At 64.6% G+C, this 57671-nt stretch carries 48 protein-coding genes, 1 tRNA gene, 3 pseudogenes and 1 CRISPR repeat array (1 of these 53 running past the window's edge); of the genes and pseudogenes, 30 read left to right on the plus strand and 22 right to left on the minus strand.

From position 1 onward, the window contains the following. A pseudogene (locus BJ122_RS15180) lies at positions 1-210 on the plus strand (IS4 family transposase); the annotation flags it as partial. A gap of 87 nt (positions 211-297) precedes the next feature. On the opposite strand, the gene glpD reads toward BJ122_RS15180, so the two are convergent. The 7 genes from glpD to BJ122_RS15215 form a co-directional block, all read right to left on the minus strand. Beyond that, complete coding sequence (gene glpD / locus BJ122_RS15185; protein WP_110782074.1) at positions 298-1830, minus strand: glycerol-3-phosphate dehydrogenase; 1533 nt, start codon at positions 1828-1830, stop codon at positions 298-300. Between the two features lie 121 nt (positions 1831-1951). Continuing rightward, complete coding sequence (locus tag BJ122_RS15190) at positions 1952-2758, minus strand: DeoR/GlpR family DNA-binding transcription regulator (RefSeq protein ID WP_110782075.1); 807 nt, start codon at positions 2756-2758, stop codon at positions 1952-1954. 108 nt (positions 2759-2866) lie between these two features. Beyond that, positions 2867-3484 (minus strand): flavin reductase family protein, encoded by a 618-nt coding sequence (locus BJ122_RS15195; protein WP_181418967.1) that lies wholly within the window; start codon positions 3482-3484, stop codon positions 2867-2869. A gap of 4 nt (positions 3485-3488) precedes the next feature. Next, a complete protein-coding gene (locus BJ122_RS15200) occupies positions 3489-4112 on the minus strand; it encodes a TetR/AcrR family transcriptional regulator (RefSeq protein WP_110782077.1) in 624 nt (207 codons plus the stop codon). Between the two features lie 18 nt (positions 4113-4130). Continuing rightward, positions 4131-7262: an efflux RND transporter permease subunit gene (locus tag BJ122_RS15205; RefSeq protein WP_110782078.1), complete on the minus strand. Its 3132-nt coding sequence runs from the start codon at positions 7260-7262 to the stop codon at positions 4131-4133. A 12-nt stretch (positions 7263-7274) separates the two neighbouring features. Then, entirely contained in the window at positions 7275-8309 is a 1035-nt protein-coding gene (locus BJ122_RS15210) for an efflux RND transporter periplasmic adaptor subunit (RefSeq protein WP_245407748.1), read from the minus strand. Positions 8310-8579: 270 nt separating this feature from the next. Further along, positions 8580-11192, minus strand: a complete 2613-nt coding sequence (locus BJ122_RS15215; protein WP_430694787.1) for a response regulator — start codon at positions 11190-11192, stop codon at positions 8580-8582. 61 nt (positions 11193-11253) lie between these two features. Here BJ122_RS15215 and BJ122_RS19925 point away from each other — a divergent pair, with 61 nt between their 5' ends. Both BJ122_RS19925 and BJ122_RS15220 read left to right on the plus strand, forming a co-directional pair. Further along, positions 11254-11424 carry a hypothetical protein gene (locus BJ122_RS19925; RefSeq protein WP_181418968.1) on the plus strand — a complete coding sequence of 57 codons (171 nt, stop codon included), beginning with the start codon at positions 11254-11256 and terminating at the stop codon, positions 11422-11424. A gap of 301 nt (positions 11425-11725) precedes the next feature. Then, positions 11726-11941 (plus strand): CsbD family protein, encoded by a 216-nt coding sequence (locus tag BJ122_RS15220; RefSeq protein WP_103011754.1) that lies wholly within the window; start codon positions 11726-11728, stop codon positions 11939-11941. A gap of 120 nt (positions 11942-12061) precedes the next feature. Here BJ122_RS15220 and ggt read toward each other — a convergent pair whose 3' ends face one another. Next, positions 12062-13648, minus strand: a complete 1587-nt coding sequence (gene ggt, locus BJ122_RS15225; RefSeq protein WP_110782080.1) for a gamma-glutamyltransferase — start codon at positions 13646-13648, stop codon at positions 12062-12064. Positions 13649-13834: 186 nt separating this feature from the next. On the opposite strand from ggt, the gene BJ122_RS15230 reads away from it, so the two are divergent. Next, positions 13835-14059, plus strand: a complete 225-nt coding sequence (locus BJ122_RS15230) for a SlyX family protein (RefSeq protein WP_110782081.1) — start codon at positions 13835-13837, stop codon at positions 14057-14059. 17 nt (positions 14060-14076) lie between these two features. Here BJ122_RS15230 and BJ122_RS15235 read toward each other — a convergent pair whose 3' ends face one another. Together BJ122_RS15235 and BJ122_RS15240 are read right to left on the minus strand one after the other, a co-directional pair. Then, a complete protein-coding gene (locus BJ122_RS15235) occupies positions 14077-15636 on the minus strand; it encodes a class I adenylate-forming enzyme family protein (protein WP_110782082.1) in 1560 nt (519 codons plus the stop codon). A gap of 161 nt (positions 15637-15797) precedes the next feature. Then, positions 15798-16211 carry a DUF3775 domain-containing protein gene (locus tag BJ122_RS15240; RefSeq protein ID WP_027279062.1) on the minus strand — a complete coding sequence of 138 codons (414 nt, stop codon included), beginning with the start codon at positions 16209-16211 and terminating at the stop codon, positions 15798-15800. 107 nt (positions 16212-16318) lie between these two features. Here BJ122_RS15240 and BJ122_RS15245 point away from each other — a divergent pair, with 107 nt between their 5' ends. Then, a complete protein-coding gene (locus BJ122_RS15245; RefSeq protein ID WP_110782083.1) occupies positions 16319-17161 on the plus strand; it encodes an MBL fold metallo-hydrolase in 843 nt (280 codons plus the stop codon). A gap of 12 nt (positions 17162-17173) precedes the next feature. Here the strand turns inward: BJ122_RS15245 and BJ122_RS15250 are convergent, their stop codons facing one another. From BJ122_RS15250 to BJ122_RS15260, 3 genes are all read right to left on the minus strand, one after another. Next, on the minus strand, positions 17174-17728 hold the full coding sequence (locus BJ122_RS15250; RefSeq protein WP_110782084.1) for a methylated-DNA--[protein]-cysteine S-methyltransferase: 555 nt from the start codon (positions 17726-17728) through the stop codon (positions 17174-17176). A gap of 32 nt (positions 17729-17760) precedes the next feature. Then, a complete protein-coding gene (locus BJ122_RS15255; protein WP_110782085.1) occupies positions 17761-18861 on the minus strand; it encodes a glycosyltransferase family 4 protein in 1101 nt (366 codons plus the stop codon). A 130-nt stretch (positions 18862-18991) separates the two neighbouring features. Continuing rightward, complete coding sequence (locus BJ122_RS15260; RefSeq protein ID WP_027279056.1) at positions 18992-19171, minus strand: hypothetical protein; 180 nt, start codon at positions 19169-19171, stop codon at positions 18992-18994. A gap of 228 nt (positions 19172-19399) precedes the next feature. Between BJ122_RS15260 and cas3 the strand changes: the two genes are divergently transcribed. The 8 genes and pseudogenes from cas3 (at position 19400) to aqpZ (ending at position 33944) form a co-directional block, all read left to right on the plus strand. Then, positions 19400-21760, plus strand: a complete 2361-nt coding sequence (gene cas3, locus BJ122_RS15265; protein WP_347337809.1) for a CRISPR-associated helicase Cas3' — start codon at positions 19400-19402, stop codon at positions 21758-21760. A 102-nt stretch (positions 21761-21862) separates the two neighbouring features. After that, a complete protein-coding gene (gene cas5c / locus BJ122_RS15270; RefSeq protein WP_110782086.1) occupies positions 21863-22558 on the plus strand; it encodes a type I-C CRISPR-associated protein Cas5c in 696 nt (231 codons plus the stop codon). Then, positions 22555-24315: a type I-C CRISPR-associated protein Cas8c/Csd1 gene (gene cas8c / locus BJ122_RS15275; RefSeq protein ID WP_110782087.1), complete on the plus strand. Its 1761-nt coding sequence runs from the start codon at positions 22555-22557 to the stop codon at positions 24313-24315. The genes cas5c and cas8c overlap by 4 nt, the downstream gene beginning before the upstream one ends. Next, the gene (gene cas7c, locus BJ122_RS15280) at positions 24312-25259 is read left to right on the plus strand and encodes a type I-C CRISPR-associated protein Cas7/Csd2 (protein ID WP_110782088.1); all 948 of its coding nucleotides are present in this window, start codon (positions 24312-24314) and stop codon (positions 25257-25259) included. The genes cas8c and cas7c overlap by 4 nt, the downstream gene beginning before the upstream one ends. A 16-nt stretch (positions 25260-25275) precedes the next feature. Then, the gene (cas4, locus tag BJ122_RS15285; RefSeq protein ID WP_110782089.1) at positions 25276-25947 is read left to right on the plus strand and encodes a CRISPR-associated protein Cas4; all 672 of its coding nucleotides are present in this window, start codon (positions 25276-25278) and stop codon (positions 25945-25947) included. Continuing rightward, positions 25851-26977, plus strand: a pseudogene (gene cas1c / locus BJ122_RS15290) (type I-C CRISPR-associated endonuclease Cas1c). Before cas4 ends, cas1c begins: the two are co-directional and overlap by 97 nt. Before the next feature lie 105 nt (positions 26978-27082). After that, positions 27083-27373, plus strand: coding sequence for a CRISPR-associated endonuclease Cas2 (gene cas2 / locus BJ122_RS15295; protein ID WP_027276961.1), 291 nt, complete (start codon positions 27083-27085; stop codon positions 27371-27373). 181 nt (positions 27374-27554) lie between these two features. Beyond that, positions 27555-33154: direct repeats of the CRISPR family, unit length 32 nt; unit sequence GTCGCTCCCCTCGCGGGAGCGTGGATCGAAAC. A gap of 103 nt (positions 33155-33257) precedes the next feature. Further along, entirely contained in the window at positions 33258-33944 is a 687-nt protein-coding gene (gene aqpZ, locus BJ122_RS15300; RefSeq protein WP_110782124.1) for an aquaporin Z, read from the plus strand. 400 nt (positions 33945-34344) lie between these two features. Here aqpZ and BJ122_RS15305 read toward each other — a convergent pair. Both BJ122_RS15305 and BJ122_RS15310 read right to left on the minus strand, forming a co-directional pair. After that, positions 34345-34434: transfer RNA gene (locus tag BJ122_RS15305), tRNA-Ser, on the minus strand. 319 nt (positions 34435-34753) lie between these two features. Further along, positions 34754-35887 (minus strand): ROK family protein, encoded by a 1134-nt coding sequence (locus BJ122_RS15310; RefSeq protein ID WP_110782090.1) that lies wholly within the window; start codon positions 35885-35887, stop codon positions 34754-34756. 361 nt (positions 35888-36248) lie between these two features. On the opposite strand from BJ122_RS15310, the gene rplU reads away from it, so the two are divergent. The 4 genes from rplU (at position 36249) to BJ122_RS19315 (ending at position 38053) form a co-directional block, all read left to right on the plus strand. Next, positions 36249-36632: a 50S ribosomal protein L21 gene (rplU, locus tag BJ122_RS15315; protein WP_110782091.1), complete on the plus strand. Its 384-nt coding sequence runs from the start codon at positions 36249-36251 to the stop codon at positions 36630-36632. A gap of 64 nt (positions 36633-36696) precedes the next feature. Further along, a complete protein-coding gene (gene rpmA, locus BJ122_RS15320) occupies positions 36697-36966 on the plus strand; it encodes a 50S ribosomal protein L27 (RefSeq protein WP_027279053.1) in 270 nt (89 codons plus the stop codon). Between the two features lie 131 nt (positions 36967-37097). Next, positions 37098-37694 carry a GNAT family N-acetyltransferase gene (locus BJ122_RS15325; protein WP_110782092.1) on the plus strand — a complete coding sequence of 199 codons (597 nt, stop codon included), beginning with the start codon at positions 37098-37100 and terminating at the stop codon, positions 37692-37694. A gap of 185 nt (positions 37695-37879) precedes the next feature. Then, complete coding sequence (locus tag BJ122_RS19315; protein ID WP_161631945.1) at positions 37880-38053, plus strand: hypothetical protein; 174 nt, start codon at positions 37880-37882, stop codon at positions 38051-38053. Positions 38054-38059: 6 nt separating this feature from the next. On the opposite strand, the gene BJ122_RS15330 is transcribed toward BJ122_RS19315, so the two are convergent. Beyond that, on the minus strand, positions 38060-38974 hold the full coding sequence (locus BJ122_RS15330; protein ID WP_110782093.1) for a DMT family transporter: 915 nt from the start codon (positions 38972-38974) through the stop codon (positions 38060-38062). Positions 38975-39188: 214 nt separating this feature from the next. On the opposite strand from BJ122_RS15330, the gene obgE reads away from it, so the two are divergent. Both obgE and proB read left to right on the plus strand, forming a co-directional pair. After that, positions 39189-40235, plus strand: coding sequence for a GTPase ObgE (gene obgE / locus BJ122_RS15335; protein WP_103011771.1), 1047 nt, complete (start codon positions 39189-39191; stop codon positions 40233-40235). A gap of 160 nt (positions 40236-40395) precedes the next feature. Further along, entirely contained in the window at positions 40396-41529 is a 1134-nt protein-coding gene (gene proB / locus BJ122_RS15340) for a glutamate 5-kinase (RefSeq protein WP_110782094.1), read from the plus strand. Between the two features lie 155 nt (positions 41530-41684). Here the strand turns inward: proB and BJ122_RS15345 are convergent, their stop codons facing one another. The 3 genes and pseudogenes from BJ122_RS15345 to BJ122_RS15355 form a co-directional block, all read right to left on the minus strand. After that, positions 41685-42494, minus strand: a complete 810-nt coding sequence (locus BJ122_RS15345; protein ID WP_110782095.1) for a crotonase/enoyl-CoA hydratase family protein — start codon at positions 42492-42494, stop codon at positions 41685-41687. Between the two features lie 57 nt (positions 42495-42551). Continuing rightward, the gene (locus tag BJ122_RS15350; RefSeq protein WP_110782096.1) at positions 42552-43469 is read right to left on the minus strand and encodes a phosphoribosylaminoimidazolesuccinocarboxamide synthase; all 918 of its coding nucleotides are present in this window, start codon (positions 43467-43469) and stop codon (positions 42552-42554) included. Between the two features lie 67 nt (positions 43470-43536). Then, positions 43537-43788: pseudogene (locus BJ122_RS15355) on the minus strand (pirin-like C-terminal cupin domain-containing protein); the annotation flags it as partial. A 139-nt stretch (positions 43789-43927) separates the two neighbouring features. Between BJ122_RS15355 and BJ122_RS15360 the strand changes: the two are divergent. The 11 genes from BJ122_RS15360 to BJ122_RS15405 all read left to right on the plus strand — a co-directional run bounded on the left by BJ122_RS15360 (position 43928) and on the right by BJ122_RS15405 (position 55052). Then, positions 43928-44164 carry a hypothetical protein gene (locus BJ122_RS15360; RefSeq protein WP_110782097.1) on the plus strand — a complete coding sequence of 79 codons (237 nt, stop codon included), beginning with the start codon at positions 43928-43930 and terminating at the stop codon, positions 44162-44164. 325 nt (positions 44165-44489) lie between these two features. Beyond that, positions 44490-46568 (plus strand): sensor histidine kinase, encoded by a 2079-nt coding sequence (locus BJ122_RS15365; RefSeq protein ID WP_110782098.1) that lies wholly within the window; start codon positions 44490-44492, stop codon positions 46566-46568. Next, positions 46538-48286, plus strand: a complete 1749-nt coding sequence (locus BJ122_RS15370; RefSeq protein ID WP_110782099.1) for an ATP-binding response regulator — start codon at positions 46538-46540, stop codon at positions 48284-48286. Before BJ122_RS15365 ends, BJ122_RS15370 begins: the two co-directional genes overlap by 31 nt. Beyond that, the gene (locus BJ122_RS15375) at positions 48283-48999 is read left to right on the plus strand and encodes a response regulator (protein WP_103011777.1); all 717 of its coding nucleotides are present in this window, start codon (positions 48283-48285) and stop codon (positions 48997-48999) included. Before BJ122_RS15370 ends, BJ122_RS15375 begins: the two co-directional genes overlap by 4 nt. 195 nt (positions 49000-49194) lie before the next feature. Then, a complete protein-coding gene (locus BJ122_RS15380; RefSeq protein WP_110782100.1) occupies positions 49195-49806 on the plus strand; it encodes a sigma-70 family RNA polymerase sigma factor in 612 nt (203 codons plus the stop codon). Between the two features lie 178 nt (positions 49807-49984). After that, on the plus strand, positions 49985-50179 hold the full coding sequence (locus BJ122_RS19045) for a hypothetical protein (protein ID WP_146031352.1): 195 nt from the start codon (positions 49985-49987) through the stop codon (positions 50177-50179). Between the two features lie 406 nt (positions 50180-50585). After that, positions 50586-51992, plus strand: coding sequence for a cytochrome ubiquinol oxidase subunit I (locus BJ122_RS15385; RefSeq protein WP_110782101.1), 1407 nt, complete (start codon positions 50586-50588; stop codon positions 51990-51992). A 2-nt stretch (positions 51993-51994) separates the two neighbouring features. Continuing rightward, positions 51995-53005 carry a cytochrome d ubiquinol oxidase subunit II gene (gene cydB, locus BJ122_RS15390; protein WP_110782102.1) on the plus strand — a complete coding sequence of 337 codons (1011 nt, stop codon included), beginning with the start codon at positions 51995-51997 and terminating at the stop codon, positions 53003-53005. Beyond that, positions 53002-53133 (plus strand): DUF2474 domain-containing protein, encoded by a 132-nt coding sequence (locus BJ122_RS15395; protein ID WP_110782103.1) that lies wholly within the window; start codon positions 53002-53004, stop codon positions 53131-53133. The genes cydB and BJ122_RS15395 overlap by 4 nt, the downstream gene beginning before the upstream one ends. Before the next feature lie 233 nt (positions 53134-53366). Next, a complete protein-coding gene (locus tag BJ122_RS15400; RefSeq protein ID WP_110782104.1) occupies positions 53367-53960 on the plus strand; it encodes a L,D-transpeptidase in 594 nt (197 codons plus the stop codon). A gap of 48 nt (positions 53961-54008) precedes the next feature. Then, on the plus strand, positions 54009-55052 hold the full coding sequence (locus BJ122_RS15405) for an amino acid ABC transporter substrate-binding protein (protein ID WP_110782105.1): 1044 nt from the start codon (positions 54009-54011) through the stop codon (positions 55050-55052). Between the two features lie 167 nt (positions 55053-55219). Here BJ122_RS15405 and BJ122_RS15410 read toward each other — a convergent pair whose 3' ends face one another. The 3 genes from BJ122_RS15410 to BJ122_RS15420 form a co-directional block, all read right to left on the minus strand. Then, positions 55220-56440 (minus strand): MFS transporter, encoded by a 1221-nt coding sequence (locus tag BJ122_RS15410; protein WP_110782106.1) that lies wholly within the window; start codon positions 56438-56440, stop codon positions 55220-55222. A 107-nt stretch (positions 56441-56547) separates the two neighbouring features. Continuing rightward, entirely contained in the window at positions 56548-57390 is an 843-nt protein-coding gene (locus BJ122_RS15415; protein ID WP_110782107.1) for an ABC transporter substrate-binding protein, read from the minus strand. Beyond that, positions 57387-57671: the 3' end of an ABC transporter ATP-binding protein gene (locus BJ122_RS15420; protein WP_110782108.1), read on the minus strand. It continues 495 nt past the right edge of the window; the window shows 285 of its 780 coding nt (coding positions 496-780); the start codon falls outside the window, past its right edge — the gene reads right to left on this strand; it ends in the stop codon at positions 57387-57389. The genes BJ122_RS15415 and BJ122_RS15420 overlap by 4 nt, the downstream gene beginning before the upstream one ends.

The following is a 57671-nucleotide window of genomic DNA, read 5'->3' on the forward strand; positions in this document are numbered from 1 at the left end:
ATCCTGGCTGCCATGATCGCCTATCTGCTGCTGCGGATCGCCGCGCGCGAAAGCCGCCTCGTCATGCCCGCGATACGCTTCGCCGGTCTGGTCGCCGCATCCCTGTTCACGCGAAAACAGCTCGCCGAGATCGACCGGCCTCCCAAGGTCAACCCTTCCGCCGCCCGCCCGCGTGTCTCGCCCGACCAGATGAGCTTCTGCTATGTATGACTTTCCCCGGACAGCCGTGCCCGCGTGCGGGGAGAGGAAGCATGCCGCGCGCGCGGCGAGTGCCGTGGGGTGAGAGCCGCGCCGAACTCATGAACTCGCTGCGGCGCTGCGGCGCGGCTGCTGAGTGGCCATCCAATCTTCCAGCGCCGCGATCTGCGTAGCCGACAGCCGCAGGCCGAGTTTCGAGCGGCGCCACACCACATCTTCGGCGGTCACTGCCCATTCGTGGTCGATCAGATAGCGCAGTTCGCGCTCGGTCAGCGTCGCGCCGAATTCACGGCCGAGATCGGCCATGGTCGCAGCATCGCCGAGCCACAGGCGAGCGCGGGTGCCATAGGCGGTGATCAGCCGCCGGGCATGGCCGTCAGCCAGGAACGGATAGTCGCGCCGCAGCGCACGGATCTGCTCATCGACCGCAAACACGTCGAACTCACCGCCGGGCAGCGGCGCTGTAGCGGTCCAGCCTTCGGCGGCCTTGGTGCCGTGCAGAAAGGGCGCAAGCCGCTCGAGCGCTTCTTCGGCGAGCCGGCGATAAGTGGTGATCTTGCCGCCGAATATGCTGAGCAGCGGCGCGCCGCCCGCAGGATGGTCGAGCTCGAACACATAATCGCGGGTCGCGGCCTTGGCTTCGCTGGCGCCGTCATCATAGAGCGGCCGCACCCCGGAAAAGGTCCAGACCACATCGCTCGGCTGCACCGGCTTCGCCAGATATTCGCTGACCGCGCGGCACAGATAGTCGATCTCCTCGGCACTGGCCTCAACCTTGGCCGGATCACCGTGATAATCGCGGTCGGTGGTGCCGATCAGCGAGAACTCGTCCTGATACGGAATCACGAATACGATGCGGCCGTCGGCATTTTGGAAGATGTAGGCGCGGTCATGGTCATAAAGCTTGCGCACCACGATGTGCGAGCCCTGCACCAGCCGCACCTTAACCTTGGGCTGCACCTTGGAGCCCGCCGCCAGCACCTGATCGACCCAGGGCCCGGCGGCATTGACCAGCACCCGCGCCAAAATGGTGTCGCGCCGGCCGGTGTGGGCATCCTCGACAGTGACGCGCCAGCCATCGCGCTGCTGGGTGATCTCGACAGCGCGGCTGCGGGTGCGGATTTCGGCGCCGCGATCGGCAGCATCGCGCGCGGTCAGCAGCACCAAGCGGGCGTCATCGACAAAGCAGTCGGAATATTCAAAGCCGCGGTGGAATTTGCCGGGGATCAGCGGCTTGCCGACCTCGGCGGTGGCAAGATCGAGCGCGCGGGTCGGCGGCAGCAATCTGCGGCCGCCGATATAGTCGTACAGAAACAGCCCGAGCCGCAGCCGCCAGGCGGGGCGCAGCCCGTCATGATGCGGCAGCACGAAGCGCAGCGGCGAGATCACATGCGGCGCGATCCGCCACAGCCGTTCGCGCTCGATCAGCGATTCACGCACCAGGCGGAACTCGAAATATTCGAGATAGCGCAGCCCGCCATGGATCAGCTTGGTCGACCAGGACGAGGTGCCGCTGGCCAGATCATTCATTTCGCACAGGAACACGGAGTTGCCGCGCCCAGCCGCATCGCGGGCGATGCCGCAGCCATTGATGCCGCCACCGATGATGGCAAGGTCAAAGACCTGAGCCACCGCAGCTCCTTGTGCGTCCAATGCTCATCGCTCGCTCGCGCCTTGCGCCCTTTCGATTTGGCGAAATATGTTTCGTTTTATCGCAAATCGCAAGATAAAACGAAACCGCAACGCCTGGCCTTCACTTGGGCACGGAAAGCTGATCGGCCTCCTCGGCGGGCTTGCCGACCGTCACCACCACCTCGATACCGTTTTCGTCGCAGATCGCCTGCAGCCGCTGCGGCAGCGGCGCGTCGGTGACCACGGTTTTGACCTGGCTGAGATGGGCGATCCGCACCGGGGCGTGGCGCTGCAGCTTGGTGGCGTCGGCGACCAGCACCACGCTGCGGGCATTGGCGATGATCGCCTGCGCGGCGCGCACCTCGCGGTAGTCGAAGTCGAGCAGCGCGCCGTCATCATCGATCGCCGAGGCGCCGATGATCGCGTAGTCGACCTTGAACTGCTCGATCAGATCGATCGCCGCCGAGCCGATCACCGCGCCGTCGGCGCGGCGCACCGAGCCGCCGGCCACGATCACCTCGATCTTGGGCTGGCGGTAGAGTTGCATCGCGACGTTGAGATTGTTGGTGATCACCAATAGGTCCTGATGGCTGCGCAGCGCGCTCGCCACTTCCTCGGTGGTGGTGCCGATGGTGATGAACAGCGAGCTGCCATTGGGGATCAGCGCGGCGGCGGCCATACCGATCGCCTTCTTCTCGTCGGCGGCGACGAACCGCCTCGCCTCATAAGCGAGGTTCTCGACACCCGAGGCGATCACCGCGCCGCCATGAACCCGCGTCAACGAGCGGCTTTCGCACAGATCGTTGAGATCCTTGCGAATGGTTTGCGCAGACACTTCGAAGCGGCGGGTCAGGTCATCGACCATTACACGCCCCTGCGCGCGCGCGATGCTGAGGATTTCGGCCTGTCGATGCGTCAGTCCAACCACGAAGCACTCCGTTGTGTGATCGCGGCATGGTGATCGGCTTCACCACGTCGGTCAACGGACAGACGAGTATCGGCGCCATGCCTGCTCAGCGCGGCAACGGCAATGGCGTTACGCCGGGCGCACCATCTCGAACATCGCCTCGGGGCGCACCTCAAAATAGTCGCCGCCGCGGCCAGCGCGCAGGATCGGATGCGCGAGCGCGGTCTGATAGATGCCGTCCTGGATCAGCCGGCGATCGATATGCACGGCAATCACTTCGCCGATGGTGAGCCAGGCCTCGGCGGGGCGGCCGTCGGCACCTTGCAGCCGGATGATCTGGGTGAGCTTGCACTCGAACGCCACCGGGCTTTCGGCCACGCGCGGCACCTGCACCAGCCGGCACGGCTGCGCGGTCAGCCCGGCAAGTTCAAATTCGCTGACCTCGGCCGGCACGGTGGCCGCAGTGGCATTCATCGCCTGCGCCAGTTCCATGGTCGCCAGATTCCAGACGAATTCGCCGGTCGCCTCGATATTGGCGATGGTGTGTTTCCAGCTGACGCTGGAGAAACCGATCAGCGGCGGGTGATAGCAGAACGCATTGAAGAAGCTGTAGGGCGCCAGATTGAGCGCGCCGCTGCGGCTGCGCGAAGCGATCCAGCCGATCGGGCGCGGCGCCACGATGGCGTTGAACGGATCGTGCTTCAGGCCATTGCCGGCCTTGGGTTCATAAAAATGCGTTTCGGTCACGCGCTCATCCAGGGCAGCACTCCACGGGCGGCCGGCATGGCGCCAGCGCCGCCAGTACGAAATCAACCATCTGATCGAGCGTCGGTCCCGGCTTGTCGTCGGCATGCGCGATCAGTTGCGGGTGGAAAAAATTGATCATGGCGGTGCAGGTGCAGCTCGACGCCAGCGCGACGTCGGCCACCGCGAATTCGCCGGCCTTTTTGCCGTCGGCAATCACTTCGGCAATCATCGCGGTGATGCGCTCGATATGGCTGACGCAGACGTCCCAGCTTTCCTCCATGGCGATCGCCACCATCTCGTGCAGCTTGGCATCGCCGACATAGCGCTCGGCATTCATGCGATGCACGGTGGTGATCAGATCGCGCAGCCGCTGCGATGCCGGCTCAGGACGCGCGGTGATGGCCTGCGCCGCCACCTCGACCTCGCCCATCAGCCGGCAAGCGACGCCTTCATGAATGGCCTTCTTGGAATCGAAGAAGCGATAGACATTGGCCGGGCTCATGCGCATCGCCTTGGCGATGTCGGCCACGGTGGTCTTCTGATAGCCGAGCTGCCGGAACAGCCGCTCTGCCACCAGCAGAACGCGCTCTCGCATTGCCAGCTCAGGGTGATCGGTCATCAGTGCCATGTCACATCCAATTTTCAATCATTCGGCCGCGGCGGCAAGCGAAATCCGGCTACGCGCATCCCGTTGCGGTGCAGCACTGGCGGCGCCCGGCCCGGTCTCGTCGAGATGCTTGCGGAACCAGAGCGCGTACAGCCCCGGCAGATAGAACAGCGTCAGGAAGGTCGCGACGAACAGCCCGCCCATGATGGTAATCGCCATCGGGCTCCAGAACGCCGAGCGCGCCAGCGGGATCATCGCCAGGATCGCCGCCAGCGCCGTCAGCACCACCGGCCGGGCGCGGCGCACAGTGGCTTCGACAATCGCTTCGCGCCGCGTCAGCCCGTGGGCGACGTCGCTCTCGATCTGATCGACCAGGATCACGGTGTTGCGCATGATCATGCCGGCCAGCGCGATCAGGCCCAGCAGCGCCACGAAGCCGAACGGCTGATGGCCGAGATTGAGACCAAGCGAGGCGCCGATGATGCCGAGCGGCGCAGTGAGGAACACCAGCACCAGCCGCGGAAAGCTCTGCAGCTGGATCATCAGCAGCCCGAGCATGATCACCACCATCACCGGGAACAGGATGAAGATCGAGGCATTGCCCTTGGCCGATTCTTCCACCGCACCGCCGATCTCGATCCGATAGGCCGGTTGCAGACTGTCGCGAATCTCCTTGAGCTGCGGCCAGATCGCGTTAGTGACGTCGGGCGCCTGCACGCCATCTGCGATGTCGCCGCGCACCGTGATCGCCATGTCGCGATTGCGGCGCCACAGGATCGGTTCTTCGTGCGCGTATTCGACCTTGGCGATCTGCGACACCGGCACCGGCACGCCATTGCGCGAGCTGATGGTGAGATCGCCGATCCGGCTGAGATCGAGCCGTTCCGAGGCGACCGCGCGCGCCACCACGCCGACCTTCTCGACGCCGTCGCGCACTGTGGTGATCTGGGTGCCGTTGATCAGCATGCCGAGCGATTGCGCGACATCCTGCGGCGTCAGCCCGAGCGCGCGGGCGCGGTCCTGATCGATCACCAGTTTCAGATACGGGGTCTGCTCGTTCCAATCGAGATGCGGATCGATCAGATTGCGATTGGCCTTGGCGATCTCGAGCACGCGATAGGCGATATCGCGCACCGTCGCGGCATCGGGGCCGATCACCCGGAACTGGACCGGGAAGCCGACTGGCGGGCCGAAATTGAAGCGATCGACCCGGACGCGCGCTTGCGACAGATGGCCCTGATGCGCGGCCTCTTCGAGCCGCGCCTTGACGCGCTCGCGGGCTTCGACGTCCTTGGTGACGATCACCAGCTCGGCGAACGACTCGTTCGGCAATTGCGGGTTGAGCCCCATCCAGAACCGCGGCGAGCCCTTGCCGACATAAGCGGTGTAGGTGGCGATGTCCTTGTCGTCCTTGAGCAGCTTTTCTGCCTCTTTGACGGTCTCCATCGTCACATTGAAGGCGGTGCCTTCCGGATGGCGTAGCTGCAAAAACAGCTCCGGCCGCTCCGACAGCGGGAAGAACTGCTGCTGCACCCGGCTAAAGCCGAGCACCGCCACGATGAAGATCGCGATAGTCGCCAGCACCACCGTGAGGCGATACTGCACGCACCAGCGGATGCCGGCGCGCAGCGTGCGGTAGATGCGGGTCTGATACACTTCATCGGGATTATGGCCCGCCCGGCCGGCGAAATCGGGCAGCAGCTTGACGCCGATATAGGGCGTGAAGATCACCGCCACGAACCACGACGCCACCAGCGCGATCGCCACGATCCAGAAAATGCCACCGGCATATTCGCCGACCGACGAATTGGCAAAGCCGATCGGCAGAAAGCCCGCGACCGTGACCAGCGTGCCGGTCAGCATCGGAAACGCCGTCGATTCCCAGGCGAAGGACGCCGCTTTCATGCGGTCCCAGCCCTGTTCCATCTTCACCACCATCATCTCGACCGCGATGATGGCGTCATCGACCAGCAGCCCGAGCGCGATGATCAGCGCGCCGAGCGTGACGCGATGCAGATCAATGGACATGGTGTTCATCACCAGAAACACGATCGCCAGCACCAGCGGCACCGACAGCGCCACCACCAAGCCGGTGCGCCAGCCGAGCGCCAGAAAACTGACGAACAGCACGATCACCAGCGCTTCCACGAACGAGCGCATGAACTCGCCGACCGCGTGTTCGACCACCAGCGGCTGATCGGCAATCTGCTCGATGCTGATGCCTTGCGGCACCTCGGCCATGAAGGTGCCGGTCGCCTTGGTGACGTTGTGGCCGACATCGAGAATATTGGCGCCCTTGGCGGTGACCACGCCAATGCCGATCGCCGGTTCGCCCTTCTGCCGCACCATGTAGTCGGGCGGATCGACAAAGCCGCGCGACACGGTGGCGATGTCGCCGAGCCGGAACACGCGGCCGTTGCTCTCGACCGGCGTTTCCGCGACCGCCTTGGCGCCGTCGAGCGCGCCGGTGACGCGCAGCGCGACGCGCTGCGATGAGGTTTCCACCGTGCCGGCCGGCACCACCGCGTTCTGCTTGGCGAGCGAGTCGAACAGCACCTGCGGCGTGACGCCGAGCGTCGCCAGCTTGGCGTGCGAGAAGTCGACATAGATCTTCTCGTCCTGGGTGCCGTACAAATTGACCTTGGTGACGCCGGGCACGTGCAACAGATGCTGGCGCAGCGCTTCGGCGACCTTCTTGAGCTGCGCGTAGTCGGCGCCGTCGCCGGTCATGGTGTACAGGATCGAGTCGACGTCGCCATATTCGTCGTTGAAATTAGGCCCGATCAGATTGGCCGGCAGCTCGGCCTTGATGTCGGAGATCTTCTTGCGCAGCTGATAGAACAGCTCCGGCACTTCCTTCGGCGGGGTGTTGTCCTTGAAGGTCACCGTCATCGCGGTGAAGGCCGGCTTGGAATAGGTCTGCACCTTGTCGAAATGCGGCAGTTCCTGCAGCTTCTTTTCGATCGGGTCGGCGACCTGGGTCTGCATCTCGGCGGCGGTGGCGCCTGGCCAGATCGCGGTGACGATCACCAGCTTGATGGTGAAGGACGGGTCTTCAGCGCGCCCGAGCCGCTGATAGGAGAACAGCCCGGCCGCGGCCAGCGCCACCATCATGAACAGGATCAGCGCCGGATGGCGCACCGACCACGCCGAGAGGTTCATGCGTCGCATGGCGCGCTCCCGTTAAAACGATAGCGACGACACGGTCCGGACCTTGTCGGCCGGATCGAGCTTATGGACGCCGAGCACCACCACCTGGGCGCCTTCCTCGACGCCGCCGGCGATCACCACCTCTTTGCTCTCATAGGCTTTGACAGTGACCGGCTTCAGCGTCAGCTCGCCGCCGGCGCCGACCACATAGAGCGAGGGCCCGGTGCCGCGATTGAACAGCGCCGACAGCGGCAGCCGCGCCACCCGGTCGCTGGCCGGATCGGCCAGGGTCAGGGTCGCGGTCATGCCGAACACCACGTCGTCATCGGCATTGGGCATCGAGAATTTGGCGAGATAGGTGCGGGTCGCCGGATCGGCGGTCGGGGCAATCTCGCGCAGCGTCACCGGATATTTCCGGTCCGGGTTCGACCACAGCGTCACGGTGGCGGTGCCGGTCTTGGCGCGGCCGATCAGCGTTTCCGGGATCGAGACCGCGACTTCCTTATCAGCGAGCCGCGCCACCCGGATCGCCGCCTGGCCCGCGGCCACCACCTGGCCGGGATTGATCAGCGTGGCGGTCACCACGGCCTTACTGTCGGCCGCCAGGGTCGCATAGGACAGGCTGTTACGGGTCAGTTCCACCGAACGCTGCGCGCGGTTGAAGCGGCCGCGCGCCTCCTCGGCGCTGGCTTTGGCCTGATCCATTTGCGCATCGGTGGACCAGCCCTTGCCGCGCAGCTCGCGAGCCCGGGTCTCGGCCGCCACCGCCTGGTTGAGCACGCCACTGGCGGCGCGGAACTCGGCCTCCGCCTGCTCGGCTTGCAGCTTGAGATCGGCCTCGTCGAGCGTCGCCAGCGGCTGGCCGACCTCGACAATATCGCCGACTTCGACTAGGCGGCTGGCGATCTTGCCGCCGACCCGGAACCCGACATCGGTCTCGATCCGCGGCCGGATGGTGCCGACGAAACTGCGCTCGGCGGCCTGCTGCTGATAGTGAACGGTGGTGACCAGCACCGGCCGCGGCTTGGCCTCGGCTTTCGGCTGGCTGTCGCCGCAACCGGCCAGCATCAGCAGCAGCCCGATGGCCAGCGCGCCACGCACCCCGCGAGACCCGGCGAAACCCGCAACAACCGGCATCTGACGTCCTTCCCGTTGAGATCGTTTGTCAGAAACTGGCGTGAGGGCTGACGAATGTCAATAATCGTCAGCGATCAATTTCGGTAACCTCAATGCGACATTAACGGGCTGTCGCAAGCTTGATCCGGCGCCCGGCAGCGCCGGCCTCACGTCTCGGCAATCCGCAACCAAACAATCCAAGCTGCCCGACAGGCGCCAAGGTCAGCAGTGTTGCAGGGTTTCCTGGCGCAGCTCCTGTTCGGCGCGCTGCAAGGCCGCTTCCAGCTGGCCGCCGAGCGCGCGCAGCTCGTCGGCCGCGATCTCGGCCGACCGGCTTTCGATGGTGCGCGCCAGATCGGCAATCTCGGGCAGGCCGAGCAGCCGCGCGCCGCCCTTGATCGAATGCGCTTCCAGGCTGATGGCTTCGCGGTCGTCGCCCTCGGCAAAGCGCTGCATCTCGCCGGCACGGCGCGCCGTCTCGCTGACGAACAGCTCGATCATCTGCTGCACCTGATCATGGCCGATTTCATCGCTGAGCTGCTGCAAAGCGCGCCGGCCGTTGGGCTGGCTGCTGCCATGGCCGTTGCCGAGACCATTGCCAACACCGTTGATCGCCAGCGGCGGCGCCGGCGTGATCGGCTCCACCGCCGGCAGCACGAACGCTTTGGCGCCGCCGCGCAGCGCGCGCAAAATCGCCGCGACCAGCGCTGGCTTGCGCAGCGGCTTGGCCAGGAAATCATTCATTCCGGCTTCGCGGCATTGCGTGACGTCTTCCGGGAAAGCATTGGCGGTGAGCGCGATGATCGGCAGCACGGCGTATTTCCGGCCATGGGCGCGGATCGCGCGGGTGGCGGCCAGCCCATCCATATTGGGCATGCGCAGATCCATCAGCACGATGTCGTATCTGGCCTCTGCCAGCGCCTCGACCGCCTGCACACCGTCTTCGACCAGCCGGATCTCGGCTTCGAATTCCTGCAGCATTTTGGTGACGACCAGCTGATTGGTGCGGTCGTCTTCAGCGATCAGCACCCGCAGCGGCCGCCCGAGCATCGCAATGCGCATGCGCAGATCGTCGGCCCCGACCCGATCGAGCCGGTGATCGGAAATCAGCCGGTCGCTGACCGGCAGTTTCAGCCGGAAGTGGAACGTACTGCCCTGGCCGTGCACCGAATCGACGCCGATCGCACCGCCCATCTGTTCGACGATGCGCCGGCTGATCGCGAGCCCCAGCCCGGTGCCGCCAAAGCGCCGATTGATGGTGACATCGGCCTGCGCGAAATCGCTGAACAGCATGCCGACCCGATCCTCGGCAATGCCGATGCCGGTGTCCGACACCCGCCACTCCACCGACACCATCTTGTCGCCGGCCTCGGTGCAGGTCACCTTGATGGTGACGCCGCCGCGCTCGGTGAATTTCACCGCGTTGGACGCGAGGTTGATCAGCACCTGGCGGATGCGCGCGCCATCGCCGCTCAACGCCTTGGGCAGATTGTCGGCGATGTCGATCTCAAGCGTCAGCCCCTTGTTGCGCGCCATTGGCCCGATCACCGCCGACACCGCTTCGGTGATCGCCACCACCGAGAAATCGACGGTCTCGAACTGGAAGCGTCCGGCTTCCAATTTCGACAGATCGAGAATGTCGTTGAGGATGCGCTGCAGATTGTCGCCGGAATCGCGGATCACCGACACCGCGTGGTGCTGTTCGGGATCGAGCCTGGTTTCCAGCAGCATGTTGGCGAGCCCGAGCACGCCGTTCATCGGCGTGCGGATCTCGTGGCTCATCATCGCCAGAAATTCCGACTTGGCGCGGTTCTCGGCCTCGGCGCGCTCGGCGCGCCAACGCTCGGTGACATCGCGGCACACGCCGCGATAGCCCGCGAACCGGCCGTCATGATCATGTACCGGCTTGGCCGAGATCGACCAGCAGCGCGGCTTGCCGCCGGCCACCACCTGGATCGAGATGTCGCGCAGCGGCGCGCCGCCCGCCAAGGTTGCCGTGATCTTGGCGACGGTGTCGTGATCGTCCGGGCACAGCAACTCCAGCACATCGGCCAGGGTGGCGCCGCGCAGCAGATTGAGCGGCAATTGCGCGGCTTCAGCAAACCGTTCGGGGATCGAGACCAGATGGCCGTCGGTGTCGGTCTGCCACAGCCAGTCGGCGGAATTAGCCTGAAAATCCTTGAGCAGCAGCGAAATGATATCAGTCTGGCGCTGCAGCTCCATCTTGGAGCACAGATTGTCGACAAACAGATTGCCGTGCGAGACCAGATTGCGCGACAGGAAGATGGTGTACAGCAGCAGGAACACCGCGGTGACGGCGTAGACCTCGCCCTCGCTCAACAGCAGCGCGACAGCCGAGGCCACCGACATTGTCCAAGTATAAGCGAGCCCGGCGCGCGGCACGGTCGACAACGAGAACGCGCCGCCGGCGATCATGCCGGTCATCAGGCAGGCCAGGATCAGCTGATAGATCGGCGCCGAGCCGGGAAACAGCACGATCGGTACCACGCCCCACACCAGCGCAAGCAAGAACGCCTGCACCGTCATACGCGACAGGCCGCGCGGCGAGGCTTCCTTGGGTTTATTGCGCCGGATCCGCAGCCATGATGCGATCGCCATCACCGCGATCAGCACGATCGCCAACAGCCAGCCGATCAGAAAAAAAATCGAGCCGGAATTCCAGAAGGTCGCCACCACCAGCAGCGCGTTGCAGACATTGATCGCCATCGTGAACGGCGTCATGCGCGTCACGCTGTCGATCTGGGCGGCGCGGATCCGGCGGCGTTCGCGCTCGGTCAGTTCGTCGGGCGATGCGGGCGAAGGGCGCGGTTTCAGCAGAGCCGTGAATGCCGCCGCGAGCCGACGAACGCCGGCCAACCCATCCCATGGAGCGGTCTTGTCTGAACTCGACATCGCCGGCTGCGCCTTCATCGCCCGCACTTCAATCCGCGTAGCAAATGGACACAGCGACCAACGGTTGGGGCGCGACACCGCGCGCACCGCCCTCCGGCAGCTCGATCGCGTTCGCGTATTGGCCCTGTTCTGCTCGCCTCAACCATTGAAGTAATCTGTCGCGGCCGCTCCTGCCGTTCCGTTAATTGGAATTACCGGCGCAGAAAAATACCTCCCGATAATACCGCGCCGCCAGCCTCGCGCCTGCCGTCGGACGGACTATGGTGAATAGTTCGCCAAACTATTCACCGAAAAGTTGCGCACCCGCCGCGACGCGCGCTGCCAGCGCGCGGTACGCAACACTCCAAACTTGGTCTGATTTGCAACGCCGCGCCGCGAGGAGGCGCGGAACCAAACGCGCCCCTTGATGATTGTTGAGCGCAACCAACGCCGCAGTAACCAAGAGGAGAACCGTGATGGGTAGCACGATGGATAAGATCAAGGGCGCCGCCAACGAAGCGATCGGCAAGGCCAAGCAGGGCATCGGCGAGGCGACCGGCTCCGAGCGGATGCGCGCCGAGGGCGCCTTGCAAGAAGCCAAGGGCCACGGCCAGCAGGTGCTTGGCGACGCCAAGGAAGCCACCAAGGATGCCGCGAACAAGGCTGCGGGCTTCCTCAACAAGAAACTCTGATCATTGAGCCGCCCATGACGAGCCGGCCGGGAACGGCCGGTTTTCATGCGATCTTTGATGGCAAATTTTGCGGTGCTGATCGATCAGCACCGCGCCTGTTATCGATATTGCGGATCGCGATCAGTAGCCGAGCGCGCAGCCATCCTTGCGCGGATCAGAGCCGCCGGTCAGCGTGCCCTTGTCCCAATCGATCCAAATCGCCTGTCCGCCGCCATGGGGCACGGTCAGCGATGCGGTGTGATGCCCGATCTGTTGCAGGGTCTGCACGGTCTCGGCCGGCACGCCGTCTTCGAGCTGATAAATGCCCTCATAATGCAGGCCGCGCGGCAGATCGATCGCCTCCTGCACGTCGAGACCGTAATCGAGCATGTTGGTCAGCACATGCACCTGGCCGACCGGCTGATATTGGCCGCCCATCACGCCGAACGCCATCCGTGCCTTGCCGTTCTCGGTGGCAAGGCTGGGAATGATGGTGTGCAGCGGGCGCTTGCGCGGCGCGATGCAATTGGGATGGCCGGGCTCGACCCGGAACCCGGCGCCGCGATTTTGCAGCAGCACGCCGGTGGTGTTGGACATGATCGCCGAGCCGAATGAATGCGCGATCGAATTGATGAACGAGCAGACATTGCGATCGCGATCGACCACGGTGAGATACACCGTTGAGGGATGCATCGGCGGCGAGACATGCGGCAATTCCAGCATCCGGTCCATGCGGATCTTGTTGCCATACTCGGCCGCGAATTCCCGCGACAGCAGCCGGACGAGATCGATCTCAACATGGCCGGGGTCGCCGATATGCTGTTCGCGCATCATGAAGGCGATCCGCGAGGCTTCGGCCTCAAGATGAAAGCGCTCGGCGCTGAGCGGCGCGTAGCGCGTCAGATCGTGCAGGCTGAGCACGTTCAGCATCACCAGCATGGTGACGCCGGGGCCGTTCGGCGGACATTGCCAGACGTCAAAGCCCTTGTAGTTGGTGCTGAGCGGCACGGTGGTTTCGGTCTTGTGGGCGGCGAAATCATCGAGCGTGTGCAGCCCGCCGATCGCGCGCAGCGTCGCCACCATGTCTTCGGCGACCAAGCCTTGATAAAAACCAGCCGGACCGTGCTGGGCAATCAGCCGCAAGGTCGCCGCCAGTTCCGGCTGGCGGATGACATCGCCGGTGACCGCGGCCTGGCCGTGCGGCAGCAGATAGCGCGCGGTGTTGACGCCCTTGCGCAGCTTGTCAAAGCCAAGAGCCCAGTCGAATGCGATGCGCGGCGCCACCACATAGCCCTGTTCGGCGGCGGCGATCGCCGGCTGCAGCACCTTATCGAGACCAAAGCGGCCATGATCGCGCAAAATGGTGGCCCAGGCATCGATCGCGCCGGGAATGGTGACGGCATGCGGGCTGGTCAGCGGGATCGCGTTGATGCCCTGCTCGACAAACCACTGGCAATGCGCGGCCTGCGGCGCGCGCCCGGACCCATTGTAGGACACGATCGGCCCCTGGCCGCCGCGTTGATAAAGCGCGAAGCAATCGCCGCCGATGCCGGTCGATTGCGGCTCGATCACCGCCAGCAGCGCGCTGGCCGCAATCGCCGCATCGGCCGCGGTGCCGCCCGCGCGCAGCATCTCGATCGCCGCCAGCGAGGCCTGCGGATGCGAACTGGCAACCATCGCATTCTGGGCGTGAACCGTAGAGCGGCCAGCGAACTGGAAATTCCTCATGCCTCACCCTCCCGCGAGCGAATTCACTGCATTTTCATGACATATCCGCCCCAGGTGCGGCAACGGCGCCGCCGTGCCGGACGCGGCGGAACGCCGCGCAACGCCAGCGCCGCGCGGCGGTTCTGATTTCATCAAAGCCGCATATGGTTTAGGTGTGGCGCCACCCAGACGACGGAAGATGTCAGCATGTCCGACGACAACGCCAAAAACCTCAGCGACCGGATCGACGCGCTCGAAATCCGCATCGCCTATCAGGACGAGACCATCGAGACCCTGAACGCCACCATCACCGCGCAATGGCAGCAGATCGACGCGCTCGCTCGGCAATTGAAGGCGATCGACGCGCGGCTGTGCGAAGCCGAAGCCAACGCGCCGGCCAGCCCCGGCAACGAACGCCCGCCGCATTACTGACGCCACCCCTGCAGCGGCTAGGATGCCGCTGTCATGCCCGCGCCAACGCGCTGATCACCGAGCCGCTGATCGCGCAGCTCGCGCTTCAGCACCTTGCCGATCGCGCTGCGCGGCAGGCTGTCGACAAACACCACCTCGGAGAGCCGCTGGGTCTTGCCGACCTGACCATTGGTCCAGTCTTTCAGCGCCTGTGCGTCGATGCGGCCGTGCGGTTGCAGCACCACGAACACCACCGGGGTCTCGCCCCATTCCTCCGACGGCATACCGACCACCGCCGCTTCCAGCACATCGTCGTGCTTGGTGAGCACGCTTTCGATGTCGCTTGGATAGATGTTGAAGCCGCCGGAAATGATCATGTCCTTCTTGCGGTCCATCAACATCAAGAAGCCATCGGCATCGAACTTGCCGATATCGCCGGTGCGCACCCAGCGATTGCCCTCGGCATCGTGCCAGAAGGTTTCGGCGGTCTTTTGCGGCTGGTTGAGATAGTGCTTCATCATCACCGGCGAGCGGCCGACGATTTCGCCGATCTCGCCGGGGCCGACGAAATTGCCGTCGTCATCGATCAGCCGCACCTCATGGCCGGGCATCGGCATGCCGACCGTGTGCAGCTTATTGGGATGTTCATGGGCCAGCAGCGCGCACGAGCCGCCGCCTTCGGTCATGCCGTAATATTCGATCAAGCCGCCCGGCCAGCGCTTCAGCACATCGGCTTTCAGCTCAGCGGCGAACGGCGCCGAGGTGCAGAATTTCGCGACGAACGACGACAGATCGTAATCGCCGAATTCCGGCAGCGCCATGATGCGGCGATATTGCACCGGCACCAGCATGGTGTGGGTGACGCGGTGCTTGGCGCACAGTTCAAGTAAGCCCTTGGCATCGAATTTCTTCATCAGCACCAATGTGCCGCCGCCGGCCAGCGTCGGGTTGAAGCACACCAGCGTGGTGTTGGAATATAGCGGCGTCGACAGCAGCGTCACCGCATCCGGCCCATAGCCGAGCGGATCAAGCTGGCCATATTGCCACCAGCGCAGCTGATGGGTGTGCACGATGCCTTTTGGCGTGCCGGTGGTGCCGGACGAATAGATGATGTTGAACACGGAGTTTGGATCAATGGTCACCGGCGCGGGCACCGTGCCCTCTGCCGCGATCCATGCGGAAAATGGCGCGCCGGCGCTGCTGTCATCAAACGCGATCCGGCGCAGATCGCCGGGGAGCGGCGCTTCCTTCATGGCACCGGCGGCGAACGTATCCATGAACAGCAGTTTGGCGCCGCAGTCCTGCACCATCGCGGCAAAGTCGCGCGGCGTCGACGACGGCGCCAGCGGCGCCACTGCCACGCCGGCCCGCAGCGCGCCGAGAAACGTCACCACATATTCGGCCGAGGATAGCGCGCAGATCGCGATGCTGTCGCATGGCTGGACGCCGTCGCGCTGCAAGGCAGCGGTGACGCGATTGATCTGGTCATTAAACGCGGCGTAGCTGAGCTGCCGGTCGCCATCGATCACGGCGATCTTGTCCGGCTTGCTGCGTGCGGTGGCGGCCACCAGCGCGTCGAGCGTAACGAATTCAGGCATTCCCTCTCCCCGGATTTTTGATTGTGTCGCTCGCCTATCATAAGCGAAGCGGGTGCCCGAAACGCAAGCGCGCAAGCACGGCGCGGCACCCGATCGCGCGCATCAGTGCTGGCGCGGCGCGTGATTTTCTCAGGCGCGGAAAATGCCGTGCAAATGGCCGGTCAGCGCACCGGGGTGATGCGCTCGTCCGACCAGCTTAAGCCAAACGCATCGAGCCCTTCGGCCAGAAAATCGCTGAGCAGCGGTTCGCCAAGCAGATAATGCGCGGTGCGGCCATTGGCGCCCTCGGCCGCCTGGCGGCGCAGCTCGTCCCACTCATCGATGTCGCCATCGCCGCGGCCGAGCCGCATCAAGGCGACGAGGTCGATCTGCTCATCCTCGCTCATGGCGTTGATGAATCCGGCGATCTCACGCAGCACCGGATCGCTGCCGCTGTCTTCCAGCACATCGATCATGCGATCGTCGGCGCTGTTGGAGCCGGAGTCTGGATCAGAAACGCCGTCCTTGACGTCGAATTCGCGGGCTTTCTCGATCAGGAACGCGACCTTGTCGACGGGAATGGTGAGCTCGGGCATCGTTCGACCCTCAACTGTGGGGCTGGTGCGGCCGGCCAACTGATCCATTGCGCGGAAGCCGCGAACTCAGCATGGTTTGGACAGCAAACGACAAAGGAACAGTGGGGATGAAATGGACCGTGGGCAAGGTGACGATCACCAGAATCGTCGAAATCACCAGCACCGGCGGAACCCGTTTCATCCTGCCGCAAGCCGGCAGCGAGGAAATCCGCGCGCTGCCCTGGCTGGTGCCGGTATTCGCCACCGCCGAGGGACGACTGAAAATGACCGTGCACGCGCTGGTGGTCGAGACGCCGACCGAGCGCATCATCGTCGATACCGGCGTCGGCAATGGCAAGCAGGATCGCAACGTGCCGTCTTGGAACGAACTCGACGGCCCGTTTCTGGATACGCTCACCGAGGCCGGCTATCCGCCGGAGCGGATCGACCGGGTGATCTGCACCCATCTGCATGTCGATCATGTCGGCTGGAACACCCGTAAGGTCGAGCACCGCTGGGTGCCAACGTTTGACAATGCCCGCTACGTCTTTGCGCGCGGCGAATTTGATTACTGGGCTGCCAACAGCCTTTCGCGCGAACAGACCGCGGTGTGGGCCGACTCGATTGCGCCGGTGGTCACAGCCGGCCGCGCCGATCTGGTGGCGAGCGACGCCCAGCTCAGCGATGAGATGACGCTGATCCCGACGCCGGGGCACACGCCAGGCCATGTCGCGGTGCATATCCGCTCGGACGGCGAAGAAGCGCTGCTGATCGGCGATGTCGCCCATCACCCGTGCCAGATGGCACAGCCGGACTGGTCGTCAGTGGTGGACTATGACCCGCAGCAGGCGGCCGCCACCCGCCGCGAATTGTTTGCCCGTTTCGCCGACACCGCGACGCTGGTGATCGGCGGCCATTTTGAGGGCGGCTTTGTGCAGCGCGACGGCGACGGTTTTCGCTTTGTCACCTGACAGCGACTGCGCTTAGGTATCGTCATCGCCAAACAGATCGGGCGTGTAGTTCACCAGCGCGCCCTCGATCGCCAGCATGCGCAGCTTGGTGGCGACGCCGCCGCTGGCGGAGAAGCCGCCCGGGCGCAGCCCGGCGGCGAGCACGCGGTGACACGGCACGATGATCGGACAGGGATTGCGGCCGAGCGCCTGGCCGACCTCGCGCGCCAGCGCGACATCGCCGAGCCGGCGCGCGATATCGCCATAACTGAGCGTCTGCCCGGGCGGGATTTCGCGCGCGATCGCATAGACCCGGCGCTGGAATTCGGAAATGTCGATCAGATCGAGCCAGATATCGGACAGATCAATCGGCTGGCCGGCGAGCAGCGCCGCCATCCGTTCGATCGCGTAGCTGGCGGCCGCGTTCGGCGGCAGTTCCGGCAGATCGCCATGGCGCTGGCGCAGCCTGACCCGGGTTTCGGTTTCACTGACCAGCGGCAATTGCACCGCGACGATGCCGCGTTCGCTCCAGGCGACGCCGCAGCGGCCAATCGACGTGTCGAACAGCGCAAAGCCCTGCACGGTCATAGCGCCAGCCTACGCCAAAACCGGCCGGCGGCCTAGCGCGTGGCTGCTGCCGCCTCGACCTGCTCGGCGATGCAGCGCAGCCAGGCGCCGCGGGTTTCGCGGAGGTTCGCGGCTTGCGCGCTGGCCCGTTCCCGGAACGCCGGCAGTGCGCCGGTCACCTCGGTGAGCGCGGCGCTCAGCGCCTCGGGCGTAAACGGTTCCGGCAGCACGATGCCGGCACCTGAGCGTGCCACCACCGGCGCATAGCCGCACACCGCCGAGACGATCACCGGCAGCCCGGCGAGCAGCGCCTCGCCGATCACGATGCCGCCCGCTTCCTCGCGCGCCGGATGCACGAACAGATCAGCCGCAAGCAGCAGATCCATGACATTGGGCACATAAGGCAAGAGCCGCACCCGGTCCTGCAACCCGAGCTCGGCGACCTGCGGCGCCAGCCAGCGATCGGATGAGCCGGCGAGCAGCAGATGCAGGTTGGGCTGCGCTGCCACCGCTGCCAGCGTGCGATCAAAGCCCTTGAGCCGCGCGGCGATGCCGATGCCGAGCACGAGCGTCGCGTCATCCGGAACGCCAAGCTCGCGGCGGATCGCGCCGCGCTCGGCTGCGCCCTCCAGCGCCGCAAAGCGCTCGTCATGCAGGATCATCGGCAGCACGCTGCCGCGCGCCGGATCAAAGCCGTAGAACTGCTGATATTCGTCGCGCTGCTGCGCGGTCAGGAACAACAGCCGCGTGGCAGCCTTCGGATCATAGACGCCGCGCTCCAGCGCCAGCATGGTGCGGCGCCGCGGCAGCAGTTTTGCGGCCAAGCCGTGATAACGGCGCAGATAGCTGCGATCGGCGGCAAAGAACACATCGGCGCCCGGCATCCGGTCGAACGCGAACAACAGATCGCCGCCCTGTTGGCGATGAGACTTCAGCACCGCGCGGGCAAACGCCGCCGAACGGCTATGATTGCTAAAACCGCGGACGCGCAGCAGCTCAATCCGGAACGGCGCCGCGGCGAGATCATCGGCGACTGCGGTGGTCAGCACCGTGACCTGATGGCCACGCTCAGCCAGATGGCGCGCGGTCGCCAGGCAATCGCGCTCCTTGCCGCCGAGCTTGGTCAATTGAGAGACCGCCAACGTAATGCGCACTGCTGCCCCCACCCGGCTCACCACTGGCGGTGTAGTTTATTCGAAGGCTCGATGCCATCCGAAGCGCAAACGGGGCGGATGGTTGGCGGGCCGCGCTCCGGCCGCGCCAACCGTCGAGGCGGCGGGTCGATCAGGCCGCGAGTTCGGCGCGCGGCGGGGCCGACAGCTTCGATTCTTCAATGAAATCCAGCGCGCCGTTGGTCTCGACCGCACACATCCGGGTCGCTTCCCGGTTGAGAAAGATCGCGCGGATCACGCCGCGCCGTCCCTTGTCGCGCATCACTTCGTCGCCAAGCCTGAATCCGTTCATTCCCAGTCTCCGAATTCCGCTGGACCCAAGTCCAAGCACGAATCCGTTTTGGCGTCGAAATCTTAACGATCTGTTAACCATGCTGGCGCGGTGATCTTGGCTCGGCGAGCCGCCACCAAGACGCAAGCCGCTCGACCGCCAAACCGGCTTCTGTCCAAGCGGCGCGGCATGGTCCAGCGCCCAAATTGCAACCTTGCGTTGCGCGCCACAATATTGATGATGGGCGCCGTGCTGGGTGTTCTACGCTGGGGCTGGCTGCACATGTACTTCGCTCATTCGACCTCTTCCTCAGACGGCGCTGACTGGGAGCCTCTGCTCCAGCATCTCCAAGAGGTCGCGGCGCTGGCGCGCCAATTCGGCGATAAATTTGGCGGCGGCAATGCCGCCGAGCTTGCCGGCTTGTTGCACGATCTCGGCAAATACGCCGCGGCATTTCAGGCCTATATCCGTAGGCAGCGCTCGCACGGCGGCGATCACGCCAGCGCCGGTGCGCAGCAGGTGATCAAGCTCGCCACCGGCATCAATGGGCTGGTCGCCCGCCTGCTCGCTTATGCAATCGCCGGACATCATGGCGGCCTGCCCGACCAGCTCGGCTCATCCGGGCTCGATGATCGGCTCAAGAAGCCGCTTGAGCCGCTCGATGCGATCTGGCGCAGCGAGCTGCAACTCAACGCACCGGCGCTGTTACCCACGCCCTTCAAGCCTTACCAAGGCAACGCTAATGTGCAGGAGCGGATGGCATTTCAGTTCGCCTTCATGGGGCGAATGCTGTTCTCCTGCCTGGTCGATGCCGACTTCCTGTGCACCGAAGCGTTTTATGCGCGAACCGAGGGCCGGCAGGTCGATCGTGCCTGGCCCGCGCTACCGCAAGCGATCGATGGGCTGATCGCGCGTTTCGACAACTACATCGCCGATAAGCAGCAGCGCGCGCCGAGCACGGCTGTCAACGCACTGCGGCGCGACATCCTCAATCACGTCCGCAGCAAAGCCGAACTGCCGCGCGGCGTGTTCACACTCAATGTTCCGACCGGCGGCGGCAAGACGCTGGCCTCGCTGGCATTCGCGCTCGACCACGCCCAGCGCCATCAGATGGACCGGATCGTCTATGCGATCCCGTTCACCGCGATCATCGAGCAGACCGCCGGCATTTTTCGCGACGTGCTTGGCGAGGACGTGCTGCTCGAGCATCACTCGGCGATCGAGCTCGATCCATTCAAAGCCAAAAACAAAAGTAACGTCAGCGACGAACAGAGCATCGATGATGGCGCGCGCGACGGCAAGCTGCGGCTCGCGGCCGAGAACTGGGCGGCGCCACTCGTGGTCACCACCAATGTCCAGTTCTTTGAAAGCGTGTTTGCCAATCGCGGCGCGCGCTGCCGCAAGCTGCACAATCTCGCCAATGCCGTGATCGTTCTCGATGAGGCGCAGACCATCCCGCGCAACGTGCTGATACCCTGCGTTGCCGCGCTCGACGAATTGGTGCGCAACTATGGCTGCACGGTGGTGCTGTGTACCGCGACGCTGCCGGCGCTCGGCGCGCACTGTATTAAGGGCGGGCTCGACATCAGTCCCGATCGCGAGCTGGCGCCCGATCCGGCAGCGCTGCACAACGCGCTGCGCCGTACCACGCAGCGTCTCGCGGGCACCATGACCGATGACCAATTGCTCGACGACATCGCGCAAGCGGGCACGGCGCAGGCGCTGGTGATCGTCAATAGCCGCAAGCACGCGCTCGCGCTGTTTGAACGCGCCCAGCAGCGCGGCGTCGATGGGTTGCTGCATCTCACCACACGGCAGATCGCAGCCGACCGCCGCAAACTCCTCGCCGAGATTCGTCAGCGGCTGGTGACCAAGGAGCCGTGTGTCGTGATCGCCACCTCGCTGGTCGAAGCCGGTGTCGATCTCGACTTTCCGCAGGTGTGGCGCGCGGAAGCCGGACTCGATCAGGTGGTGCAGGCCGCAGGGCGCTGCAATCGCGAGGGCCGCGCGCCGGCCGAGGCCAGCATCGTGACCATTTTCAAGCCCGCGGAGGCCAAGCCGCCGCCGGAGATTGAAGGCCTGATCGGCGACACCTACCGTATCCTTGAGGACCACAAAGGCGATCTGTTCGCGCCTGCGGCGATCGAAGCCTATTTTCGCGAGGTTCATTGGCGGCTGGGAGGCGATGGTCTCGATCGCATCACGATTCTCGATGCCGATGGCCGCAAGGCGCCCGCGCAAACCATGCAGCAGTTCAGCGTCAGCGCGGGGCAACCTTGCTTTGGCTATCGCACGGTCGGCGACGCCTTCCGCCTGATCGAAAGCGGCATGGCGCCAGTGATCGTGCCGGCCGATGACGACGCGCTGAACACGCTGGCGGCGCTACGCGGCGGCCTGCCACCGACCGCCGCGGCGCGCCAGCTGCGCAACTATCTGGTCCAGGTGCCTCCGCGCGAGCGCCAGCGCATGATCGACAATGGTCATGTGCGCTTCATCGACGCTGACAGGTTTGGCGACCAATTTGCGGTGCTCGACAGCCTCTCTCTTTATTCGGCCATGAGCGGCCTGCGCTGGGAAGACGCCGACGCATTCACATGGGGCATAGTGTGATGTCCTGTTGCGGCAGGAAGACGCGGCACCCCAATTTAGGTGATTGTCTTCGAGTTGTTTCTATGCATCATCTCGACGCCAAGTTGTGCGTTGGGGGCCACTATGGCGTATGGAATTCGCCTGCGCGTTGCGGGGCGATGGGCGTTGTTCACCCGCCCGGAAATGAAGGTCGAGCGCGTTTCCTATGATGTGATGACGCCATCCGCGGCCCGCGGCATTCTTGAGGCGATTCACTGGAAGCCCGCGATCCGATGGATCATCGACGAAATCCACGTTCTCAAGCCGATCCGTTTCGAGTCGCTGCGCCGCAATGAGGTCGGCACCAAAACGCCGGTCGCTGCGGTCCGCAAGGCGATGAAGAGTGGCGATCTTGGCGACCTCACTTTGGTGGTCGAGGACAATCGCCAGCAGCGCGCCGCGACGCTGCTCTGTGACGTCGACTATGTGATCTGCGCTCATTTCGTGATGACGCCAAAGGCCGGCCCCGAGGACAACGAGGCCAAGCACCTCGACACTTTCAATCGGCGGGCACGCAAGGGCCAGGCATTCCATCAACCCAGCCTCGGCACCCGCGAATTTCCAGCCACGTTCGAGCTGATCGAACCCGGCGCACCGCTGCCGCAGGCCGCAGAACAACATCGCACCGCATCGCTCGGCTTTGGCACGCCGCGCGACCTCGGCTTCATGCTGTACGACATCGACCATGGCGGCGACCGCGGCTCGATCCTGTTCCGCGCCACGCTGGTCGATGGCGTCGTCAAGGTGCCGCCGCCGGGCTCACCGGAGCTGCGGCGATGAGCGCGCTGGCCGCCCTGGTTCGCGCCTATGGCCGCATGGCCACGCGCGGTGAGGTGCCGCCATTTGGCTACTCGCAGGAAAAGATCGGCTTTCTGATTTCGTTGAATGCCGACGGCACGGTCGCCGGCCCGCCCATTGATCTGCGTCTCGGTGAAGGCCGCAAGAAGACCGCGCGCGCCTTGGCAGTGCCGCGGCCGACCAAGCGCACCTCGGGCATCGCTCCTAATTTTATGTGGGACAAAACCGCTTACGTGCTCGGCATCACCGCTGGCGAAGGCAAGCGCACCGCGCAGGAACATCAAGCGTTCCGCGACCAGCACGCCGCCTGGCTCGCCGGCACCACCGACCCGGGATTGCTGGCGCTGCTGCGTTTCCTCGACGCTTGGACGCCGGAGCGTTTCGCCGAATGGGGCTGGTCCGAGGAGATGAAAGATCAGAACCTGGTGTTCGCGCTCGAGAGCGAGCGTCTGCGCAACGTCTATCTGCACGACCGCCCGGAAGCCCGCGCGCTATGGGCGCGGCTGATGGCCGGAAGAGACAAGACCGAGGCGATCTGCCTATTGTCCGGCGAGCGCGCGCCGCTGGCGCGGCTGCATCCGGCGATCAAGGGCGTTTGGGGCGCGCAATCGTCCGGCGCCTCGATCGTGTCGTTCAACCTCGACGCCTTCACCTCGTATGGCCATGAGCAAGGCGCCAACGCGCCGATCTCCGAAGCGGCGGCGTTCGCCTACACCTCGGTGCTCAACCGTTTTCTTGATCGCGGCAGCGGCCATCGATTGCAGGTCGGCGATGCCTCGACGGTGTTTTGGGCCGAGGCCACCGAGCAAGCCGCCGCGGATGTCGCCGAACAAATGTTCGCCTCGCTGCTGGCCGTAGACGAAAACACCGAGTCCAAAAAGGTCGGGGCGCTGCTTGAAAAGATCGCCCAAGGCCGGCCGGTCAGCGATCTCAAACCCGAGCTGCCGCCCGGCGTTCGCTTTCATGTGCTCGGGCTGGCGCCGAATGCCGCGCGGCTGTCGGTGCGGTTCTACATCGAGGACGATTTCGACGTCATCGCCACGCGCTATTTGCGCCATCTCGAACGCCTGCGCATCGAGCCGCCGCCACACGAGCCCGCGCCGTCACTGTGGCGCTATCTGATCGAGACGGCGGTGCTGCGCAAAAGCGAGAATATCGCCCCCAATCTCGGTGGCGACTGGCTGCGCGCCATCCTCACCGACACGCCCTACCCGCTGACGCTGCTGTCGTCGGTGATCATGCGGCTGCGCGTCGATCACGACGTCAACGCGCTGCGCGTCAGCCTGCTGAAATCGATCCTGATCAAGAATTTTGCAATGGAGGCTCCGGTGGCGCTCGATCCGGACTTTACCGACAAAGGCTATCTGCTCGGCCGGCTGTTCGCCGTCTATGAGCATATCCAGGAGGCGGCGCTGGGCCGCAACGTCAACGCCACGATCCGCGACAAGTTTTATGGCGCCGCCGCAGCGCAGCCGCGCAAGGTGTTTGCGCTGCTTGGCTCCGGCGCGGGCAACCATCTGTCGAAGATCGGCAAGCAGCGGCCGGGGCACCGCGTCAATCTGGAAAAAGCGATCGGCGCCATCATGGAGATGATGGAACCTGGCGATGATCCGTTTCCCACCAGCCTGTCGGACAAGAGCCAGGCGTTGTTCACCCTTGGTTACTACCACCAGCGCAACGAATTTTTCCGCAAGTCGGACTCTGCGGATTCCGCTGCCGTTTCGGAGACTGCCCAATGACTTCGCTCGCCAACCGCTATGACATTGTGTTCCTGTTCGACGTCACCCGCGGCAATCCCAACGGCGATCCCGACGCCGGCAATTTGCCGCGGATCGACCCCGAGACCAATTTCGGCCTGGTCACCGATGTTTGCCTCAAGCGCAAGATCCGCAACTACACCGAGCTCGCCAAGGGCGACCAGCCCGGCTACCGCATCTATGTGCAGGAAGGCGCGATCCTCAACGAAAAGCACCGCGAGGCTTACAAGGCGGTGCGCGGCGACGGCGACAAATCGTCGAAGGACAAGCTCAATCCGCAAAGCGACGACGAAGCACGCGCGCTGACCAAGTTCATGTGCGATAATTTCTTTGACGTCCGCACTTTTGGCGCGGTGATGAGCACCGGCATCAATGCCGGCCAGGTGCGTGGCCCCGTTCAGGTGACGTTCGCCTCTTCGATCGAGCCGATCCTGCCGCTGGAAATTTCCATCACCCGCATGGCTGCCACCAGCGAGAAGGAAAAGGCCGAGCGCGACAAGGGCGGCGATGACGAGCGCACCGAGAACCGCACCATGGGCCGCAAGCACATCGTCCCGTACGGACTGTATCGCGCCCATATCTTCGTCAATGCCAAACTCGCCGAGCGCACCGGCTTTAGCCAGGACGATCTCGATCATCTGTTCGCGGCGCTGGCCTCGATGTTTGAGCACGACCGCTCGGCCGCGCGCGGCGAGATGGTGTCGCGGCGCGGCATCGCCTTCAAGCACGCTTCGGCGCTTGGCAATGCCCACGCCCAGGCGCTATTCGACCGCGTCAAAGTTTGGCGGCGCAGCGGCGAAGATCTGATCGCGCCCGGCGATCCCCGCCTCGACAATGCCAAGCCGGCGCGGCACTACGCGGACTACGAAGTGACCATCGATCGTGACGGCCTGCCCGACGGTGTCGAGGTGGTCGAGCTATTCTGATCGATGACCTACGATCATGCTGCCCGGCGCCGCACCCGAGCTCGACGATCCGATCGCGCTGTCGGCGTTGCAGCATGCGGTGTATTGCCTGCGCCAGGCGGCACTGATCCACATCGAACGGATGTGGGAGGAAAACCGCTTCACCGCGGAAGGCCGGGTGCTGCATAGCAGCGTGCACGAGGCGGCTGACCATCGCCGCGGCAACATCCGGCGCGTCAGCGCCATGCCGCTGGCCTGCCGCCGGCTCAATCTGGCCGGCACCGCCGACCTGGTCGAGTTTCGTGGCGGACCGGACGGCGAGACGCCTTTTCCGGTCGAATACAAGCGTGGCAAGGCCAAGCTGCACCGCGCCGACGAGGTGCAGCTCTGCGCGCAGGCGCTGTGCCTTGAGGAAATGACCGGCCGCCCGGTTCCCGAAGGCGCGCTGTTCTACGCCAGCACCCGCCGCCGCGTCGGCGTGCCATTCGACACCGAACTGCGCCAGCTGACCGAGCAAGTGGCGCGCGATTTCGCGGCGCTGACGGCGTCCGGCATCACGCCGCCGGCGCATTATCGCGCGGACCGCTGCAAGGCTTGCTCGCTGATCGAGCTATGCCGGCCCAAGCTGGCGCAAAACTCCGCCGCCGATTTTCGCAGGAAAGCCATTGCCGCCGCGCTTGCCGATCAGCCCGGAGCCGATCTGCCGTGAAGAAGCTGCTCAACACGCTGTACGTCACCACCGAGGGCGCATCGCTGCGCAAGGATGGCGAGAATCTGGTGGCCGAGGTCGACAATGAGCAACGCGCCCGCGTGCCATTTCACATGCTGGCCTCGGTGGTGGTGTTCGGCGGCACTTACCTCTCGCCGCCGCTGATCGAGGCATTGGCACCGCGCGGCATCACAATCGTGCTACTCGACCGCGCCGGCCGCTTTCAAGCGCGCATCGAGGGCCCGGTGAGCGGCAATGTGCTGCTGCGCCGCGCCCAGTATCGCGTTTCCGAACAGCCAACCGACATCGTCCGCAGCCTGGTATCGGCCAAGGTCGCCAATCAGCGCACCGTGCTGCAGCGCTCGCTGCGCGACTATAGCGCCGAGATGGCACCGGAGCAGCGCGGCCGGATCGAAGCCGTGGTCGATCGCCTTGCCGGCATCATCCGACGGGTCGGCTTGACCGACCTTGATGTCGAAGTGCTACGCGGCGCCGAAGGTGAAGCCGCTCATGGCTACTTCTCGGTGTTCGGCAGCCTGGTCCGGGTCAGCGATGCTGAGATGCAGTTCAATGGCCGCAGCCGCAGGCCACCGCGCGATGCCGTCAACGCGGTGTTGTCGTTCATCTATGTGCTGCTGACGCATGACTGCCGCAGCGCCGCCGAAGCGGTCGGCCTTGATCCGGCGGTCGGCTTTCTGCACCGCGACCGGCCGGACGGCCGAGCCTCGCGCTCGACCTGATGGAGGAGTTAAGGCCGGTGCTGGCGGACCGGCTGGCGCTATCGCTGATCAACCGGCGTCAGCTTCGGCCGCGCGATTTCGAGACACAAGATGGCGGCGCGACGCTACTGACCGATGACGGCCGGCGCACCGTGCTGACTGCCTGGCAGGACCGCAAGAAGGAAGATAGGCAACATCTATTTCTCGGCGAAAGCGCACCGCTCGGCCTCGTGCCCTATCTGCAAGCTCAACTGCTCAGTCGGCATTTGCGGGGCGACCTTGATGCCTATCCTCCTTACATCTGGAAATAGCCATCTGCGCTCGGGGATGCCGCGCCAGCCTTGTGTCGCGGCTCTGCCACCAGGCTCAAACGCTGAACACCTTTTGACGGACGATGCGGACCAGCAGGTGCGAAAATGCTTGTTTTGGTGACCTACGACGTGCGGACCAGCGAACCCGGCGGTCAGGCGCGGCTGCGGCGGGTGGCGCGCGCTTGCCAGGATTTTGGCCAGCGCGTGCAATATTCGGTATTCGAGATCGAGGTCGACCCGGCGCAATGGACCGCGCTGCGCGCGAGGCTGGAAAGCCTGATCGCGCCGCAGCACGACAGCCTGCGCTACTACTATCTCGGCGCCAATTGGCGCCGCCGCGTCGAACATGTCGGCGCCAAGCCCGCGACTGATTTTGGCGAGCCGTTGATCGTCTAAAACCGCGCGCGAACCTCAAGCAGACGCGCCGAAGCCGGGACGTTCGCGCTGCGATAAATCAGGCCATTTCAGGTGTTTATCGCGCGAGCGGCCGATTTGGACATCGTCTCCCTCACCCAACGCCGATATTCGCGCGACGCGGACGATTTCACGCGCCACCACAATCGGTTATTGGTGGGGAGTCGCTCCCCTCGCGGGAGCGTGGATCGAAACACGTATTCCGAGTTGAACCCAATCTCGATCGGATCGTCGCTCCCCTCGCGGGAGCGTGGATCGAAACGCCAACGGCGAGGACGTCGGCGCCGTGCTGATCAGGGTCGCTCCCCTCGCGGGAGCGTGGATCGAAACTTCCGAATATGCTCGATCTGCCTCATGGAGCGCAGTCGCTCCCCTCGCGGGAGCGTGGATCGAAACACCTGGGGTGCCATCAGCAGAGAGAGCGCTTGCCAAGTCGCTCCCCTCGCGGGAGCGTGGATCGAAACCAAGAATGCCAACCTGAGAAGCATCACGACGCGCGTCGCTCCCCTCGCGGGAGCGTGGATCGAAACGCGTACTTGTCGCAGTCCCAACTCGCGAGGAAAGTCGCTCCCCTCGCGGGAGCGTGGATCGAAACGTTGCGTCTACTGTTCCTCCATAAACGGCCCTATCGTCGCTCCCCTCGCGGGAGCGTGGATCGAAACACATGCGCAGCGGCCAGCTTCCGGTTCGACGTGCGTCGCTCCCCTCGCGGGAGCGTGGATCGAAACATGGTCACCGGCGCGCTGGCGCACGAGGAGGGCAGTCGCTCCCCTCGCGGGAGCGTGGATCGAAACAGACCAAGCGATGCGACATCCACGGGCGATCACCCGTCGCTCCCCTCGCGGGAGCGTGGATCGAAACATCGCGTAGCAGTTAGTGCAACCGGGCGATGTGAGTCGCTCCCCTCGCGGGAGCGTGGATCGAAACCGTCAACTCCTATCGAATAAATTTCCGGTAGCGGAGTCGCTCCCCTCGCGGGAGCGTGGATCGAAACATCGGCTACACCACGTCGCAAGCCGGATCGCCGGCGGTCGCTCCCCTCGCGGGAGCGTGGATCGAAACGGTCGGACGGTTGTCCCTTGCAATGCTGCTGCCGGTCGCTCCCCTCGCGGGAGCGTGGATCGAAACCTGAAGATGTGGAACTCGCTGACAGGTACATATTGTCGCTCCCCTCGCGGGAGCGTGGATCGAAACTGCATTTCGGCGCCCCTTTGCGCGATCAGTTACGGTCGCTCCCCTCGCGGGAGCGTGGATCGAAACATATCCGCGCGTGCTCGCCGACGTGGGCAGAAACGGTCGCTCCCCTCGCGGGAGCGTGGATCGAAACTTCTTGCAGATCGGAAATCTTGCCAGCCACGGCGTCGCTCCCCTCGCGGGAGCGTGGATCGAAACCTTCGCAGATCAAGGATTATGCGGAGAATATCGATGTCGCTCCCCTCGCGGGAGCGTGGATCGAAACGGCGATTTCGTATCCGGAATGCTCGTCAGCGCGACGGTCGCTCCCCTCGCGGGAGCGTGGATCGAAACCCCGATGCTGAGGGCGGGCCGAACGGTAGCGACAAGTCGCTCCCCTCGCGGGAGCGTGGATCGAAACATCAGGGCGAAGAACATCCGGTGATGCCGGATATTGTCGCTCCCCTCGCGGGAGCGTGGATCGAAACCTCTATCAATTGAAAATGAAGTACCCGGGTGGAGTCGCTCCCCTCGCGGGAGCGTGGATCGAAACTGTCAGTGCGTGGTATTAAATTGGAGGGTTGATCGTCGCTCCCCTCGCGGGAGCGTGGATCGAAACAACGTCAGTTGCTTGCTCATGTCGTCACCTTGCTGGTCGCTCCCCTCGCGGGAGCGTGGATCGAAACGACGCGATCGGCAAACCCAAGAGCCACGGCGCGCGTCGCTCCCCTCGCGGGAGCGTGGATCGAAACATCAGCGATCTTGGTTGCGGTGCCGAACTTGCCAGTCGCTCCCCTCGCGGGAGCGTGGATCGAAACGCCAACGCGGCTTCAATCGCGATCCGTGCCTCGAGTCGCTCCCCTCGCGGGAGCGTGGATCGAAACGAGCGCACGGCCGCGCCGTGGTGCAGACGCCGTGGCGTCGCTCCCCTCGCGGGAGCGTGGATCGAAACCGGCCGGTGGCGTGCTGCTAACCGCTGGAATCGACGTCGCTCCCCTCGCGGGAGCGTGGATCGAAACGCGTCGGCGAGTTTCTTTCCCGCCATCTCGAAGTGTCGCTCCCCTCGCGGGAGCGTGGATCGAAACATGGATCAACGGATAGCGACGGATGGAGAGGATTGTCGCTCCCCTCGCGGGAGCGTGGATCGAAACCCAGTCGATCGATCGCGAACGACCAACCACAGGAAGTCGCTCCCCTCGCGGGAGCGTGGATCGAAACCTGGCCCGCCGATCAATTCAGCCATTCGTCGTCGGTCGCTCCCCTCGCGGGAGCGTGGATCGAAACAGCTGTCCATCGCGATTGATCCGGACCAGCAATGTCGCTCCCCTCGCGGGAGCGTGGATCGAGACTCCGCAGTCGATAGCCCCTGTGCAAAATCGAACCGTCGCTCCCCTCGCGGGAGCGTGGATCGAAACGGCACCGCCGCTGACCTTTCGGACTTCGCTGGTGTGTCGCTCCCCTCGCGGGAGCGTGGATCGAAACGTTGCAGAGGTTGGTGTTGACGGGCTATCGCTGGTCGCTCCCCTCGCGGGAGCGTGGATCGAAACCCCAGTTTCCGCAGAGGTCAACCCATTGTCGCCACGTCGCTCCCCTCGCGGGAGCGTGGATCGAAACTGGAATGGAATAATGCGGTCGCCAAGGCTGCGCGTCGCTCCCCTCGCGGGAGCGTGGATCGAAACTTGACCGGCAAGGGCTGGATCAGCGCTGAGAACGTCGCTCCCCTCGCGGGAGCGTGGATCGAAACAAGTTGCTGGATGAAGGTACGCACGAGGAAGTATTGTCGCTCCCCTCGCGGGAGCGTGGATCGAAACATTGGCCGCAGCATGTCGCATATCGCTGCTTACCGTCGCTCCCCTCGCGGGAGCGTGGATCGAAACGGTCGAAGATGGGATTGAATTTCTCAAGTCGTACGGTCGCTCCCCTCGCGGGAGCGTGGATCGAAACACCACCACGACTGGCAAGCGCCGGTTGGTTGTGGTCGCTCCCCTCGCGGGAGCGTGGATCGAAACCAACATTGTGACGGTGTAAGTCATGGCGAATGTAACGTCGCTCCCCTCGCGGGAGCGTGGATCGAAACGACCCACGTTTGACCGGGTGCAAGTTGACGAACGGTCGCTCCCCTCGCGGGAGCGTGGATCGAAACGCCGAACTACCTGGGATTTTGCAGGTGACGGTCGTCGCTCCCCTCGCGGGAGCGTGGATCGAAACGGCTGATAGAAATACGGAAGACCAATTGATCCGTCGTCGCTCCCCTCGCGGGAGCGTGGATCGAAACCAGCCAAAGTAGTAATTATCAGTATAGCCATCTACTCGCTCCCCTCGCGGGAGCGTGGATCGAAACAAGGAACGCTGTGCGCCGGCTGCACACCCTCAGATGGTCGCTCCCCTCGCGGGAGCGTGGATCGAAACTCGTTCTCAATCCGATAGATCAGCATGTCAGTCAGTCGCTCCCCTCGCGGGAGCGTGGATCGAAACCACTACAACACCGGCGCAATCAAGCGGGCGTCGTGGTCGCTCCCCTCGCGGGAGCGTGGATCGAAACTTCCGGGTGTACCCATGGCGGGGGCCTCTTGTTGTCGCTCCCCTCGCGGGAGCGTGGATCGAAACGAGCCGATGGAAGCGATGCTGCTGGCCAAGGCACGTCGCTCCCCTCGCGGGAGCGTGGATCGAAACGGCGACATCGCGCCCGAGACGGGTCAGCGTTGCGGTCGCTCCCCTCGCGGGAGCGTGGATCGAAACCAGCCAAAGTAGTAATTATCAGTATAGCCATCTAGTCGCTCCCCTCGCGGGAGCGTGGATCGAAACGGCTATTTCGGCGAAGGCGAAGGCTACGGCGAAGGGTCGCTCCCCTCGCGGGAGCGTGGATCGAAACATGGCGTCCTGCGGGCCTTTCAGCCGGCGGATGGTCGCTCCCCTCGCGGGAGCGTGGATCGAAACCCGTCGCAGGGCGATCAGTACTGGATCGAGCTGGTCGCTCCCCTCGCGGGAGCGTGGATCGAAACCCGTATTTCCCAGAGATTCTGAAGGCGCTGTCGCGTCGCTCCCCTCGCGGGAGCGTGGATCGAAACGCGGACGGGCAGGCCGGTCGCAAGTGACCACGCGTCGCTCCCCTCGCGGGAGCGTGGATCGAAACATGCCTGCCGGCGGCCGAGCGCTATCGAGGTAGCCGGTCGCTCCCCTCGCGGGAGCGTGGATCGAAACCGGTGCTGGAGGTTGCTTTGAGCAGCGCCAGCGAGTCGCTCCCCTCGCGGGAGCGTGGATCGAAACTGTTGCGATCTTCGTTTGTCGGCTGATAGGGCGGTCGCTCCCCTCGCGGGAGCGTGGATCGAAACAGTCCCTCCGAAATTGGGTGTCGAGACCGTCATCGTCGCTCCCCTCGCGGGAGCGTGGATCGAAACGTTGTCGATCAGGATCGGAGTGCGGTGGGCTGGGTGTCGCTCCCCTCGCGGGAGCGTGGATCGAAACACGACGACGCCCCATCGGCGGGAGGGACGCCATGTCGCTCCCCTCGCGGGAGCGTGGATCGAAATTTCTACGACCCGCGCTCGGTGAAGTCGGATTTCGTCGCTCCCCTCGCGGGAGCGTGGATCGAAATCGGGCACTCGGAAAGGGCACGCATCACCAGGGCGACGTCGCTCCCCTCGCGGGAGCGTGGATCGAAACCAGTTCGAGCGCGCCGAATTTACAGATTTGCAGCGTCGCTCCCCTCGCGGGAGCGTGGATCGAAACGGCGTCTCTGTGCTGAGATACTTGGTGTTGGTCGTCGCTCCCCTCGCGGGAGCGTGGATCGAAACCCCACCTTCCGTTTTGGAGCGCCCTGAAATGAAAGTCGCTCCCCTCGCGGGAGCGTGGATCGAAACGTGACGAGGAAGTAATTGCCGCGAAGATCGCCGCGTCGCTCCCCTCGCGGGAGCGTGGATCGAAACCATACATGGCGAAAAGCCTTTTGGCCGCCGTCCAGTCGCTCCCCTCGCGGGAGCGTGGATCGAAACAGTTTGACCTGGACGGGCGGACCGGAGCGACGTTGTCGCTCCCCTCGCGGGAGCGTGGATCGAAACTCCTGGCTGGCGGTGGAGCGCTTGCCACAGGGTTGTCGCTCCCCTCGCGGGAGCGTGGATCGAAACCGGTCCATGGCGCGCAACTATTCGCTCAAGATCGATGTCGCTCCCCTCGCGGGAGCGTGGATCGAAACTGACTTTCCAGCACATGAGAGGGCGAGTCGGCGTGTCGCTCCCCTCGCGGGAGCGTGGATCGAAACGTCCCAGGTAAGCCCAAGAGCAGCCATCATCGCCTGTCGCTCCCCTCGCGGGAGCGTGGATCGAAACTCTTGCCAGCCAACTTGCGCTCAGTCGTCTTAATGTCGCTCCCCTCGCGGGAGTGTGGATCGAAACGGGTGGAAGCCGTCAACCTATGCTTCTCACGAGAGTCGCTCCCCTCGCGGGAGCGTGGATCGAGACCTCAGCGCGCTCGATGCGCTCAATGATGGCCCGAAGTCGCTCCCCTCGCGGGAGCGTGGATCGAAACAGCGCGGCTTCCAAGTCAACCAAACGTGGCGACGGTCGCTCCCCTCGCGGGAGCGTGGATCGAAACACTATAGCTAGCCAAGAACGATTTCACTCCGACGTTAGCAACGCACAATGAATAGGCTAAGATGACATTCCTCACTTCTAATATTGCACACGTAGAGGACACAATGTTGAAAAGACTTTCAGCTGAATTTATTGGTACTTACTGGCTTGTCTTCGGAGGTTGCGGCAGCGCGGTCTTGGCTGCGGGCTTCCCACAATTGGGTATCGGCTTCGCTGGCGTCGCGCTTGCCTTTGGCTTGACGGTGCTGACCATGGCTTATGCCGTGGGCGGGATTTCGGGGGGACATTTCAACCCGGCGGTTTCTCTCGGACTGTTAATCGCCGGCCGTTTCGACTGGAAGGAGCTTTTTCCCTACTGGATCGTTCAGGTCATCGGGGGGCTCGCGGCCGCCGCGTCGCTTTACGCTATCGCGAGTGGCGCGCCCGGTTTCGCGCCCAACGGCTTCGCGTCCAACGGCTACGGCGCGCTGTCGCCCGGACATTACAGCTTGGCCTCGTGCCTTCTGATTGAGGTCATTCTAACATCAGGTTTTCTGATTGTTATCCTCGGCGCGACCTCAAAAGCCGCTCCGGCCGGCTTTGCCCCGCTCGCTATCGGGCTCGCCCTGACACTGATTCATCTGGTCTCAATTCCCGTAACTAACACCTCAGTTAATCCCGCACGTTCAACAGCGGTGGCCTTCTTCGCACAGACGGACGCGGTCGGGCAGCTCTGGTTGTTCTGGATCGCGCCGCTGATCGGCGGTCTGCTCGGCGGCCTGATTTGGAGATTCGTGCTGTCGCGCGAATAAGTTCCGCCCCCCCTTGGGCCGGCACGCCGATCGCGTTGTCGAGCGAAGTGGATCGCGGTTCGCGTCAAGAAAGCGCGTCATAATATAAAGTTAGAGCTTCGGTTCGGATTCCATCAGAACCGAAGCTCCAACGGGTCGATCAGTGCAACCTTCGCATCGGCGGTGATAAACTCGCCGGGCGGTCCCGCCGGTGAGGCGAGGATAAGGCCGCGGCAATTGCCGTCATCAATCGACCAATCCGAGTCAGCCCTTAACGGTGCAGTAGAAAATAATCTCTTTGGCAACGATCGACGACCCAGCCTTCATCGCACGCGAAAGATATCTCCCATCACGCATCGGCGGTCAGGGAGCTGCGGAAAAGACGTTTTGGGGGGAAGGCTTTGGGTTTGCTTTAGGCGACTGGCGGAGAGGGAGGGATTCGAACCCCCGATAGGCTTGCACCTATGCCGCATTTCGAGTGCGGTGCATTCAACCACTCTGCCACCTCTCCGCGGGCGCAGGTCCGGGCGGCACAGCCGCCCGAGGTCAGGCGCTCTTCTAGGCGAGCGCGGCGCAACAGACAAGATCGGCGGCACGATATTTTCGCGCTGGTCTCGGGGATATTTTTCGCCCAGGGCGATTTTGGCCCTTCCGACGCGGCAAGGACGGCGGCTTGGCCGGTCAGGCAGGCAATTGCGCCCATCGGCGGGCGGCGGTCGAGGCTTAACCGGCGGCACGCCCCTTACGCCGCACCTCTCGTCGGTAGCCAATGCTTCGCTGCGCGCGCCTCGCCGCGAAGCTGGGCGGCCGAGACGCCATGTGGCCCATTCTCACGCCTCGGCGTCGGTCTTGTCCTTTTCCTTGTCTTTCTCCTTGTCCTTCTCCTTGGCCTTTTTCGGCTTGTCCTTGGTGCGGCGGTTGGTGAAGCGGGCGTTGCCAAGCCCGGTGCCGATGGTCAGCACGCCCCAGCGCTGAAATTCCTGCATAAATGGCACTTCGCTGAGGCCCTGCGCGACGCCGTCATTATGCATCAGCACCGCGGTATCGTGGCCGCCAATGCGCGGGATGCCTTCGACCAGGCTGGTCGGCAGGTGAAAACGGCTGCTTTCCCAATTGCCCGGCAGGTTTTGCGCGCCCTTTTCGATCGCGCCGTCGGCGTTGATCACCCCGGGACAGGAAATGCCGATAAACGGCGCCATTTTCAGCCCCTCAGCCTCGGCGGCGGCCAGCAGCTCCTTCAGCATCTTGATCAGCCGCTTGACCGCCCCTTCCCGGGTCGGCTCGTCATCGGCGTGGCGCCACAGCTCGGAGCGCCACACCTTGGCCTTCGACAGATCGGCGGCCTTCTTCTGCCGGGTTTCGACCACCCCGCAGCGGATGTTGGAGCCGCCAATATCGACCGCCAGGATCGCGTCATGGGCCTCCAAAATCCAGGACGGCGCCAGATGCAGGCAGCCGATCAGCCCGGCCTCGTCCGGATCAAACCGGATCGGCACCAGATCGACCTTGGAGCCTTCTGATCGCAGGATGATTTCGGCCCGCGCGATCGCCAGCTCGCCGATCCGGCTGGCCCGGAAACCGCCGCCGACCACGATGCATTCGGTGTCCGCCCAGGCTTTGCTCTTCATGAAGCGCCGGGTGACATAGGCCAGCTCGCCGGCAAAATCCTCAATTGCCGAATGCACCACCGCGGCGGCATCGACATCGTCGCCGGTCAAAATGGCGTCGAGCTCGGCCTTGCCGATCGCCTCGGTCGCGACCTTGCCGAACGGATCCTGGCCGCTTTTGCGCAGCGGCTTGCGCCAGCCTTCCAGGATTGCCTGAAACGCGCCCTTGCAGGCCCGGTCGCCCAAAAAGCCGTCGTCGTCCTTGAGTTCGATATTGTAACTGTCGACCTCGACCGAAGGCAGCCGGGTGGCGCCGTGCTGACCGATGCCGGTGACGGGCTGGGTCTCATCGCTCATGCCGCAGGTCCTCGCTCCTTCAGGACCGGGACAACCAGCTCGGAACCCTTTGGTTGCAGGGCGCGGGCGTGGCCCATAATCGGCCCGGCAAGCCGCCGCATGATGCAGTTGCGCTTGACTCGCCACATCACCCCCCTATAACGGCGAGGTCCGGCGCAGGCCCTGCTTGCGCCGTCGTTTATGTTTTGCCAAGCGCATTGCACGAACGGTCCATGACCGCCCTCTGGGCGGCCAGGAAATTCCGCTGGCCGATCAAGCCTGTGGCAGCCGCCACGCCCCGATCAGCCGTCACGTAACGACTGAACAAGAAGACAACCCGGAACCATCCGAGGTTGGAACCGAACACAAAGGACCTAAAAGGATGTTCGCAGTCATCAAGACCGGGGGCCGCCAATACCGCGTCGCTCCGGATGATGTTCTCGAGATTGGCAAGATCGCCGGCGACGTCGGCACGATCGTGCAGCTTGGTGAAGTGCTGGTGCTGGGCGGAGATACGCCGGTGCTGGGCGCGCCGACGGTTGCCGGTGCTTCGGTTGCGGCCGAAGTGCTCGACCACAAGCGCGGCCCGAAAGTGATCGCGTTCAAGAAGCGCCGCCGCAAGCACTCCAAGCGCAAGCGTGGCTATCGCGACGAAATCACCGTGCTGCGGATCACCGAGATCCTGGCCGACGGCAAGCAGCCCTCGATCGGTCCGCGTGGTCCGAAGGTGGCCAAGCCCGCTGCCAGCGATAACGCTGCGGCCTAACCGATTTGAGATGATTCCGTCACGGAATTGATCTAGGACATCCAGCGAGTTTTGGAGACGAGCGATGGCTCATAAAAAGGCAGGCGGTTCATCCCGCAACGGTCGCGACTCGGCGGGCAAGCGCCTCGGCGTGAAGGCCTATGGCGGCGAACGCGTCATTCCCGGCAACATTATCGTGCGTCAGCGCGGCACCCAGTGGCACCCCGGCCTCAACGTCGGCATGGGCACTGACCACACTTTGTTCGCCAAGATCGAAGGCCGCGTTGAGTTCCGCGCCAAAGGCAACGGCCGCACTTTCGTGTCGGTTCTTCCGATCGTAGCCGCGGCCGAATAGACGGTGGACATACAAGCGTCCGCCGGGTCCTGTTGAACCGGCGGAGCACCCAAGGGCTCCAAGGGGAGGCGGGATACCCGGCCTCCCCTTTTCGTTGATGCCAGGCGCATCACCTCTGCAGGAGCCCCGCAATGTTGCAGGACATCCCGACGCCCACACGGCACCAGCCCCAAAGCTGCGTTTTGGAAACCGAGCGGCTGCGCTTGCGCAAGCCGATGCTCGCGGATGTGAAAGCCATTGCCCGCCTTGCCAATGATCGTCAGGTCGCGCTGAATACGCGCCGGCTGCCGCATCCCTATCGCCAGGACGACGCCGCCGATTACATCAAGGCGCTGGCCGCCAGCGGCCACGACACCGCGTTCCTGATCGAGCTCGATTACCAGCCGATCGGCATGGTGGCGATCGATTGGCGTAACCCGGCCGCGCCCGAACTCGGCTATTGGCTGGGCGTCGATTATTGGGGCCTGGGCTTTGCCACTGAAGCGGCGCGCGCGGTGATCGATTTCGCGTTCGAGGAATTCGACATCGCACAGGTGGTCGCGGGCGCGCGGGTCGCCAATCCGGCGTCACGCAATGTGCTGGAGAAGTGCGGCTTCCAGTGGACCGGGGTCGAACTGCACCGCTTCGAGGCGCTCGGCGGCTCGACGCCGGTCGATCGCTTTCGGCTGAGCCGCGGCGTCTGGTCGTCGCTGAAAAGCTGGAACGCGACCACACGCCACGCCAGTTGAGGCGCCAGCCCGCAGCAATCTGCAGACGATGGCGGTACGGTTAGTCGGCCATCGTCGCAGCATTTTGCTGGCATCGCCTTACGCGCGCTTAACCAGAGCTAATTGAGAACCACTCTCCCTCGGACCACACCGAGTACGCCCGCGGCAGGCGGTCGCGTAGGACGAAACTCCAACAGGAGTTTCGCATGCTGACTAATCGCTACATCAATGCCCTTCTCACCAGCGGCTTTGTCGAGGAGTTGAAGCTGCAACCGATCGCCTTTGAAGAATGCGAGCAAGCGGCGGCGGCCGCCGAGCAACGCCAACGTTCAGAACAATTGAGCCTGCAATTCACAGAGCTCAACCTCGCCATCAAATGATGGCCGTCAGCGCTGCGCCGCTTCCCCTGCGGCGCGGCGCTCGCGCTGCTCGATGGCGATGATGGCAAGCCCGGCAGCGATGATGATACTCATGCCCACCCACATGGTCGGCGTCGGCCAATCGCCAAAGATCAGATAGCCGAACACCACGCCCCAGATGATCATCGAATATTGAAACGGCACCACCACGCTCGCCGGCGCGATCCGCAGCGAGCGGTTGACGCACAACAGCCCCAGCGCCGACACCGCCCCCGCAATCGCAAACAGGCTGAGATCCGGCACGCTCGGCGTGGTCCAGCCCGATGGCACCAGCACCGCACCGAGCGCAAAAGTGCCGACAAATTGCTGCGACGCCAGCACCATGTCGGGCGTCTGGCGCAGCGAACGGGTGATCAGCAGCAGCGCGGCAAAGGCGACGCTGGCCACCAGCGCGATTAGAGCCGGCCAGCTCACGGTTTCCGCCGAGGGCTGCAGCGCGATCACCACGCCGCCAAACCCGACCAGAATGGCAATGAGCCGCGCCCGGCCGATCCGCTCGCCGAGAAACAGCGCCGAGCCGACCGTGACGAACAGCGACGACGCCAAGTAATAAGTGATGACGTCGGCAAGCGGCAGATAACGGGTCGCCAGAAAAAAGGCGGCCACTTCGAGGGTCGCGACCCCGATCCGCGCCGCCTGCAGCCAGGGCCGCTCCAGGCTGGTGAAGGCAGCGCGCTGCCGCCAGATCAGCGGCGACAACACGATCAAGCCGGCGGCGGCGCGCAGCAGCAGCAATTGCCCGACCGAATAGCTGGCGACCACCAGCTTGCCGAGCGCATCGCCAAACGCAAACAGCCCCATCGCCGCCAGCATCAAGGCGATGCCGATCAGCCGCGTACTGTTCGGCGTGGTGCCGCCCGACAATTTTGCGAAAATGCCCATCTCGCCCCGCAGCGCTGCGTTACAGCCGGCGTGCCAATATTGGCGCCGGCACCGGACCTGATCCACAAAGCCGAAGGCGGCGGGCAGAGCAACCCCCAGGCCGGCCGGGCGGCCCCCTGCGCCAGTGCTGCGACCGCAAGCCGCGGCCGCGTCCCGGCCCGGCAGCCGCTAGGAATCGGTTGCCGCGACCACCCCCCTGCGATACGGATGGCCCATGAAATTCCTCGATGAAGCCAAGGTCTATATTCGCTCCGGCGACGGCGGGAACGGCTGCGTGGCGTTCCGCCGCGAGAAGTTCATCGAGTTCGGCGGCCCCAATGGCGGCAATGGCGGGCGCGGCGGCGACGTGATCGTCGAGGCCGCCGACGGCCTGAACACGCTGATCGATTACCGCTACCAACAGCATTTCAAGGCCCAAAAGGGCGGCAATGGCATGGGTAGCGACCGCCACGGCGCCGGCGGCAAGGACATCGTGATGAAGGTGCCGGTCGGCACCCAGATCTTCGATGAAGACAAGGAAACGCTGATCCACGACTTCACCACGGTCGGCGAGCGTTTCGTGCTGGCCAAAGGCGGCAATGGCGGCTTCGGCAACGCCCATTTCAAATCGTCGACCAACCGCGCGCCGCGCCATGCCAATCCTGGGCAGGTCGGCGAAGAACGCTGGATCTGGCTGCGGCTCAAGCTGATCGCCGATGCCGGCCTGGTCGGTCTGCCCAATGCCGGCAAATCGACGTTCCTGTCTGCGGTCAGCGCGGCACGGCCGAAGATCGCCGATTATCCGTTCACCACGCTGCATCCGCAGCTCGGGGTGGTGAATGTCGATGGCCGCGAATTCGTGCTGGCTGACATCCCCGGCCTGATCGAGGGCGCCCATGAAGGCGCCGGGCTCGGCGACCGCTTCCTCGGCCATATCGAGCGCTGCCGGGTGCTGCTGCATCTGGTCGATGCCAGCTGCGAGCACGCCGGCAAGGCCTACAAGGTGGTGCGCGGCGAACTCGAAGCCTATGCCGAGACGCTGGCCGACAAGGTTGAGATCGTGGCGCTCAACAAGATCGACGCGGTCGATCCCGAGCACCTGAAGAAGCAGAAGGACCGGCTGAAGCGCGCCGCCAAGAAGACCCCGCTGCTGGTGTCCGGTGTCACCGGCCAGGGCGTGACCGAGGCACTGCGCGCGCTGGTCGAGGTGATCGGCGAGGCGCCGGTGTCCGACAAGGCCAAGAGCGCGGCGGAAGCCAAGCCCTGGGCGCCGATCGGCTAGCGCGTTGCCAGCGCGCGCAGCTGCGCGGCCGTTTCAAGATTGCGGCGGCTCCGACCCCGTCGGCGCCGCCAGGTTTCCGAAGGTCGTCAGACCCTCGCCTTTTCCGCCTCGGCCCGGCCGAGCCGTCATCGTCGCAAAGTCCGTCCCAAAAGTCCGTTCCATGTCCCTTCCCTCACTCAGAAACTTTCGCCGCATCGTGGTCAAGGTTGGCTCCTCGCTGCTGATCGACTCAGAAGCTGGCGAGGTGCGCGCGGGATGGCTGGCGGCGTTGGCGTCCGATCTCGCCGCGCTGCATCGCGGCGGCCGCGACGTGATGGTGGTGTCGTCCGGTTCGATCGCGCTCGGCCGCAGCCGTCTGAAACTGCCGCGCGGCCCGCTCAAGCTCGAGGAAAGCCAGGCCGCCGCCGCGGTCGGCCAGATCGCGTTGGCGCGCACCTGGTCGGAAGTGCTGAGCGCCTATGAGATCGACGCCGGTCAGATTCTGGTGACGCTGCAGGACACCGAGGAGCGCCGCCGTTATCTGAACGCCCGCTCCACCATCGCCAAATTGCTGGAATGGCGCGCCATTCCGGTGATCAACGAGAACGACACCGTGGCCACCGCAGAAATCCGCTATGGCGACAATGACCGGCTGGCGGCACGGGTCGCGACCATGGCGAGCGCCGATCTGCTCGTTCTGCTGTCGGATATCGACGGTCTTTATACGGCGCCACCCGCCAACGACCCGACCGCCAGCTTGATCCCGGTGGTCGAGGCCGTGACCGCGGAGATTGAAGGCATGGCCGGCGCGGCCGGCTCGGAGCTGTCGCGCGGCGGCATGCGCACCAAGATCGAGGCCGCCAAGATCGCCACCACCGCCGGCACCCATATGCTGATCGCCAATGGCAAGATCGACCATCCGCTGCGCACCATCGCCGATGGCGGCCGCTGCACCTGGTTCCTGACACCGGCCAACCCGGTGACCGCGCGCAAGCGCTGGATCGCGGGATCGCTGGAGCCGAAGGGTACGCTCACCATCGACGCCGGCGCGGTGTGCGCCTTGCGCGCCGGCAAGAGCTTGCTGCCGGCCGGGGTGGTGCGGGTCGAGGGCCAGTTCGCGCGCGGCGACGCCGTGGTGGTGCGCGGCCCCGACACCGACGAAATCGGCCGTGGCCTGGTCGCCTATGACGCCGAGGACGCCGAAAAGATCATCGGCCATTCCTCGCCGGACGTGATGTCCATTTTGGGCATCAGCGGCCGCGCCGAGATGATCCATCGCGACGATCTGGTGATCGGCGCCGTTCCGAACTCCTGAAGCTGAACTGGTCGGCAGCGCGGCTGACGCCCGTCTCTGCGCGTCATGGCCGGGCTCGTCCCGGCCGCCCACGTCTTTGATCTTGCGGCGCTTTCAGACGTGGACACCCGCGACAAGCGCGGGCATGACGGGTCATTGCTGAGGACCGGAGGGTATCAGTCCTCGGTGTCTTCATCCCCGCTGAACGCGCCGTGCCGGCCATCGCCGGCGACAAAGCGCGCCGCGCCGTCCTGCGTTTCGCCGCTCTCGATCACCGCCAGCCCGCCGCGCATTTCCGCGGCGATCGCGTCTTCCTCAGGCAGCTCCCATTGCCGCAGCGCCGACATCCGGTCGGCGCGCAGACAGGCCTGCGGGAACGCGGCGATCTCCTTGGCCAGCATGATCGCCTGCGCCGCGGCCTGGCCGCGCTGCACCAGGCGGTTGGCGAGCCCGATCCGATAGGCCTCCTGGCCGCCGACCGGGCGCCCGGTCAGGATCAGGTCCATGGCATGGGATTGGCCGATCAGCCGCGGCAGCCGGATGGTGCCAAGATCGATCAGCGGCACGCCGAACCGGCGGCAGAACACCCCGAAAGTGGCGTTGTCGGCGACCACGCGCATGTCGGCCCACAGCGCCAGCTCAAAGCCGCCAGCCACCGCAAAACCTTCCACCGCTGCGATCACGGGCTTCGACAGCCGCAGCCGGGTCGGCCCCATCGGCGCGATGGTGTCATGGCCGCCAAGGTCATAGCTGCGGTCTTGGTCGCCCGCGGCCACCGCTTTCAGATCGGCACCGGCACAAAAATGGCCGCCCGCCCCGGTCAGCACCGCCACCAACGAGCTGTCATCGGCCTCGAATGCCAAAAACGCCTCAAAGAGCCGCTTGGCGGTCGCGCCATCGACGGCATTGCGGCAATGCGGACGATTGATCGAGACGATCGTCACCGGCCCGTCGCGCGCGATCAGCACGGTTTCGGCTTGGTTCATGGCAGCATCACTCCCGGTTGGCGACCGCGCGGCGCGGCGACGCCGCGCAGGCAGCCGCTAGGCGATCTTGAGATCGAGCCCGGTCAAACGCCGATAGGCATCGCGATAACGCAGGCTGGTGGCCTCGACCACCTCGGCCGGCAGCGGCGGCGGCGGCGCTTCGCCGTTCCAGCGCCCGGCGCGGCGTTCGCCGTCGAGATAGTCGCGCAGCGGCTGCTTGTCGAATGACGGCTGCGGCCGGCCCGGCTGATAGACATCGCTCGCCCAGAACCGCGAGCTGTCCGGGGTCATCACCTCATCGATCAGGATGATGCGGCCCTCGCCGTCGCGGCCGAATTCAAACTTGGTGTCGGCAATGATGATGCCCTGCTCGCGCGCGATCACCTCGCCGGCGGTGTAGACCGCGCGGCTCATGCTTTCGAGCGTATAGGCGTCTTCCTGGCCGATAATCTCGCCCATGCGCGTGATGGTGATGTTCTCATCATGGCCGGTCTCGGCCTTGGTGGCCGGGCTGAACACCGCAGGCTCGAGCTTCTGGCTTTCCAGCAGGCCCTGCGGCAGCGCTTCGCCAGCCAAAGTGCCGCTGGCCGAATATTCCTTCCAGGCCGATCCGGACAGATAGCCGCGCACCACGCATTCGATCGGAAACACCTTGGTGCGCTGGCACAGCATGGTGCGGCCGCTGAGCTGGGCGCGGTGATCGCGCAGCTGCGGCACGGCGGCGATAATGGCGTCGATATCGGCGCTGATCATGTGATGCGGCACCACGCCTTCGAGCTGGCGGAACCACCAGGCACTGAGCTGGGTCAGAACCGCGCCCTTGAACGGGATGGTCTCGTTCATCACCACGTCGAAGGCGCTGATGCGATCGGTGGTGACCAGCAGCAGTCGGTCGTCGCCGACGGCATAAATGTCGCGCACCTTGCCACGCCCGATCTTGGGAAGGGGCAAATCGCTGCTCAGCATCGTGGTCATGTCCGGGCTTTCAAACAGTCGCGCCGGCGCGCACGCCGACGATCAGGACGGATGGCGTCGCATGGGCTCATTCCGGCAGTGGGATGAACTCATGCTCCTCCGGGACGGTGGCGAAGCGGCCGGTCTTCCAATCCTGCTTCGCCTGTTCGATCCGTTCTTTACTTGAGGACACGAAATTCCACCAGATGTAGCGCGGCCCTTCCAGGGCGTCGCCGCCGAGCACCATCACCCGGCTCGGTTGCAGCGCGCGCCGGGTGATGCGGTCGCCGGGCCGAAACACCAGAAGCCGCGGCGCTGTGAAGCGCGCGCCGGCGATCTCGGCGCGCTCAAGCCAGCACGACACTCAACGACAGATTGCAGGCCGCAGCACGATCGCCGGCACCGCGCAGCGCGGCATTCAGCGCCGCTTAACAGAGCAGCAGTAGGATGATCGCCACTGTTCCGATTGGAGTTCCACGATGCTGATCAGCGAAAGCGCCGCGCGCACCAAATGGTGCCCGATGGTGCGCATCGACAACAACAACCGCCTGCACAACACCATGACGGACGGTTTCCAGAACTCCGAGCTGATGTATCACTGCATCGCAACCGACTGCATGGCCTGGCGCAGCTTCCATCTGTCGCATCTCAAGGGCACAGGGACGGTGGAGAAGCACGGCTATTGCGGGCTCGCCGGCCGTCCTGAGCTGGACTGATCACCGCAGCCAGTCCGCGGCCCGCGCGGCCGCATCGAACGCACGTCGAACGCCGCCGGGCGCGGTGCCTTGTGACTCTGTCCGCTGCTGACACTGTTCGCCGCGTGCGCGTGCCGGCCCCTTTGACGCCGGAAAATAAAATCTGGCGCCAGGTTTCTGTTTCCATCAGAATCGCCCCCGTCTCTAGACTGCGGAACCATTGGTCCGCTTGAGCGACGAGCCAGATGGATCGAGCATTGCCGTTGCGAGCATTGCCGTTGCCACGCCGCGGGCCGCCCTTGCCGGCCCCGCTGCGCTGTCGCCTCAGCATGCAGGAAGGGCGGCCGTGGAACCTGTGACGCCACCCGCCGAGGCCGTTGAAAATCCCGGTTTGGCAAGCCGCAGCGGCATTGTCGGCATGGTCCGCGCAGTGCCGATCCGCTGGCGCATCCTGTCGATTGCCGCCCTGAACTCCGCGGTCGCGATCGCATTGGCGGCGCTGATCTGGAGCGGCGCGCAGGTACTTGGGTCCGCCTGGGACGATCTGCGCCAAGTGCAGGCTTCCGACAAGATCCTGACCCGGCTCGAGACCGAAACCGGCCGGCTGCAGAATCTGATCCACCGCTACATCAATCAGCCGAGCCCGGAATTGTTCGGCGAAATCCTGCTGCTGCGCGAGACCGTGCTCGGCACGCTCAACACCCGCGCCGCCACCGACCCGATGCTGTCCGGCTCCGTGGCCGAGCTGCAGCAGGCGATCGAGCGGTTCCTCAATGGCTTTGGCGATCTGCGCACGCTGCAGACCACCATCACCAAGACCTATCAGAACGAGGTGCTGGTCCCTGCCAAGGAGATGCTGGGGCTCTATTCGGTGATCGAAGGCGCCACCGGACGGCGCGAGGCCGCGATCTGGCCGCCGCTCGGCCGCTCCCGAGAATCATTCACCGCGCTCTTGGTGGCGGCCAATGCCTACTACCTGTCGCTCGCCCCGACCGCCGCCGATGATGCCCGGGAGAACCTCGACGCGATCGAACGCACTGTGCCGGTAATGCAGGGCCTGGCCGATAACGACCTGCAGCGCATGTCGCTGGAACGGCTGCAAGCGCGTGCCGCGGCGCTCCGCTCCGGGTTTCAGAATTTGTCGCAGCAACTGGCGCGCCGCACCGATCTGCTACGTCACTCAATTGACGCCAGCCAGGCCGCGATTATCGCCGCGATCGATAGTCTGTCGGCCAAGATGCGCCAGAACGAGCAGAAGGCGCAGCAGACCTTTGACCGCACGCTGGCCAGCATTTCGCATAAGGTGCTGTGGATCGCCGCGGCGTTTCTCGGCATCATTATCATCGCCGGCGCGGTGATCGCGCTGTCGATCCGGCTGCCGCTGCAGCAATTGATGCGGGCGATGCGCGCCATCACCACCGGCGACTATGATCACCGTGTCACCGGCACCGACGCCCGCGACGAGATCGGCGCGATGGCGCGCGCGGTCGAAGTGTTTCGCGAAACCGCGATCGATAAGCGCAAGGCGGAAAATGAGCTGCGCGCCGCCAAGGAGCGCGCCGAAGCGGCGCTGCTCGAACTGAACGCCGCGCAGCAGAACCTGATCGATGCCGAACGGCTGGCCGCGCTCGGCGGCCTGGTGGCCGGCGTCGCCCATGAGGTCAACAACCCGATCGGCATCAGCCTGACCGTGGCGTCGAGCTTCGCGCGCAAGGCCGGCACGTTCGACAGCGAGCTGCGCAGCAATACCCCGCTGCGCCGCTCAAAACTGGAAGAATTCGTCGGCAGCGCCAAGGACGCCTCGCAGCAGCTGGTCGCCAATTTGCAGCGCGCCGCCGAACTGATCCAGTCATTCAAGCAGGTAGCGGTCGATCGCTCCCATGCCGAGCGCCGGCAGTTCACCTTGAGCGAGGCCACCAGCCAGATCATCGCCAGCCTGCGCCCGGTGCTCAAGCGCTCGCCGATCACGCTGACGGTCGAAGTGCCGGAGGGGCTGGTGATCGATGGCTATCCGGGCGCCTATGGCCAGATTCTGACAAATCTGTTCCTGAACGCCGCCACCCACGCTTTTCCGCGCGGCCGCGCCGGCAATATCAGCATCGGCGCCCGGCCGCGCGGCCCCGATGAGATCGAGATCGTATTCGCCGACAATGGTGTTGGGATGACCCCGGACGTGCAGCGCCAGGCTTTCGACCCGTTCTTCACCACCAGACGCAACGAAGGCGGTACTGGGCTTGGCCTGCATATCGTCTACAATCTGGTCACCCAGCAGCTCGGCGGACGGATGATGCTGGAATCCAGGCCGGGACAAGGGACAACTTTTCGAATTATCATGCCGCGTACCGCGACCGGAGACGGGAAACAGATCGACCAAACGAACGACGGAAACGCTCCATGGCCGACCAGGACGATGTCCTCCAGCTAATCGAAGACAGCGCCGCGACTTCCGACGAGCCGATCGGGCGGAAGTGGAAGGTGGCGGTGATCGACGATGATTGTGCCGTTCACGAAGGCACGCGGTTCGCGCTCAGCGACTACAATCTCAATGGCCAGACCCTGGAGATCCTGTCGGCCTATTCCGGCGCCGAAGGCCGCGAGTTGCTGCGCGCCCATCCCGACATCGCGGCGATCCTGCTCGATGTCATCATGGAGACCGATGACGCCGGCCTTGAGCTGGTCGAGTTCATCCGCCACGAACTGCGCAACGAGACCGTGCGCATCATCCTGCGCACCGGCCAGCCCGGCCAGGCGCCGGAACGGCGGGTGATCGTCGATTACGACATCAACGACTACAAGGCCAAGACCGAGCTGACCGCCGACAAGCTGTTCACCTCGCTGACCGCGGCGCTGCGCAGCTATCAGCAGCTCGAACGGATGCTGGAAACCAGGCGCGGCCTGGAAATCATCATCGACGCCGCCTCGACGATGTACGATTTCCGCTCGATGCAGCGGCTGGCCGAGGGCGTGCTGACCCAGATCGCCTCGCTGCTCAATGTCGATTGCGCCGGCATTTTGGTGCTGCGCGACGGGCGCGACGTCAGCCATGATTTCGCGGTGCTGGCAGGCTCGGGCTGCTACCGGCAGTTGATCGGTAATTTCAGCCCGGAAGAACTTGATCAGGAGCTGCGCCAGATCGTCGAAGCGGCGTTCCAGCGCCGCAAGAACGAATATGGCGAGAACCGCACCGTGCTCTATATCGAGACCGGCAGCGGCCGCGAAGTGGTGGTGGTGCTGCAGGCCGAGCGGCAGCTGTCCGAAACCGACCGCTCGCTGGTCGAGCTGTTCGGCAGCCGGCTGTCGATCGCGTTCGACAATGTCATCCTGTATCAGCAATTGCAGGACGCCAACGCCCAGCTCGAAGAGCGGGTCGCGCAGCGCACCCGGGCGCTGTCGCAGGCCAACCGCCGGCTGTCGGCGCAATGGCTGCGGCTGCAGCGCGCCAATGGCTTCAAGAACGAGATTCTCGGCACGGTCGCGCATGATCTGAAGAATCCGCTCGGCGTGATCCTCGGCCGCACCGAAATGCTGACCGAGCTGATCGGCGCCGGTGCCTCCAAGGACAGCATCAATCTGCAGGTCGAGCACATCCGCGACGCCAGCCGGCGCCTGACGTCGATGGTCGATAATCTGATCTCGGACGCGATGGCTGACGCCTTCGACATCACCATCCGCCGCGAGCCGATCGACATCGCCGCGCTGGTCACCGAGGTCGCCGAGGCCAACCGGCCGCTGGCGCAGAACAAGCAGCAGCTGATCGAGATTTCGGCGCCGCTGGCGCGCGTGGTCGGCTGCGACGCCGACCGGATGCGCGAGGCGATCGACAATCTGATGTCGAATGCCATCAAATACAGCCCGATCGGCGGCAACATCACGGTGCTGGTCGACGGCGACGACGAGACCACCAGCATCAGCATCACCGATCAGGGCGCCGGGCTGTCGCCGGAAGACATCGGCCGGTTGTTCGGCCGGTTCCAACGGCTGTCCGCCAAGCCGACCGCCGGTGAGAGCTCGACCGGGCTCGGCCTGTCGATCGTCAAGAAGATCGTCGACATGCATGGCGGCGAGGTGCAGGCCGCCAGCTCCGGACCGGGCGAAGGAGCCACTTTCACCGTCACGCTGCCGAATTTCCCCGATCTCGCATGAGCCAGAACCCGCACATCATTGTCGTCGATGACGAGGCCCCGGCCCGGGAGATGGTCGGCGACTATCTGAAAATGCACGGTTTTGCCGTGACGCTGTGCGACGGCGGCAAGGCGCTGCGGGCCGCGATCGATCAAAAACTGCCGGACCTGGTGGTGCTCGACCTCAACATGCCGGAAGAGGACGGGCTGTCGATCATCCGCGACCTGAAGTCGCGCAGCGACGTGCCGGTGATCATGCTGACCGCCACCGCCAGCCCGATCGACCGAGTGGTCGGCCTGGAACTCGGCGCCGACGATTACATCGCCAAACCGTGCGAGCTGCGCGAGCTGATCGCGCGGATTCGCTCGGTGCTGCGCCGGAGCGGCCCGAAGGCTGCCGCTGAGCCTAAGCCCGCCAAGCAGCAGCTGGTGCGGTTCGGCACCAAATGGCTCGATCTGGAAGCGCAGGCGCTGCGCGATGACGATGGCAACGAGCACCCGCTGACCGCTTCGGAATTCGGGCTGCTAAAAGTGTTTGCCGCCAACCCGAAACGGGTGCTGTCGCGCGAGCGGCTGCTGGAACTGGCCAATGCCCGCGACGCCGAAGCCTTCGACCGCGCGGTCGATCTGCGCATCATGCGCATCCGCCGCAAGATCGAGCCCAACCCCGCCAAACCGGCCGTGATCCGCACCATTCGCGGCGGCGGCTATCTGTTTGCCGGCGAGCAGCCGTGAATCCGTTCGCCCCACGGCACCTGCATTGATTCCACTCGATATTTGGTCGTGAATATGTCGTCGCCCCGGCCGCCACGAAACAATCGACCTGCGCGACGAAACCATTTTGCGGGCCTGGCGCAGACCACCTGAAACTTAGTCTCACTAGGAATCTCCCCTAAGGAACCGCGCAGGCGGTCGTCAAGGGAGACAGTCATGCAGAACGTCATCGCCCTCAACGAGGCAGGCCGGTTAGGCATCATTGCCGCGCGGACGACCTCGGACGAAGCGTTGTTGGACAACATCGCCGCGGGCGACCGCGCCGCCATGCATACGCTGTATGCCCGCCACCATGTTCGCGTGTACCGCTTCATCCTGCGCATGGTGCGCGACTCCGTGACCGCCGAGGACCTGGTCAGCCAGGTGTTTCTGGATGTCTGGCGCACCGCCGCGCAGTTTCAGGGCCGCTCCCAGGTGTCGACCTGGCTGTTGTCGATCGCGCGCTTCAAGGCGCTGACCGCGCTGCGCCAGCGCCAGTACGAAGACCTCGAGCAGGACGATGTGCGCGAGATCGCCGACGGCGCCGACACGCCGGAAATGTTGCTCGATCGCAGCCGTACCAGCGACATTCTGCGCGCCTGCATCGCGCAGCTGTCCGATGCGCACCGCGAGATCATCACGCTGGTTTACTACCTGGAAAAGTCGGTCGAGGAAGCCGGTCGGATCATCGGCATTCCGCCGAGCACGGTGAAGACAAGGATGTTCTACGCCCGCAAGCAGCTCGCCGAGCTGCTCAAGAGCCGCGGCATCGAGAGCCTCGCCGCCTGACCTTAAGGTCGCGCGGCACGACCGCGCGATTTGGTAAGCTCAACCTGGTAACGAAAGTCGCAGACTGACGAAACAATTGAAACGATCGGCAACATCGCCTGGAAAGATTTGTTTGCTATCGATGGTGCCGTGATCAAACGAAGCCAACGCAGGCCAATCGAGAGAAGGAGTGAGCAACATGCCGAAACCGCCGTTCCGCTTCTTCATCATTCCGCTGGGAGCCGTTGCCACGCTGGCGACACTTTCCTCTCAGAATTTGGGTCCGCGCAGCCCGGAACTCGGATCAACACAAATTCGCAGCCAAGTGGTCGATTGCAGCACCAAGAGCCCGACCGAAGTGTGCGTGCTCAGCTTTGAGGGTGATGTCCGCTAGCCTGCGCCGCCTGCAACGAATTCATTGTCGACGAAGCGTATTGTCTCCTTAACCATCGTTTCGTCACCTCCAGCGACCCGGTCGGATGCCCCCGGCCGGGTCGTGGCTCGTCTGGGGTGTGAGTTCCATCGCCGCGCTAATACCAACGGCGATTGATACCAACCACTCCGCACGTCATGGCCGGGCTCGTCCCGGCCATCCACGTCTTTGTTCTTGCAGCGCTTTCAAAACGTGGATGCCCGCGACAAGCGCGGGCATGACGGGTCAATGCTGGAAACCAATGCCGCGCATCACATTCGCGCGCTGGGCCACCTTGTCGCACACACGCGGATGTGTCGGTGCGCCGCACCACAAGCCGCTAAGCTCGCCCGCGTGATGCTGGAACGCTGGAAGGCGAGTGAGCGGCATGTTCGAGGCTTTTGACGCCCTGATCCTGGCCCGAGTGCAATTCGCATTCACGGTGTCGTTCCACATCATCTTCCCGGCATTCTCAATCGGTCTCGCCAGTTACCTCGCGGTGCTGGAAGCGATGTGGCTCGCGACGGGGCGCGAGGTCTATATCAACCTGTTCAATTACTGGCTGAAGATTTTTGCGATCGCGTTCGGCATGGGCGTCGTGTCCGGCATCGTGATGTCCTACCAGTTCGGCACCAACTGGTCGGTGTTCTCCGACAAGACCGGGCCGGTGCTCGGACCGCTGATGGCCTATGAGGTGCTGACGGCGTTTTTTCTGGAAGCCGGCTTTCTCGGGGTGATGCTGTTCGGCCTCAACCGGGTCGGCCCCAAACTGCACTTCTTCGCCACCTTGATGGTAGCGATCGGCACGCTGATGTCGGCGTTCTGGATTCTGTCGGCCAATTCCTGGATGCACACTCCGGCTGGCTTTGCCGTCAATGACGCCGGCCAGTTCGTCGCCACCGATTGGTGGGCGCTGATCTTCAATCCATCATTCCCATATCGGCTGCTGCATATGGTGCTGGCGGCCTATCTGACCACGGCGCTGGTGGTCGGCGCGGTCGGCGCCTATCACCTGCTGCGCGATCAGCTACGCACCGGACCGCGGGTGATGTTCTCGATGGCGATGTGGATGATCGCGCTGGTGGCGCCGCTGCAGATCATTGCCGGCGATGCCCATGGCCTGAATACGCTCGAGCACCAGCCGGCCAAGGTGATGGCGATGGAAGGCCACTTCCAGAGCCATCCGGACGGCGCGCCGCTGATCCTGTTCGGCCTGCCCGATCAGGACGCCGCGGTGGTGCGCTACGCGCTGCAGATTCCGAAATTGTCGTCGCTGATCTTGAAGCACGACCTTGATGCGCCGCTCGCCGGGCTCGACACCGTGCCGCGTGAAAACTGGCCGCCGGTGCCGATCGTCTTTTGGTCGTTCCGCGTCATGGTGACGATCGGCATGCTGATGCTGGCGCTCGGGCTCGCCAGCCTGTGGCTGCGCTGGCGCGGACAATTGTTCTCGGCGCGCTGGCTGCATCGCTCTGCCATCTTGATGGGACCGGCCGGCTTTGTCGCGGTGCTGGCCGGCTGGATCACCACCGAAACCGGGCGGCAGCCGTTCACCGTGTTCGGGCTGCTGCGCACCGCCGACTCGGTATCACCGTTAGCGGCGCCTGCGGTCGGGTCATCGCTGATCGCCTTCATCATCGTCTATTTCGCGGTGTTCATCGCCGGCACGGTGTACATCCTGCGGCTGATGGCCGAGCCGCCGCATCATGGCGAGCAGGGACCGCGCGGCGATTTGCCGGAGCGCGCCGCCGGCATCACGCCCGCCCCCGCGATCGCCAGCAGGAGGCTCGGTTAGCCATGGGTCTTGATGTCGATATCGCCACGCTCTGGGCGTTCGTGATCGCCTTTGCGGTGTTTGTCTATGTGGTGATGGACGGCTTTGACCTCGGGCTCGGCATGTTGTTTCCGCTGTTTCCGAACAAGGCCGATCGCAACGTCATCATGAATTCGGTGGCGCCGGTGTGGGACGGCAACGAGACCTGGCTGGTGCTCGGCGGCGGCGGGCTGTTTGCGGCGTTTCCGCTGGCCTATGCGGTGCTGATGCCGGCGCTGTACACGCCAATCATCGCCATGCTGCTCGGCCTGGTGTTTCGCGGTGTCGCCTTTGAATTCCGCTGGCGCACCAGGCGCGAGCGCAACCGCTGGGATGTCGCTTTTGCCGGCGGATCGCTGCTGGCGACGCTGGCGCAGGGCGTCGCGCTCGGTGCGATCCTGCAAGGCGTGCAGGTCGAAGGCCGCGCCTATGCCGGCGGCTGGTGGGATTGGCTGACGCCGTTCAGCGTGCTGACCGGCGTCGCGCTGGTGATCGGCTATAGCCTGCTCGGCGCCACCTGGCTGGTGATGAAAACCACCGGCGAGCTGCGCGAGCGCGCCTATCGGCTGAGCTGGTGGCTGCTGCTGGCGATGCTGGCGGCGATCACCGCGGTGTCGGCGGCCACGCCGTTCCTCAACATCGAATACGCCTATCGCTGGCTGGCCTGGCCGCACATCCTGTTCACCGCGCTGGTGCCGGCCGCGGTCGCCGGCGTCACCGCGCTGCTGCTGCGCGCGCTCGCCAATCGCCGGGATTATCAGCCGTTTTTCCTGTCGCTGACGCTGTTCGCGCTGGCCTTTGCCGGGCTCGGCATTTCGATCTGGCCCTATATCGTGCCGCGGAGCATCACCATCTGGCAGGCCGCCGCGCCGGAAAACAGCCAGCTGTTCATGCTGGTCGGCGTCGCGATCCTGGTGCCGATCATCCTGGCCTACACCGCCTGGGCCTATTGGGTGTTTCGCGGCAAGGTCGATCCTGAGGCGGGCTATCATTGAGCGCGCCGCAGCCGCCATCGCCGCGTTTCACACGGCAACTCATCTGGTTCGTGGCGCTGTGGGGCGCCGGCGTCGGCGCCGTGGTGCTGCTGTCGCTACTGTTGCGGTTCTGGATCGGTGGCCGGTAAATCGACATCGCGTTGTTGAGCGAAGTCAATGCCGGATTCCGTCAAGAACACGCGCCAGAACATCAAGTTAGCGCTTCTGTTTGGATTCGATCAGAACCGAAAAAGCTTGAGTCGCCACCGCCAGCCGCCTTGTCATCACTGCCGCCCTGGGATTTGATAACGACCGATTTGGTAGCGAGGCCGACGGCGCTGCGCCGCTCGCCTCGGGAAATGATTTTTTTGAGAGACTTCGCATGACCGGCTTTCGATCGTTGCTGGCGGCCAGCCTCACTGCCCTCGGCCTGCTGCTGTCCCCCACTCTCGGCCTCGCACAACAATATGACCCCGGCGACGAACCCGGTCTGATCGCCGACGACAGCTATGCGCTGCCGTCACAGTGGCGCCGGCAGATGGTGTTCTTCCGCACCAATGAGCCGCCCGGCACCATCATCGTGCAGACCGCGGAGCGCTATCTCTATCTGGTGCAAGGCAATGGCCGCGCGCTGCGCTATGGCATCGGCGTCGGCCGCGAAGGCTTTCAGTGGCAGGGACTGCTGCGCATCTCGCGCAAGGCGGAGTGGCCGGACTGGGTGCCGCCAGCCGAAATGATCGAGCGTCAGCCCTATCTGCCGCGCTTCATGGCCGGCGGTCCGGGCAACCCGCTCGGCGCGCGCGCGCTCTATCTCGGCGCCACCATCTACCGCATCCACGGCACCAACCGTCCGGACACGATCGGCACCGCGGTGTCGTCGGGCTGCTTCCGGCTGGTCAATGCCGACGTCACCGATCTCTACGATCGCGTGCCGGTCGGCACCAAGGTGGTGGTGCGGCAACGGCCCGAGCTGTAGCCGCTCCCCGCCCCGAAAATCCTTCCCGATATTTGTGAAAGATCAGCCATGTTGAAGCGGACCTTTCGGACCGGCCTTGCGATCGGGCTTGCGGTCGCCACCGCGATCGCCGCCGCCGCGATCACGTATGAGCGCTATGACACCAAGACGCTGAAACGCACCATCCGCCGCGACGCGGTGCTGTGCGGCGTCAACACCGGGCTGCCGGGCTTCTCGATCCCCGACGAGAAGGGCAATTGGACCGGCTTTGACGTCGATTTCTGCCGCGCGGTCGCCGCCGCGATCTTTGACGATCCGCGCAAGGTGACGTTCGTGGCGCTCGACGCCAATGATCGTTTCAAGGAATTGCAGAGTCGCAAGGTCGATATTCTGTCGCGCAACTCGACCTGGAGCATGGCGCGCGAAACCAACTACGACCTGTATTTCCCGGCGGTCGCTTACTATGACGGCGCCGGCTTCATGATCCCGGCGTCGCGCAATATCGACTCCGCGCTCGATCTCGACGGCAGCAAAGTGTGCGTGCAGGACGGCACCACCACCAAGATGCACGTCGCGGACTTCTTCCGCAGCAATAATCTGAAATACGAAGAGGTGAAGGAGCCGAAGCTCGACGAGGTGGTGCAGGCCTATCAAAACGGCCGCTGCAACGCGATCAGCGCCGATGTCTCGCAGCTCTATGCGCTGCGCCTCAACCTCGGCAAGCCGGCCGATCACGTCATTCTGCCCGATCTGATCTCCAAGGAGCCGCTGGCGCCGGTGGTGCGGCAGCGCGACGATGATTGGATGATGATCGTCAAGTGGACCATGTATGCGATGATCAATGCCGAGGAACTCGGCATCACCTCCAAGAACATCGATCAGGCGCTGAAATCGACCAAGCCGGACGTGATGCGGCTGGTCGGCACCGAGAGCAATTACGGCGAGCAGCTCGGCCTGCCGCGCGATTGGGCGGCGCGCATCATCCGCCATGTCGGCAATTACGGCGAAATCTATGAGCGCAATGTCGGCAGCGAATCCAAGCTCGGCATTCCGCGCGGCATCAACCAGCTCTGGAACGCCGGCGGCATCCAATACGCCCCGCCGATCCGGTAAGCTGCTGCCCCACAATACTACGTCATTCCGGGGCGCGCGCAGCGCGAACCCGGAATCTCGATCACATCAGCAATGCCTTTTTGCGGCTGATACTAAGCTGACACGTCATGCCCGCGAGAGGCGCGGGCACGACGCCCCTCAAGTGAGGACGCTTGTATGATCCCCGCTCAAGATGCGCCCGGCGTGCTGGCGCGGCGGCGGCGCTCAAGCCAGATCAGCACCACCAGCGCCAGCAGGATCGGCGGGAACGCCACGATGTTGACCACGGTCCAGCCATAGCTGGTGAGCAGCGTGCCGGAGATCAGCGAGCCGAACGCCATGGTGCCGAACACCAGGAAATCGTTGAACGACTGCACCTTGGTGCGTTCCTGTTCGGTGTGGGTTTCCAGCACCATCGCCGAGGCGCCGACAAAGCCGAAATTCCAGCCGATGCCGAGCACGATCAGCCCGGACCAGAAATGCAGCGCGCTGGTGCCGGTCAGGTCGATCAGAGCCGCGACCGCTTCCAGCACCAGCCCGATGGCGGCGACCGGCAGCGCGCCAAAACGCGCGATCAGCGGCCCGGTGAAAAAGCTCGCGCCATACATCGCCACGATGTGCCACTGGATGCCGTGGTTGGAATCGCTGATCGACAGCCCGCACATCTGCATGGCGAGCGGCGCCGAGGTCATCATCAGATTCATGATCGAATACGACACCACACCGCAGATCACCGCGACCACAAAACGCGGCTGGCGCGCCACCACGCGCAGCGGCCGGCCGCCGCTGCGTTCGGCGGGCGGCGGCGGCGGCGCATCGACACCGGCCAGCACCGCCATCGCGATCAGCGCCACGAGCGCCTGCACCGCGAATGAGAACGCGAACAGAAACGGCGGCCAGATCTCCATGGTCCATTGCACGAGCTGCGGACCGAGCACGCCGGCGAACACCCCGCCCGCCATCACCCAGGCGATCGCGCGCGGCCGATAAGACACGCTGGCGCCATCGGCCGCGGCAAAGCGATAGGACTGCGCCACCGCGCCATAGATGCCGCCAAGCAGCGTGCTAAAGCAGAACAGCGCGAACGAGCCGTACAGAATCGCGAGGCACGCGGCGACGCCGCACAGCGCGCCGCAGCCGGCACCGATCATGAACGCGACGCGGCGGCCATAGCGGCGCGCGATCGCGCCGGTCGGCAGTGTCGCCAGCGCGAGGCCGACCACATAGATCGACAGCGGCAGGGTGGCGAGCGCGGCATTGGGTGCCAGCGTGGCGCCGACGATCGCGCCGGTCGCGAAGATCACCGCGGCATTGGCGCCGGTCAGCGCTTGCGCGGCCGCCAGCCGCCAGACATTGCTGCGCGCCCGCGCATCACCGTCTGTGTTATCGATCGCTACTGCGTCTACCATCGGGCTCGTCTCTAGCCTCGGCCTGTCCGTGCCGGCACGCCGCCGGCACTATGCGGCGGCACAGCAGCCCCTGCAACCGACGCCGCGACGCGCCGCCATGTACGTTGCTAGCGCGCAATCCGCGTCAATTCCGCGACCAGCAGATCGAGCGCATCGGCCAGCATCACACCGCCGCACACAGTCAGCTGCTCGGGAATAACGATCCGTTTCGTAGCCGGATAAAAGCGCTGCAACGCCGGATGCAACAGCAGCGCGGTGCCCTCGTCCTCGGCGTAGTCGGCGCCGTCGGCGACCAGGATCAGATCGGGCTTGGATTTCACGATCGCTTCCAGCGAGGCATAGCCGCCCGAAGCCACGCCAAGATCGCTGGCGGCATTGATGAGGCCGACCTCGGCAAACAACAGGCTGATCAGGCTGCCCTGCCCCGACACCCAGCCGCGCCGCCACAGCGGCAGCACCCGCAGCGATCGCGGCGCCACCGCGGCCCGTGCCCGCGCGATCGCCGCGTCGAGCCGCGCCACTTCAAGCTCGGCACGGTCCGGATGGCCAAGCAGCGCCGCCATCTTGCGGATCTGCTGTTTCACCTCATCGAGCGAGTCCGGCATGACGTTGAAGGTCACCACCTTCACGCCCTGCTGTTGCAGCATTTCGCGGGTGGCGCGCTTATCATAGCTGCCGGACACCACCAGGTCCGGGCGCAGCATCATCAGATCCTCGGCGCCGCCCGACAGCCGCTTGAAGCGCCGCGCCTCGGCCGCGAGCCAGGATTGCGAGGGATCCCGCGAATAGGGGCTGAGCCCCTTGATCTGCGCGGCATCACTGAGCGTCATCACCATCTGATCGGTGCAGACATTGGTGGAGGCGACCGACGGCCGCTCCGCTGCCGGCGCCGCGCCCGCGGCCAACAGCGCGCCGAGCAGCGCCAGCACGCGCAGCGCCGCGGCGCTCACGCCGCCTCCCAGGGCACGATCACCGGCTCGCCTTGATGACCGGCGCGATAGGCATTGACGCGGAACACCTTTGACAGCACCGCGTCGCTGAGCGCTTCGGCCGGCGCGCCTTGCGCCACCAATTGTCCGTCGGCCAGCACCAGCACGCTGTCGGCAAACCGCGCCGCCAGGCCGAGATCGTGGGTCACCACCATCACCAGCGTGCCGGCATCGGCGGCGTTGCGCAGATAGCGCATCACGTCGAGCTGATGACGGGCATCGAGCGAGGCGGTCGGCTCGTC

This window comes from Rhodopseudomonas faecalis, from assembly GCF_003217325.1.
Classification (GTDB): Bacteria; Pseudomonadota; Alphaproteobacteria; order Rhizobiales; family Xanthobacteraceae; genus Rhodopseudomonas; species Rhodopseudomonas faecalis.

What these genes read in the sequence shown, in the direction of transcription:
- BJ122_RS15385 (WP_110782101.1), top strand. Translation starts at nt 50,586, where the DNA reads ATGTTCGAGGCTTTTGACGCCCTGATCCTGGCCCGAGTGCAATTCGCA.
- BJ122_RS15350 (WP_110782096.1), bottom strand. Translation starts at nt 43,469, where the DNA reads ATGACCACGATGCTGAGCAGCGATTTGCCCCTTCCCAAGATCGGGCGT.
- BJ122_RS19315 (WP_161631945.1), top strand. Translation starts at nt 37,880, where the DNA reads ATGCTGACTAATCGCTACATCAATGCCCTTCTCACCAGCGGCTTTGTC.
- cas5c (WP_110782086.1), top strand. Translation starts at nt 21,863, where the DNA reads ATGGCGTATGGAATTCGCCTGCGCGTTGCGGGGCGATGGGCGTTGTTC.
- rpmA (WP_027279053.1), top strand. Translation starts at nt 36,697, where the DNA reads ATGGCTCATAAAAAGGCAGGCGGTTCATCCCGCAACGGTCGCGACTCG.
- BJ122_RS15375 (WP_103011777.1), top strand. Translation starts at nt 48,283, where the DNA reads ATGAGCCAGAACCCGCACATCATTGTCGTCGATGACGAGGCCCCGGCC.
- BJ122_RS15370 (WP_110782099.1), top strand. Translation starts at nt 46,538, where the DNA reads ATGGCCGACCAGGACGATGTCCTCCAGCTAATCGAAGACAGCGCCGCG.
- cas2 (WP_027276961.1), top strand. Translation starts at nt 27,083, where the DNA reads ATGCTTGTTTTGGTGACCTACGACGTGCGGACCAGCGAACCCGGCGGT.
- BJ122_RS15260 (WP_027279056.1), bottom strand. Translation starts at nt 19,171, where the DNA reads ATGAACGGATTCAGGCTTGGCGACGAAGTGATGCGCGACAAGGGACGG.
- cas4 (WP_110782089.1), top strand. Translation starts at nt 25,276, where the DNA reads ATGCTGCCCGGCGCCGCACCCGAGCTCGACGATCCGATCGCGCTGTCG.
- ggt (WP_110782080.1), bottom strand. Translation starts at nt 13,648, where the DNA reads ATGAGGAATTTCCAGTTCGCTGGCCGCTCTACGGTTCACGCCCAGAAT.
- cas7c (WP_110782088.1), top strand. Translation starts at nt 24,312, where the DNA reads ATGACTTCGCTCGCCAACCGCTATGACATTGTGTTCCTGTTCGACGTC.
- obgE (WP_103011771.1), top strand. Translation starts at nt 39,189, where the DNA reads ATGAAATTCCTCGATGAAGCCAAGGTCTATATTCGCTCCGGCGACGGC.
- cydB (WP_110782102.1), top strand. Translation starts at nt 51,995, where the DNA reads ATGGGTCTTGATGTCGATATCGCCACGCTCTGGGCGTTCGTGATCGCC.
- BJ122_RS15380 (WP_110782100.1), top strand. Translation starts at nt 49,195, where the DNA reads ATGCAGAACGTCATCGCCCTCAACGAGGCAGGCCGGTTAGGCATCATT.
- BJ122_RS15405 (WP_110782105.1), top strand. Translation starts at nt 54,009, where the DNA reads ATGTTGAAGCGGACCTTTCGGACCGGCCTTGCGATCGGGCTTGCGGTC.
- BJ122_RS15310 (WP_110782090.1), bottom strand. Translation starts at nt 35,887, where the DNA reads ATGAGCGATGAGACCCAGCCCGTCACCGGCATCGGTCAGCACGGCGCC.
- BJ122_RS15410 (WP_110782106.1), bottom strand. Translation starts at nt 56,440, where the DNA reads ATGGTAGACGCAGTAGCGATCGATAACACAGACGGTGATGCGCGGGCG.
- BJ122_RS15245 (WP_110782083.1), top strand. Translation starts at nt 16,319, where the DNA reads ATGAAATGGACCGTGGGCAAGGTGACGATCACCAGAATCGTCGAAATC.
- aqpZ (WP_110782124.1), top strand. Translation starts at nt 33,258, where the DNA reads ATGTTGAAAAGACTTTCAGCTGAATTTATTGGTACTTACTGGCTTGTC.
- BJ122_RS15400 (WP_110782104.1), top strand. Translation starts at nt 53,367, where the DNA reads ATGACCGGCTTTCGATCGTTGCTGGCGGCCAGCCTCACTGCCCTCGGC.
- BJ122_RS15235 (WP_110782082.1), bottom strand. Translation starts at nt 15,636, where the DNA reads ATGCCTGAATTCGTTACGCTCGACGCGCTGGTGGCCGCCACCGCACGC.
- BJ122_RS15360 (WP_110782097.1), top strand. Translation starts at nt 43,928, where the DNA reads ATGCTGATCAGCGAAAGCGCCGCGCGCACCAAATGGTGCCCGATGGTG.
- rplU (WP_110782091.1), top strand. Translation starts at nt 36,249, where the DNA reads ATGTTCGCAGTCATCAAGACCGGGGGCCGCCAATACCGCGTCGCTCCG.
- BJ122_RS15345 (WP_110782095.1), bottom strand. Translation starts at nt 42,494, where the DNA reads ATGAACCAAGCCGAAACCGTGCTGATCGCGCGCGACGGGCCGGTGACG.
- proB (WP_110782094.1), top strand. Translation starts at nt 40,396, where the DNA reads ATGTCCCTTCCCTCACTCAGAAACTTTCGCCGCATCGTGGTCAAGGTT.
- BJ122_RS15210 (WP_245407748.1), bottom strand. Translation starts at nt 8,309, where the DNA reads ATGCTGGCCGGTTGCGGCGACAGCCAGCCGAAAGCCGAGGCCAAGCCG.
- BJ122_RS15240 (WP_027279062.1), bottom strand. Translation starts at nt 16,211, where the DNA reads ATGCCCGAGCTCACCATTCCCGTCGACAAGGTCGCGTTCCTGATCGAG.
- BJ122_RS19045 (WP_146031352.1), top strand. Translation starts at nt 49,985, where the DNA reads ATGCCGAAACCGCCGTTCCGCTTCTTCATCATTCCGCTGGGAGCCGTT.
- cas8c (WP_110782087.1), top strand. Translation starts at nt 22,555, where the DNA reads ATGAGCGCGCTGGCCGCCCTGGTTCGCGCCTATGGCCGCATGGCCACG.
- BJ122_RS15330 (WP_110782093.1), bottom strand. Translation starts at nt 38,974, where the DNA reads ATGGGCATTTTCGCAAAATTGTCGGGCGGCACCACGCCGAACAGTACG.
- BJ122_RS15205 (WP_110782078.1), bottom strand. Translation starts at nt 7,262, where the DNA reads ATGCGACGCATGAACCTCTCGGCGTGGTCGGTGCGCCATCCGGCGCTG.
- BJ122_RS15230 (WP_110782081.1), top strand. Translation starts at nt 13,835, where the DNA reads ATGTCCGACGACAACGCCAAAAACCTCAGCGACCGGATCGACGCGCTC.
- BJ122_RS15200 (WP_110782077.1), bottom strand. Translation starts at nt 4,112, where the DNA reads ATGGCACTGATGACCGATCACCCTGAGCTGGCAATGCGAGAGCGCGTT.
- BJ122_RS15325 (WP_110782092.1), top strand. Translation starts at nt 37,098, where the DNA reads ATGTTGCAGGACATCCCGACGCCCACACGGCACCAGCCCCAAAGCTGC.
- BJ122_RS15220 (WP_103011754.1), top strand. Translation starts at nt 11,726, where the DNA reads ATGGGTAGCACGATGGATAAGATCAAGGGCGCCGCCAACGAAGCGATC.
- BJ122_RS15250 (WP_110782084.1), bottom strand. Translation starts at nt 17,728, where the DNA reads ATGACCGTGCAGGGCTTTGCGCTGTTCGACACGTCGATTGGCCGCTGC.